13 protein-coding genes and 1 tRNA gene (1 of these 14 running past the window's edge) are annotated in these 57,671 nt (G+C 47.7%); 12 read left to right on the forward strand and 2 right to left on the reverse strand.

Going from position 1 to position 57,671, the window contains the following annotated elements; genetic code table 11:
• Positions 1-284 precede the first annotated feature (284 nt).
• Genes CUN59_RS00005 through asnB form a run of 4 tightly spaced genes read left to right on the forward strand, consistent with a single transcriptional unit; the run spans position 285 to position 47,231 of the window.
• Complete coding sequence (locus tag CUN59_RS00005; RefSeq protein ID WP_133163982.1) at positions 285-15,353, forward strand: SDR family NAD(P)-dependent oxidoreductase; 15,069 nt, start codon at positions 285-287, stop codon at positions 15,351-15,353.
• 5 nt (positions 15,354-15,358) lie between these two features.
• Entirely contained in the window at positions 15,359-16,486 is a 1,128-nt protein-coding gene (locus tag CUN59_RS00010) for a MupA/Atu3671 family FMN-dependent luciferase-like monooxygenase (protein ID WP_104385912.1), read from the forward strand.
• Entirely contained in the window at positions 16,486-45,267 is a 28,782-nt protein-coding gene (locus CUN59_RS00015) for a non-ribosomal peptide synthetase (protein WP_104385913.1), read from the forward strand. The genes CUN59_RS00010 and CUN59_RS00015 overlap by 1 nt, the downstream gene beginning before the upstream one ends.
• Positions 45,268-45,299: 32 nt before the next feature.
• Positions 45,300-47,231, forward strand: coding sequence for an asparagine synthase (glutamine-hydrolyzing) (gene asnB, locus CUN59_RS00020; protein WP_104385914.1), 1,932 nt, complete (start codon positions 45,300-45,302; stop codon positions 47,229-47,231).
• A gap of 48 nt (positions 47,232-47,279) precedes the next feature.
• On the opposite strand, the gene CUN59_RS00025 is transcribed toward asnB, so the two are convergent.
• Entirely contained in the window at positions 47,280-48,704 is a 1,425-nt protein-coding gene (locus CUN59_RS00025; RefSeq protein ID WP_104385915.1) for an MATE family efflux transporter, read from the reverse strand.
• 368 nt (positions 48,705-49,072) lie between these two features.
• Between CUN59_RS00025 and CUN59_RS00030 the strand changes: the two genes are divergently transcribed.
• Genes CUN59_RS00030 through fabD form a run of 6 tightly spaced genes read left to right on the forward strand, consistent with a single transcriptional unit; the run spans position 49,073 to position 54,682 of the window.
• Positions 49,073-49,918: a methyltransferase domain-containing protein gene (locus CUN59_RS00030; protein ID WP_104385924.1), complete on the forward strand. Its 846-nt coding sequence runs from the start codon at positions 49,073-49,075 to the stop codon at positions 49,916-49,918.
• Between the two features lie 39 nt (positions 49,919-49,957).
• On the forward strand, positions 49,958-50,218 hold the full coding sequence (locus tag CUN59_RS00035; RefSeq protein ID WP_207765339.1) for an acyl carrier protein: 261 nt from the start codon (positions 49,958-49,960) through the stop codon (positions 50,216-50,218).
• Positions 50,196-51,434 carry a beta-ketoacyl synthase N-terminal-like domain-containing protein gene (locus CUN59_RS00040; RefSeq protein ID WP_104385916.1) on the forward strand — a complete coding sequence of 413 codons (1,239 nt, stop codon included), beginning with the start codon at positions 50,196-50,198 and terminating at the stop codon, positions 51,432-51,434. The genes CUN59_RS00035 and CUN59_RS00040 overlap by 23 nt, the downstream gene beginning before the upstream one ends.
• Positions 51,435-51,447: 13 nt before the next feature.
• Positions 51,448-52,710, forward strand: coding sequence for a hydroxymethylglutaryl-CoA synthase family protein (locus CUN59_RS00045; protein ID WP_104385917.1), 1,263 nt, complete (start codon positions 51,448-51,450; stop codon positions 52,708-52,710).
• Positions 52,698-53,486: an enoyl-CoA hydratase/isomerase gene (locus CUN59_RS00050; RefSeq protein ID WP_104385918.1), complete on the forward strand. Its 789-nt coding sequence runs from the start codon at positions 52,698-52,700 to the stop codon at positions 53,484-53,486. Before CUN59_RS00045 ends, CUN59_RS00050 begins: the two co-directional genes overlap by 13 nt.
• Entirely contained in the window at positions 53,483-54,682 is a 1,200-nt protein-coding gene (gene fabD / locus CUN59_RS00055) for an ACP S-malonyltransferase (RefSeq protein ID WP_104385919.1), read from the forward strand. Before CUN59_RS00050 ends, fabD begins: the two co-directional genes overlap by 4 nt.
• A 644-nt stretch (positions 54,683-55,326) precedes the next feature.
• On the opposite strand, the gene CUN59_RS00065 is transcribed toward fabD, so the two are convergent.
• Positions 55,327-55,398, reverse strand: a tRNA-Gly gene (locus tag CUN59_RS00065).
• Between the two features lie 540 nt (positions 55,399-55,938).
• Between CUN59_RS00065 and CUN59_RS00070 the strand changes: the two genes are divergently transcribed.
• The gene (locus tag CUN59_RS00070) at positions 55,939-57,381 is read left to right on the forward strand and encodes a TM0106 family RecB-like putative nuclease (RefSeq protein ID WP_104385920.1); all 1,443 of its coding nucleotides are present in this window, start codon (positions 55,939-55,941) and stop codon (positions 57,379-57,381) included.
• A 99-nt stretch (positions 57,382-57,480) separates the two neighbouring features.
• Positions 57,481-57,671: the start of an esterase-like activity of phytase family protein gene (locus tag CUN59_RS00075; RefSeq protein WP_104385921.1), read on the forward strand. The gene runs 994 nt beyond the window's last position; 191 of the gene's 1,185 nt are visible here — the first part of the coding sequence; its start codon is at positions 57,481-57,483; its stop codon lies off the right edge, out of view.

Consider the following 57,671-nt stretch of genomic DNA (forward strand, 5'->3'; position numbering starts at 1 on the left):
ACAGTTTAGGGTGCGGAATGTGGGATATAATGGACGATATTTTTCATGTTTGGTAGAGCCACGGTATATCTTCAATTTACCGTTCTACCATTTTTTTGTATATATTGCGGACAGGTCTAATAAAAACTCATCTTCGCTTTTGCCTAATTACCTGGTTAATTTTTTTTTACCTTTTTCCACTTTTTTAGTAAGCCCTAATTACGCTCGCGCAGTTATACTGGATTAGGTCGAAACTCGAATAAAGTTCGCAATAAACATTACAATCTACAGTACAAATACAAAAAGTGTCAGAACAACCCCATTATGTTAATCAAGACATTAATTTAAGCCAAGATTCCATGAACTTGCCAAAGAAGGCGGTTTCCAATACTGGGGAGATCGTTGGAGCGGAATCTTTACTGATGCTGGCATCTGCTGTTGGGTTATTTCCAGCTAGCCAACTCATCTATCCGTTGGATTTGTCAGTTGTGCATTTCAAGAAAGCGGACTATCGCATTCGTCAAACTCAGTTATCAGATTTACCCACATTAATACAACTGGAGAAGGAATGTTGGGCGATCGAGTTGCAAGCCACATCCGCAAATTTGGTCGATCGTTTAAACAATTATCCCCAAGGACAGTTAGTAATGGAGTTGCCTGATGGCGATCACAATTATCAGGTCGTCGGGGCGATCTACTCACAGCGGATTGAAAGTGTCGAGATCCTTCATCAGATCGCTGTAAATCGAGTATCCGAGTTGCATTCCCACACTGGTTCGATTGTGCAGTTACTAGCGGTAAACATTCTCCCTGATTTTCAGGAGCGGCGACTGGGGGATCGATTACTGGAGTTTATGCTTCAGTGGTGCAGCGCGATCGACGGGATCGAGTCGGTGGTAGCAGTCACTTTATGCCAGGATTTCCATCGCTACGAGTTTTCCTTGGCAGAGTATATAGGACAGCGCAATGTCCAGGGTAGGCTAATCGATCCCATTTTGAGATTTCACGAATTGCATGGTGCCAAGATTGAGTGTATTGTGAAAAATTATCGACCCTTGGATCGAAACAATCAAGGGCATGGAGTACTCGTCCGCTACCCAATTCATCAACGCAGACGCGACGACGATCAAGGAATTAATGATGCAGAGGGGTTGAATCATCGTCCTGGAGTAGAAGCACAAGTATGGGATCCCGATTCTGCGGCGGCATTTCTGGCAGCAACGGTTCAGTCTAGGCTGGATGATGACCAACGGAGTGGATATAAGTTCGATCGTCCCTTGATGGAGATGGGTCTGAATTCGGTCGATTTGCTGATTCTGAGCGAACAAATCAGCGATCGGTTCGGGCTTAATTTAGACCCAGCCTTCTTCTTCCACTATCCCACACCTGCCAAGGTGTTGATGTTTCTGAGCAAGCACCATAGTCTCTCGGTGACACAGAATCAAAATGTCCCATCCTCAACTGTCGCCCCTACAGATACGTTGTTGAAGACTACGCCAAAATCAGCCCGATCTGCTGATGGGGTTGCCATTGTTGGGTTGGCTTGTCGCCTCCCTGGTGGTATTAACAATCCAGACTTGCTGTGGGATCTGCTCAAAAATGGTGGTTCAGCGATCGAGAAACTACCCCAGGGACGTTGGCAATGGCCAGAGGACATCGATCCAGAGGGTAAACATCAGGGGATCGATCAGGGTGGTTTCTTATCCCAGATCGATCTGTTTGACGCTGGTTTTTTCCGCATTTCCGCGATCGAAGCTCAGAGTATGGATCCACAACAGCGAATTCTGATGGAATTAGCTTGGCAAACCCTAGAAAACGCTGGTGTCACTCCGACCAAAGTTGCTGGCAGTAATACAGGGGTGTTTGTGGGTGCTAGTGGTTCTGATTACTGTCGGGTAATCGAGCGGCTGGGTATACCAATCGAAGCACACGCAGGAACGGGCACCTCGTTGGCTGCGCTGGCAAATCGTATCTCTTACTTTTTTGACTTGCAAGGACCGAGCATTGTCTTGGATACGGCGTGTTCTAGTTCGCTGATAGCGGTGCATCAGGCGGTGCGATCAATCCGATCGGGTGAGTGCGTCCAAGCGCTGGTGGGCGGCGTACATATCATGAGTCATCCGGCTAATAGTATTGCATATTACAAGGCGGGAATGTTAGCTCATGATGGTAAATGCAAGACATTTGACGATCGCGCCGACGGGTATGTTCGTAGTGAAGGGGCGGTGATGTTTCTGCTCAAGCAATTGAGTCAGGCGGAAGCAGATGGCGATCTAATTTATGCGACGATCAAGGGTTCAGCTGCGAATCATGGTGGACAGTCTGCTGGCTTAACGGTACCCAATCCCTCTCAACAGGCAGCACTCTTAACTGATGCCTGGAAAGATGCGGGTATAGACCCGCACACGATTAGTTTTATCGAAGCCCACGGAACGGGTACAGCGTTAGGCGATCCGATTGAGATTCAGGGAATTCAAAAAGCTGTTGCCCAGTGGAGTGAAACGCCCCAAATCCCGATCGCCTGCGGGTTGGGTTCGCTCAAAACTAATCTGGGACATTTGGAAGCGGCTGCGGGTATCGCTGGACTGCTGAAAGTTGTGATCTGCCTCCAACATCAAGAACTGCCAGCAACTGGGCATTTCGCGCACCTGAACCGTCATATCGATCTTTTGGGTAGCTCGTTATATATTGTGGCGCAACATCAGCAGTGGGAACGTCCCCATCGATCGATTCCCAGACGGGCTGGGGTCAGTAGTTTCGGATCTGGAGGTGCTAATGCTCACATTATTGTTGAAGAATATGATTTAGGGTGCAAGGTAGAAGATATGGATCGCCCAAGTCCCGAACCGTTTCTGTTTGTGCTGTCGGCACAGAATATCGAACAGTTAAGGAATTATGTCCAGCACTTCGAGCAGTGGCTCAGTTTGCTCTCAGACGATCACTGTTCGATGGCAGAACTGACTCGGTTTCTGCAATGCCATCGACAGGCATTCGAGGAACGGCTGGCTGTGGTAGCCACAAGTCGCGTCGATCTGGTGAATAAGTTGCGTCTATTTCCAGATATAGGCCCAGCGGGTTTTCAAGGCAATATCAAGCATTCTAGTCGGGAGATTAAGACTTTAATGCGGGGATATCTGGGCAACCAGATAATTCAAACAGCGATCGCGGGGCGGTATTGGGAGCAGTTGGCAGCTCTTTGGGTGGCTGGAGTTGCTCTAGATTGGTCTTTACTGGGGGGGAATCAATTGCCGACGGCATCCTCCAAATATTGGCGGTTATCTGTACCAACCTATCCATTTGCTCGCCATCGGTTTTGGCTTCCAGAACCCATTGCACTCCAAGACTCGACTCATCTGACACCAGTGCAGAGGAAACAGATCGATGTCAGTGGAGCCATCAAGCTGGAGCCAGCCGATCGACAGTCTGCTGACGAGGCAACACTATTTACGCTCAAGTTGGTTTGGCAACAATTAGAGATGGCCAAGAGCGAGAAATCTGGCTCGAAGATGCCCAACGGTAAGACAGCGATATTCGGTTGCATTCCTGAGCAAGAACAGGTATGGCAATCCTATTTTTCACCGTGTGAATTCATCTCGATCGCGAGTAATACAGATATCCAATATCTGATCGAGCAACTCCAGGCGTTGGATGCGATCGCTCATATTGTCTGGGTGGGAACGACTAATCTAGACAGATATGATTTTCCCGATCGTTGTCTGGTTGATCGAGATAGCGATCTACTACAGGTTTACCGTTTGCTCAAGGCTGCGGCAGTTATTTATGGGACTGAGCGGCTGCAGTGGACTCTGATAACGCTCCAAAGTCAAGCGGTCTTTGATCGTGAAGATCCCGATCCCATTCAGGCGAGTATTCATGGATTTATCGGTAGTGTCGCCAAAGAATTTCCCCACTGGAGGTTTCGGCTACTGGATCTACCATCCCCCGCAGACGGAGCGTCTAGAAGGCTCCTGGAGGAAATATGTGATCTCCCCTTCGATCCAGAGGTGCGATCGCTGGCGTGGCGGGATGGCAAATGGTACAGACCGATACTGGCACAGATTTTGGTAGAAGACCCAGCGCGATCGGCTTATCGGGCAGGTGGTGTTTATGTAGTCATCGGTGGTGCTGGCGGTTTGGGAGAGGTTTGGAGCCGATATCTGAGCGAAAAATATCGAGCGCAGATTGTTTGGATTGGTCGCAGTCCCTTGAATGACACAATTCAGCAAAAAATGGAGGCGATCGCCTCTACAGGACCAATGCCAAGATATATTTCGGCAGACGCAACCAGTCAGCAGGAACTTCAGCAGGCTTACGAACAGATTAAATCTGAGTTTGGTCAGGTGCAAGGGGTCGTTCATGGGGCGGTGGGTGTTTTCGATCGCAGTTTCAAGGATACGGACGAAACTGGATTTCGCGCTGTTTTGGCTGCCAAAGTAGACGTGAGTGTGCGGTTAGCGCAGGTTTTTCACGCGGAAGATTTGGATTTTGTGTTATTCTTCTCCTCGATCGAGGCACTGTCTCAAAGCGGCGGTTTGAGTGGTTATGCCGCAGGCTGCGCGTTTAAGGATGCCTTTGCCCAGTGCCTCACCAATCGGTGGCACTGTCCAGTTAAGGTAATTCATTGGGGACACTGGGCGATCGGTACGGGCGACAGAATCTCCGAGGCTGCCAAAACTCGTCTCAAACAACGCGGGATCGGACTATTAGAGTCCACGGAATCGATGCAGGCGTTAGAGTGCCTAGTGCGCAATGATCGCTTAAATCAGCTTGCTATAATTAAGAGTGTCAGTATCGAGGTGATCGATTGGTACGATGGTGACGAATTTGTGGTCAGCTACAAAGGGGTTGCGCCTTCAGTTAGCCACAAAATTCGTGGTATTGATGTCGCCTCGAACCAATCGATCGAGGCATTAGAGGCAGATAGCATCTTTCAATCTCCACAGATGCAGCCACTGTTACTCAATTTATTAAAAAATAGTCTGCATAATATCGATCTAGAGTTGTCTGGCAATAGCCCCGAATTCTACACAAAATGGCTGGCAGCTAGTAGGTCTATTCTGAATCAAAACCCTGCGGTGAGTGGATCAGAAGCATCTACCAATGGGGTTTGGCAAGACTGGAACGAAGCGAGGAAAAATTTAAGAGCAAATAACAGCAAACAGCGGGCGTTTTCTCTAGTTGAGAGTTGTATTCAAGCATTGCCAGAAATTCTCTCTGGGCAAAAGCGATCTACGGATACCCTGTTCCCCAATGGTTCCCTCCAGATTGTGGAAGGTATTTATCGTGACAATCCCGTCGCCGATTATTTTAACGAAGTGTTGGCAAAATCTCTGCGAGCGGCGATTGAGGCACGTTTGAAACACGATCCTCAGGGGAAATTTCGGATCTTAGAAATTGGTGCGGGAACAGGCGCAACCACTAAAGCCGTGCTGTCCCAATTAGCTGGACTTGAGGATCGGATTGGCGAATACTGCTACACCGATATCTCTAGGGCATTTTTGTTGCACGGACAAGAGCATCTGATCCCTAATTATCCATTCCTTCGAGTCAATATCTTTGATGTGGAACAGCCCTTAGCCAGACAGAATATTGAAGCAGATGCTTATGATTTTGCGATCGCGACCAATGTTCTCCACGCGACTCGGAATATTCGGCAAACCCTGCGGAATGTCAAGGCTTGTCTGCGATCTAATGGCTTGATTTTGCTCAATGAACTATGCGAGCAAACCCTATTCGGCCATCTTACCTTCGGGCTATTGGAGGGCTGGTGGCGACATGAAGATCCAGAGTTGCGCATCGATGGGACTCCACTGTTATCAGTTGACTCTTGGACGCGAGTATTGCAAACAGAAGGGTTTAAATCTCCCTGGTTTCCGGTGGAGATCGCGCGATCGCTCGGACAACAGGTAATTGTCACCGAGAGCGATGGATTAGTGCGGCAAAAACACACATCAGGCGATCAAAATGCTCCGCCCCTCGGACTCAACACCGCTGCGGAAGGTGGCGATCGCTGCGTCAATACCAGCAGGACTGAGGATTATAATAATGTCAGCTTACGCCCATCGGCCATCCCGTTGTTTCAGGGACTGATAGCTAAAATACTCCGCATGAACCCAGAGCAGATCGAAGTCGATGAGCCGTTCCAGAGTTATGGAATTGATTCCATCCTCATCGTGCAGATTACGGGTGCGCTCCAAGCAAAATTCGGCGCAATTCATAGTACTCTACTTTTTGAAGTTCAGACCCTCGGCGAACTGGTCGATTACTTTATCGAACACCGACCCTCGGACTTAATCGCCCAGATCGATCTCCCTCGATCTTCCACCACCATCACAGATCCACAGCCAGCAAGTAGATCGCCAGACAGCGAACCTACCGCCCCGATCACCGCTCCCGCTCCTTCCCAATTGGCTGCGGATTCGCGCAGCTATCCCCCAGAGGCGATCGCCATTATTGGTATGAGTGGTAGCTATCCGATGGCACAAGATCTACCCACTTTTTGGGAACATCTAAAAGCTGGAACTGATTGCATTTCGGAAATTCCCCGCGATCGCTGGTCGTGGGAAGATTATTTTCATCCTCACGTCGAAGAGGCGATCGATCTGGGCAAGAGCTATTGTAAGTGGGGGAGTTTTCTGGATCGTGCCAAGGAATTTGACGCGCAGTTTTTTGGGATTTCACCCCATGAAGTAGTAAACATCGATCCCCAGGAGCGAATTTTTCTGCAAGCCGCATGGGCAGCATTGGAAGATGCTGGTCATACCAAACAGATGCTGGAATCCCAATATCAACAGCAAGTCGGTGTCTTTGTGGGCGTTACGAGAACCGGATTCGATCTCTACGGGCCAGAACTCTGGAGACAGGGCAAGATCGCACACCCTCACACTTCTTTTAGTTCGATCGCCAATCGCTTATCCTATTTCCTGAATCTCCGAGGTCCCAGTCTGCCGATCGACACCATGTGTTCTTCGTCCCTGACGGCAGTACATGAAGCTTGTCAACACCTTCAGAATGGTTCGGTACAACTGGCGATCGCTGGCGGTGTTAATCTCTATCTGCATCCATCCAGCTACAATATTTTGTGTGCCAACAGAATGCTGTCTCAAGATGGTCGGTGTAAGAGTTTCGGCAAACACAGTAATGGTTTTGTTCCTGGCGAAGGGGTAGGGGTAGTATTGCTGAAGCCGTTATCCCAAGCGATCGCGGATCGGGACAATATCTACGCCGTAATTCGCGGTACCCATGTCAATCATGGCGGTAAAACTAATGGCTATACAGTGCCCAATCCTAAAGCACAGGCAGAACTGGTATTTGATGCCCTGCTAAAGTCTGGAGTCGATGCGCGCGAGCTAAGCTATATTGAAGCCCACGGCACGGGAACTGAACTCGGCGATCCCATTGAAGTTGCGGGTCTGACTAATGCCTTTGCTCGGCATACTCAAGACACCAACTTTTGCGCTTTAGGTTCGGTCAAATCCAACTTAGGTCATCTGGAGGCAGCATCTGGAATCGCCGGGTTAACTAAGGCGATCTTACAACTCAGACACAAGCAACTCGTTCCGAGTCTGCACGCTGAGGAACTTAATCCGAAGATCGACTTCGATCGCACACCATTCTACGTGCAGCGTCGGCTTGAGTATTGGCAGCAACCGATCGTCGAATTAGCTGGCAAGATAAAAACTGTCCCCCGCATTGCTGGGGTGTCCTCCTTTGGGGCTGGCGGTGTCAATGCCCATGTTGTAATCGAGGAGTACGACATGGAGGAGTCGGAAGTCGTTGACGCGCCAGTACTAGTGGTACTATCGGCGCGAAATAACCAGCGGTTGGTTGCCTATGCCCGTAAACTGCATCAGTTTTTAGCAGCAGGTGCCGTTAATCTCCAGAATCTCGCTTATACCTTGCAAGTGGGGCGTGAGGCACTACCATATCGGATGGCAACGATCGTGTCCTCCCCAGCCGCAGTGATCGCCAAACTCGATGCTTTTATTCAAGGGAAATCCCCTCTGGATGACTGCTATGTAGGGATGGTAGGTCAGGATAAAGCTACAGCGAACCAGTGGAATTCCGATCCCAATTTGATTAAACAATTAACCGCTTGGACTGAAGAGGGCTGTTACGATCAGCTCGCAGAACTCTGGGTTAAAGGCGTAAATATCGATTGGTCGAAACTGCGTCGCCCATCGAACATTTACCCCCGCAGAATTTCGCTACCAACCTATCCTTTCGACCCAAAACGGTACTGGTTTGAACTGGAAGAGAACAAGTCCACCCAGACTACACCGACAGTTAATACCCAGGCGGTAAGCGGTGAAAGAATTACTAAACCCATTCCTGGAGAGAATCGACAGCCGATAACAGCTTCACCTCAACCGAGAAAGTTAATTACTTTGATAGACCCTGACAAGGTTCAGCGAGATCGGGTTAATCCTAGGGATCGCCAACGGATTCGCTTGAGCGATCCATCTGCTCTGACATTGCCCACCAAAGTAACGTCCTCCTGGCTCAAATTGACCCCACAAGCTCAGGGAATAGTCGAGATCGAGATTAATGCTGCCGATCTGCCTCTAGAAGCTTCCAAACTGATCCCAGAGCTAAAGGATCGCCTGCGATCCCTAGCCCTCAGTGATGAAGTGCGGGTCTGGTTGCTAGTAGATGACAACGGCTTGTTTTCCAACAGCATAATTCACGACCATATCCCAGTTATGGCGGCATTGATGGGTTTTCTACTGGAGTTAGAATTACCGCTGATTGGGGTACTTAAAAGCGATCTGCGTGGAGCGGGTTGGAATTTAGCCAGCCTCTGTGATTTCCTTATCTTTCGTGCCAGCGGTCAATTTTGTCCCCGAGGTTTAACCGATCGAGATCGATCAATTGTTGAGGAGCGATTTGGCAAATCATTCGCACAGCGATTTTTGACGGGGAAAGATCTATGTAGCGGACAGATACTGGCAGCAATGGGTTTAGACTGCCCGATCACCTCCGACGAGCAAATCGACGCTCTGGCTCGCGATCTGGCAGAGCGAATTTCTCAGTCACCGCAACGCTCTTTGATGGAATTAAAAAAACAGCTATCACGTAGCGTCCACAGCCTGGTGCGTCATGCCTATTTCCCCTCTCCCACCAATCTCCATAACGAGTTGACGAGATTGTCAGCAATTCCAGAGTTTTTTAGCTACCAACAGCTAAACCGAGCGGTGGCGGAAAATGACCGATCGCTTTCCCCACCAACCTTTGTGGCTACCTACAGCGACGTAATCCACGTCCATGCCTTTGCCAATGGCGTTGTCCAGCTTACCCTGGCGGATACAAACCATAAAAATATGTTCTCTACCGCCTTTAGTGCTGGATTAACTCAAGCATTCGAGCATATTAAAAGTGGTGCCGATTATCGAGTTGTCGTACTAGTTGGTTACGATAAATATTTCGCCTGTGGGGGGACAAAAAGCGGCTTGCAAGATATATATGCAGGCAGGGCACGATTTACCGACAATGATATTCACACTCTACCCCTGCGCTGTCACCTACCAGTAATCGCCGCCATGCAGGGTCACGCGATCGGCGGCGGTTGGTCATTGGGGATGTTTTGCGATCTGACGATCTTCAGCGCGGAAAGCATCTATCAAGCTCCTTATATGCAATACGGCTTCACCCCTGGGGCTGGATCGACACTGATTTTTCCCACTAGGTTAGGTGCAAATTTAAGTCGTGAAATCCTATTTGGCGGCAGAGAATACCAGGGATCGGAGTTAAAGGGGCGCGGGATCGAGATGCCTGTGTTGCCGCGTAACCAAGTTCTGAATTATGCCTTAAAGTTGGCGCATCATCTCGCCCAGTTTGCTAAAGACGATTCGATCCAACGCAAAGCTCAGGCAACTGAAAGGCTCAGAGATTTGTTAGACACGTTTCATACCCAAGAGGTAGCAATGCACGAGCAGACATTTGTCGGTCAATCTCAGGTGATCAAAAACATTCACGAACGGTTCGATCACGAATTCAATGCACCCCTCGATCTTCAGCCCCATCCACAGGTTGTCCTCGATCGCAATGTGCATCTGCTCCAGACACTCAAAGAAACGATCGCGGCGGAATTGTTGATGGAACCCGCAGAAATTAATGAAGATACCAAGTTTGTGGACATGGGACTAGATTCTATCTCTGCGGTAATGTGGATTAAACGGATTAATGCTAAGTTCGGTCTTTCCCTAGCCGCTACGAAGGTATACAGCTATCCCACTGTACGAGAATTCGCCGACTACCTAGAGAGTTTGAACCCACAGACAGTTACTCCCAAAACGATCTCGTCGAGCGATCGCGTTGAAAATTCCACCCCCACTCCGATAGTTGCAAATGGAGAGTTACCCTCATCGCCATCGGTGCTGAAGATCCTCAGCGAATCTCTAGCAGCAGAATTATTCATGGAAGCGAACGAGATCGACTCAGAGGCAAAGTTTGTGGACATGGGAATGGATTCAATTACTGCGGTTACATGGATTAGAAAGATAAATAATTTATTCGGATCTTCTTTACCAGCAACGGATGTTTACAAATATCCAACCCTCAGCGATTTTGCCCGCAACCTCAATCGCACTATACCCAGCATCCAGCCCAACACCCCGGCGATAACAGTTTCACCAACAGTAAAACCACCGCTAGTGATGCCAAGTACGCCACAGCCTATTGGTTTAACCAAACCGGATCAGGAGCCGTCTGTGCCGACTCCTGTCAATCTATTTGCTGGAGACAGAAATACCAAGCAAAACCAAGACGCGATCGCGGTAATCGGCATGGCAGGTCGATTTCCCCAGGCGAAAAATTTAACAGAGTTTTGGGAGAACATCGCCAAGGGCAAAAATTGTATTTCTGAAATAGCCAGTGATCGCTGGAATCTGGCCGATTTCTACGATCCAGATCGAAATGCGCCCAATAAAACCTACTGCAAGTGGATGGGTGCCCTGGAGGACATCGATCAATTCGATCCCCTCTTTTTCCATATTTCCCCACGGGAAGCGGAATTCATGGACCCCCAGCAAAGGCTGTTTCTTCAAGCTAGTTGGCAATGTATTGAAGATGCGGGATATAATCCCATGTCCTTGGCTGGTAGTAAGTGTGGCGTATTTGTCGGCTGCGAACCAGGAGAATATGGCAAGATTGTCCAGCGATATGAATTGAATGCCCTCGGATTACTAGGCGGCTCGGCGGCTTTGCTCCCGGCGAGGATCGCCTACTTCCTGAATCTCCAAGGCCCTTGTATGGCGATCGACACAGCCTGCTCGGCATCCCTCGTTGCCATTGCCAATGCCTGCGATAGTTTAATCTTAGGCAACTCTAATATCGCCTTGGCGGGGGGAGTTTATGTCCTCTCTGGTCCAGAAATGCACGTAATGATGAGTAAGGCTGGGATTCTATCACCCCAGGGCAGATGTTTCACCTTTGATCGCCGTGCTGATGGCTTTGTACCTGGGGAAGGTGTGGGTGTCCTTTTACTTAAACGTCTAGCTGATGCCGAGCGGGATGGTGATGATATCTACGGTGTGATTCGCGGCTGGGGGGTCAATCAGGACGGTAAGACCAATGGGATTACAGCACCGAATGGACAGTCACAGCAACGATTGCAGCAAGAGGTTTACGAACGGTTTCAGATTCAGCCAGCAGACATTCAACTGATTGAGGCGCACGGTACAGGAACGGCACTGGGCGATCCGATCGAGGTAGAAGCGTTATGCGAAACCTTTGGTAAGTTCACCAATCGACAGAAATTCTGCGCGCTCGGATCGGTGAAAAGTAATATCGGTCATCTCGCCACCGCCGCTGGCGTGGCTGGGGCAATCAAAGTAATGCTGGCGATCGGCAATAAAAAACTCCCACCGACGATCGGGTATGAATCCCTCAATGAACACATCAATCTTGATCGCTCCCCATTTTATATCAATACGGAATGTATAGACTGGAACGTTGGTGATGGCAAGCCTCGACGGGCGGCGATCAATTGTTTTGGCTTTAGCGGTACAAACGCACATATGGTCATTGAGGAATACATCGATTATCCGTATCAGCGTCAAGCTATTGGCACCGATGTGGCACCTGATCGAGCCTATCCAATTTTACTTTCTGCTCGCAACGAAGAGCGGCTAACAGCCGCTGCCCAACAACTGCTCGAACACCTGGAATCACAAACCCTTAATCAACAGCCAGCCACGTTGAGATATCGTCTCTGTGACCTAGCATACACATTACAGGTGGGACGGGAAGCGATGGATGCTCGGTTAGCATTTGTGGCTGATACTTGGACTGAAGTAATCCAAAAACTGCGCCGCTTTATCGATCGCAGTACCGCTACTTTATCGAAGAGTGGGAATGGGATCTATTATGGTTTGGTTGGCGACGACAGATCGCACCTGATCGAATTCGTTAACGATCGTGATGTGCTGGCAATGGCTAATTCTTGGTTGTCCCAAGGAAAATACCCTCAAGTCCTGGAACTATGGGTTCAGGGTGGATCGATTGACTGGCGGCAGATTTATCGGCTCGATCTCCCACAGCCGCAGCGGATTCACCTCCCATCCTATCCCTTTGCCCGTGAAAGTTACTGGATTGGCTCACAGATGGGAGCAAGTGAGGATTTATCAGACCAAAAATCTGAATGTGTCGAAGCCGATGGACTGGAGTGGACTTTTGAAACACTACTAGATGATATCTCGTGGAGCGATCGGTTTACTGATTATCAAGGAAAAAAAATCCTTATTATCGCCGCCAACGATCGGGATCGAGAAGGGATCTGTAGCCTATTGAGACAAATAGAGGTTTCCGTTGGGTTGAAGAAACCGCTGCACCTGCAATGTGTGAACTTCAACGTACTGGACATGATCGCCATCGAGCAACCAGTCGCTGTCGTCCTGGCAATAGCTGCCCAAGACGCTCCCCTAGGGAACTCTTTCGATCTTCTGGGCAAATGGTTAAAATCCCATTCAGGAGGGTTCAATACTTATTATCTCACTACCGATACCCCAGGCGGTGGGAAGATCGACGATGTATCGATATCTAACCCCGATCGAAATTGTCGCATCATCCGTTTACAGCCAGGTACATCTTCTGCCCAGCAGTATCAGATTCTCCTGCGAGAATGGCTGAGTCACAACCCATTGAATGAGCAGCCGCGAGAGTGGGGACAGGTACGCTACGATGGGGACGAACGATTCGTTCTGCATCCCGTTAAATCCCAACTGATCGAGTCTGGGGAACAATCACAGCAGTTCTATTCGATCCAAAAAAAGTGGAAACAACAGCCGATTCGACAGACAGAAACCGGATCTACCGAGGGCGAGATCCTGATTTTGGTCAATGCAGACACCGCCGATCTGGGGCAACATTTATTCAGTAACCGACAGGCTACGATTGTCGGCTGTATAAATCATGACCGCGATCAATATCCAAGGATATCAGGAAAGATCCTGAATTTTGACAATGTATCCTCTGGCTTGGTCGGAGCGGAAACTATCTTATCACAACTCAAACATCTTCGCCTCCTTCTTGATTTGAGCGATCTCTACCAGAGTCCCAAGGAGCGCGATCACGATCCACTGGGGAAAATTGCCTTTTATCAACGCCTAGTATCTGTCAGTACCGATCTAGACATCCTGTACGTCACCCAGGGGTTGCAGCATTTCCGCTCGGAGACAATTAGTCTGGCGGGATCGAAACTAGCTGGACTGATCGAGGTACTCAGTGCTGAACACGCCTATGTCAGATCTCGACATATCGATATCGATCCAGGGATGTTCCACAGTCCGGAATTGCTCGAACAGGCACTAACTCAAGAGCTTACCGCTCAACTGGAAGAAACGGAAATTTGTTATCGTCACCAACAACGGTTCGTCCCCTACCTGGAAGCTGGACTGGCACAACCAAGGGCGGATGTCTCGATTCGTAGCAACGGAGTTTACGTTATCAGTGGCGGAACGGGAGGGATTGGGCTGGAAATCGCCGATCTTCTTGTCGCCCAGGGCGCAAAGAAACTCGTCTTGATGGGACTAAACGCCCTACCGCCCAAAAGCACATGGGGAGACGATCGCCAACAATTTGCTGGCGATCTGAAGCTCAAACTGGACAAATTAGCCAGACTAGATCGCCAAGTTGAGCATTTGAGTATATATACAGGAGCGTTAACCGAAGATCGGCAGTTGGCAGACTTCTTTGCAGAAATTCGCGATCGCGTTGGTCCGATCGTTGGTGTGATTCATAGTGCGGGGATCGGTTCTGATTTCCAACAGCCCGCCTTCATCACCAAAGATTTGGATCGCATCGCTGCCGTTCTAGAACCTAAAGTAGCTGGACTCGAAACGCTTGCTACTGTTTTTCAGCACGACGAGATCGACTTCTTTGTGGCTTTCTCTTCCTTGACGGGATTAATCCCTCGATTTGCCAAGGGAAGTTGCGACTACGCCCTGGCAAATACCTATGTTGACTGGTTCATGGCTTATCAAAACGCTACACACCATAAACAGGGCTATAAGTCAATTACCTGGGTAGACTGGCACGAAACAGGAATGGCAGCGCGATCGCCAGCCTGTATCTTTAAAGCCATGCAGTATAATCTTGATCGCGTTGGTTTGGTGACACATACTAACCAAGTTGGTAAATTCTTATTTAAACTGGCACTTGGGCAGCGGGAAACAGCCTGGGTTCTGAATACGGAACTAGATCTAACCAAGTTTGGAGAAGCTGCACCCACACTACTTCATGCCCGCGATCGCGCGGACAGAGTTAGCCAGGAGTTGAACCCCCTCCCTACCCCCCCCCAGGGGGAACCGCTGCTAGTGTTGCCAAGTGGGGATGGTGCGCAGACTAAAAATAGCACAAATATTGGTTGCACTGGTGCCGCCTTGCCTCTGGCAATACCGTCTGATGAGGTTTCTAGTATCCAGCACCAGATCGAGCAGTGGGAATCTCAGGTTCAGCACCAAGGATTCATTGCCCCAGAATGTATCACAAAGGCGATCGACTGGGCAGAAATTAATAGCCTCGATCCCCAATTGATCGAGCGCATTTACCGTCTGTTATTTCCAGATCCTATTCTTACAATTGGCGACAAAGATAACCAGGAGGCGATCGCACTCAACCCTACCCAGGACTCCCCAGCAAAACCGCAGGATGTACCAGCGATCGAGGTGATTCGGGAGGTGGTCATTCAGGTGCTCAAACTCAAGAGTATTGATGACAACCGGAAATTTCAAGATTATGGGCTAGATTCTATTTCCGCCACCCAATTGGCAATTAAGCTAGAACATCAATTGAAGCGAGAGATTCTGCCAAAGTGGCTAATTGACTATCCCACAATTACATTGCTTGCTCAACACTTAATCGGAGACAAAGTTTAGTAATTATGACCACTTCCATCGAAGAACTACTCGGTCTACCGCCGCCAACAGCTAACCGCAGACCAGAAAATAATCACCAAATTTCCTTCAGTTTGCTGTTTTTTTCTGATGTGAGGAAAGATGTAACGGACAAGCAGAAATATGAATTCGTGCGAGAGATCACGGTATTTGCCGATCGAGCAGGGTTTGCGGCTATCTACATCCCAGAACGTCACTTCTACGAGTTTGGTTCGATCTTTGCGAATTCGGCAGTGATGGCAGCCTATTTGATTCCCCAGACGCGCCGGATTCGGTTTAGAACGGCAGGGATTTCTCTCCCGCTCCATCATCCCGCTGAAATCGTCGAGTGGTGGGCGATGAATGATATATTATCTGATGGACGAGTGGATCTTGGCTTTGGGTCAGGATGGAGCAAGCCAGATTTCATTTACGCGCCCGAAAAGTATACTGATCGCCGTAAGATTTGTAGTGAGTGGATTCCCCTGGTGCAAAAGCTGTGGCGAGGCGAAACTGTCACCTTTCCCGGACCCGATGGTGAACCTGTCCCGATCGTGGTTTATCCACGTCCGCTGCAACCGGAACTGAAAGTCTGGCTACTTGTAACCAAGAGTGATGATGGGTTTAGATATGCAGGTCGTCAAGGATACAATATTTTTACTATGCTCTACGGTAACAACTTTGAAGATATGGGCAAAAAAATCGCTTTATATCGTCAGGGACGAGCAGAAGGGGGACACGATCCCCAATCGGGCATCGTAACTCTCATGCTACATACACTGGTTCACCACAGCCGTAATTTGGTGCATCAGGCGATTGAATCACCCTTTAGGGAGTATATTAAAAGTTCTTTAGATGCACATATACAGGTATTGACCGAAAGAAGTGTAACCAATGAGGGTGTCTCGGATCGAGAGAAGGCTAAAATACTCGATTATGCCTATCAACGATATGTGAAAACAGCGGCTATGTTCGGCACTGTGGACGACGCTAGGAAAGTTGTGGATGAAGCGATCGCGATTGGTGTGAACGAGATCGCCTGCTTGGTCGATTTCGGCGTGGATTACACGGTAGTCAAGGAGTCGCTCTCCTACTTGGAAGAATTGATTTCCCATTATTTGCCAGCAGTGGATTGATGATGAATACTGAATACCAACTTAATTGTATTAAAGAAGCATTCGATCGCGCCTCCAGAGAGTCGCGTCCATCCAAACAAGCAGAATCGATTGTGCCACCTGCGCCCCAACTAGAGCCGATCGCCATTGTGGGACTGTCTGGTTACTTGCCTGGTTGTATGTCAGTCCGTGAATTTTGGCAGGCCTTAGATGAAGACCGTTCGGCGATCGCCGAAATTCCGATCGACCGCTTTGATTGGCGGAAGTATTACGATCCGTCCGGTAAGGATCCGCGCAAAACTGATTGTAAATGGGGCGGCTTTATTCCCGATATCGCCGGATTCGATCCGCATTTCTTTAATATCTTGCCGTTCGATGCTAAACGAATCGATCCCCGACAACGCCTGCTGCTGATGTCGGTGTATCAAACTTTATGTGATGCCGGATATGCACCGACAACTCTCAAGAAATCGCGCACTGGAGTTTATGTTGCTCATCAGGACGATGATTATCTTCAGATATTGAATGAACGCGGACTCGATTTGGGTGCAGGCTACGGACAGGCATCAATGCTAGCTAATCGGATCGCCTATTTTTTTGATTTTCGAGGACCCAGCGAGATAGTGGATGCCCAGTGTGCTGGTGGAGCAGTCGCTCTGCATCGGGCTGTAATGGCACTGCGATCGGGTGAGATCGACAATGCGATTGTTTGTGGTGCCAACTTGTTGTTACGACCACAGCCTTTCTGTGCGCTGTCCAGTACCAAACAACTGAGCCGAACTAATTCCGTCAAGTCATTTCAGGCAAATTCGGACGGACATTTGCGGGCTGAAGGTGTTGTTAGTGTGATGTTAAAGCGGCTCTCCCCAGCGGAAGCCGACGGCGATTTTATTTATGGGCTGCTCGCGAATACGGCGATTAACTTCAATGGTCAAGGGGGTACTTCGAGTGCTGCTCCGAATATCGAGAGCCATGTAGACCTAATCGGGCGATGCTATGGAGACGCGGGGATCGACCCACGGGATCTGAGTTATATCGAAGCTCAGGGAATGGGGAATCGGCTGTCCGACTTAGCCGAATGGGAAGCCTTTAATCGGGCACTGCGATCGCTAGCTAAAGCCAAAGGCGTGACTTTGGATCGCCACTTCTGTCGAGTTAGTACCCTCAAGCCTTTAATTGGGCATATGGAATCGACATCTGCCCTGGGGGCACTATTAAAGATCCTCCGAAGTTTGCAAACCGATCGCCTTCATCAGATTATCGGCTATGCCGATGGGAATCTGGGGCTGGAGACTGAGGATCTGCCCTGTGTTCTGGCTAGTGAGACATTGCCTTGGCCTAAAACAGACAAGCCGCGCCTAGCTGGGCTGCATTCTTTTGGGATGAGCGGCAATAATGCGCATATTTTAGTTCAGGAGTACCGTCCGTCGGCTCGAACCTCTGCTCCCAGTCAATCTTTGCCTGTCGTCGATGATACTTCTGAGTTTCTGATCGTCCTGTCTGCCCAAACTGAGAAATCGTTAATAGTCCTAGCTAGAGAACTCAATCAATTTCTTGCCAGTCCATCAGTCCCCGATCTAAAAGATATTGCCCATACTTTGTCTCATGGGCGCGAACACATGGATTATCGTCTGGCAATGGTTGTGGGCGATCGCGAACAACTCAGGACGGCACTACAATCCCATCTCGTAGCAGGCGATCGCCTTGGAGGATATCTCCATCCTGTCTTTACTGGCACAGTGCGTTCCGCTCCCCGGCAAGATAGCTCCAGTTTCCAAGGAATGCAGGCGATCGCCGCGATGTGGGTACAAGGCGGTGCGATTTCATTGCCGGAATATCCCCATGCACGCCGAGTGCCACTACCTGTTTATCCCTTTGAAAAACAACGCTATTGGCTGGATCAAGAGCCGCAGCCCTCTCCAGATCTGGCGGTGATGACGAAGAAGGAGTTAGGGGATTTTGCCATCGATCCAGAGCAATCCAGCGGAGACAACCTGCGTCGATATCTCAGGGGTGTTTTCGTTCAGTTACTCGACCTCACCCCAGAACGCATCGATGAGGATCGGCATCTGCAAGATTACGGGATCGACTCTCTGACTGGAATGCGGGTGATGCGCGGTCTGTCAGCAACCTTCAACATTGAAGTTCTCGGTCGAGATCTGCTCCAGCATCCGACCATTCGATCGCTCTCACAACACTTGAGTCAGAGGATCGACTTAGAGGTAAATAGAGCGAACCCCGATCCACAGGTAAATACATCACCCCATCGAGAGTTGGGAAATTTTCCGCTCTCGGAAGGTCAAACAGGATTATGGGCATTGCAGAAGTCTTTTCCATATCTAACTGCCTATAACATCCCCTTGTGTCTCCAGATTCGGGGGCATTCCATCGATCCTGCGCTGTTATCAAAGGCTTTGCAGGCAGTGCTAAGACAGCATCCTGTGCTCGGCTATCGCCTATTTGAACGAGACGGTATTCTCAGACAAGATCTGGTGGCGGGGGGAGAGATCCGCATCAATACCGAAGATATTTCAGTCCTAGATGAGCAGAGCATCAAATCCAGACTCAGGGATAAGTCGAAACAGCCCTTCAATGTGGAACAAGGTCCGTTAATCCGGGTAGACCTACTGCAAAAATCCCCCAGTGAAATCTATCTGCTGATTTGCGTACATCATATTGTATTTGATGGTGGATCATTCCTGCCCTTGATTGATTCACTATTGACGGCGTATCGTCAGTTACTGCGCGGAGAATCCCCAGCGATCGCGCCGATCTCTACGACTTATCAGGATTTTGTGCTGTGGGAGCGGCAGATGTTGGATTCTAGTGTGGGGAAAAAACATCGAGAATATTGGCGGCAGACACTTTCAGGCGATCTGCCGATCCTCGAACTTCCCACCGATCGATCGCGTTCAAATGTAGACCTGTTTTCCGGTGAGACGATCTCCATGGCGATCAAGCCGTCCCTGGCGGCTCAAATCCAGCGTTTTAGCAAGGCACAACGAGTCAATCCTTCTACCATATTTTTGGCTTTATTTAAAATTTTGTTGCATAAATATACCAACTGCGAGGATATCATCGTTGGCATGCCGAGTATGGGACGACCCGAAGAAAGATTCCGATCAGTCATCGGTTATTTTATCAATATGGTGGCGATCCGCAGCACCGGATTCAGTCAGCAAACATTTGCGACTTTTCTGGAACATCTTCAGTACACCATATCCGATAGTCTCGACCATGGAATGGTGCCATTTACAACCGTTGTCCGAGATCTTGGTATTCTGCCTAATGAAAACGCCGCCCCCGTGTTTCAAGTAGCCTTTGAATACCAGAATGGGCTGACACCTGGGGATCTGCAACACCTATGCCATTGTTACGGCGACCTGTTCGAGCTAGAAATTAGCTTCGATATCCACCAAGAAGGTGAATACGAATTGGTACTGGAGGTATTTGAAACAGCGAATGGGTATCACATCAATTTTAAATATAATCCAAGCTTGTATGACACAACTACGATGCAACGGATGCTCGGTCATTACTTGAATCTGATCCAAGTGGCAATTTCCCATCCCCAGGGGTCGATCTCGACATTCGATCCGATGGATGACGCAGAAAGACAGTGGCTACAGTCAGAAGTAAATGCCACTTCAGTCCCATATCCCAACTATTGCGTTCATCAACTGTTTCAAGCTCAAGCCGCGAGAACGCCTGATGCGGTAGCGGTGGTTTGCGGAGATCGAACTCTATCCTATACAGAACTAAATCGCCAAAGTACAGCTTTAGCCAAATACCTACGGTACCAAGGTGTCCAGGCGGAAACCTTGGTAGGGGTCTGTGTCGAGCGATCGCTGGAGATGATCGTTGCTTTACTAGGGATTATGAAAGCTGGTGGAGCTTATGTGCCGTTAGATCCAGAATTTCCCCAGGAACGGTTGACATATATGCTGCGCGACTGTGGTGCTTCCTTCCTGATTACCCAGTCGTGGTTGAATGATCGGATCGGTGCCATCGATGCAAGGTATATTAACCTGGATCTGCAAGGGGCGGAAATCGAACGGGTAGCAGCATCGATGGAGGATCTCTCATCTGGGGCGGATCTGGGCAATCTCGCCTATGTTATTTATACATCCGGGAGCACTGGCCAGCCCAAGGGCGTAGCGATCGAGCATCGGGCGTTAACCAACTTTTTATATGGGATGGCGGACAAGATCGGCAAACAGTTTGTGGCAGACTTTCTGGCGGTGACAACCTACAGTTTTGATATCGCCGCGTTGGAACTGTTTTTCCCCCTCGTTCAGGGGGCGCGATGTATTATTTGCGAGCGCGATCTACTCAAAAATATTGAGGCGGTTAAGGCGGAAATTCGGCGATCGCAACCGACGATTGTGCAAGCTACGCCATCGTTTTGGACGATGTTGCTTCAGTCAGGCTGGAAAAATGAGGAGAACTTGACTATCCTCTGTGGCGGCGAGTCCTTGAACGATCGGCTCCAATCGATGTTTGCAGCGATCGGCTGCGAAGTTTGGAATCTTTACGGGCCGACCGAAACTACAATCTGGTCGATGCTGGCACAGATCCGACCCGGCGATGCAGTTAGCATTGGTAAGCCGCTCCCCAATACCCGTGTCTATATCCTGGATAGCTCCGATCGTCTCGCCCCGATCGGCGTTCCAGGCGAACTGTGCATCGCTGGCGCGGGGTTGGCGCGGGGATATTGGCATCAGCCAGAACTTACCGCCCAAAAATTTATTGACCATCCCCTAGAGGCGAATACTGGTAGTAAGTTGTATCGCACGGGAGATCTCTGCCGCTGGCTCCCCGACGGCAAACTTCAGCATTTGGGGCGATTGGATCTTCAGGTCAAGATTCGGGGCTTTCGGGTCGAACTGGAAGAAATCGAACGGGAATTGAGTCGTCATTCCGCAGTGGCTGAATGTGTAGTCGTAGCCAAGGAACGTCAGGGAGTCCAAACGCCGATCGCCTATTATGTACCCCGATCGAGCTATGCAGGTAAATTACCCCCAGACTCCGATGTGATCGCACATCTGAAGCAGCATCTACCCGACTACATGATTCCCACCGCCTTCGTCGCCCTAGAGCGGATCCCGCTAACGGCTAATGGTAAGGTAGATCGCCAATCTCTCGCTCATCGAGAAGTGACAATTCAACGGCAGACTGAGAAAGTAACTGCTCGAACTGAAACTGAGGCGATCCTGACAGACATTTGGAAAAATGTACTCAATGTCACCGATATTAGCATTAATGATGGGTTCTTTGCGGCTGGTGGTGATTCAGTTCTGGCCGTAATTTTGGCTGATCGGATTGCGCGGAGATTCGATCGCGAGTTTTCGGTTACGTCCTTATTTAAGTATGCAACGATCCGCGATCTTGCCACCTATTTAGGAGACAAACAGACCGATCTGCCGATCTCCACACCCTTCGGGGCTTCACTATCTGTGTCTGAGTTGGTAGCCGATCAAGACCGATCGGATTTGCAGGACAGCCTGGCGATCGTGGGGATCTCTTGTCACTTTCCAGGCGCACCCGATCACGGTCAATTCTGGGAGAATATTTGTGCGGGTAAGGAAAGCGGACAATTTTTCTCAGCGGCAGAACTACGCCAAGCTGGTGTGGACGAAGCCTCGATCCGCAATCCCTACTTTGTTGGGGTTCAGCGCACGATTGAGGGTAAGGGAAATTTCGATCCCGAATTTTTTAATATCTCCCCGCGTAATGCCCTGTTCATGGACCCCCAATTCCGATTGCTGCTGATGCACGCTTGGCAAGCGGTGGAAGATGCGGGATATGTATCCAGCGAAATCCCTCGGACTAGCGTGTTTATCTCCGCCAGCAACAGCGGTTACAACACCTTGGTTGATCGGGCTGGAATTATTGAGCCAACAGACGAATATACCGCTTGGATGTTGAATCAGAGTGGCACGATTCCCACGACGATCTCTTATCAGCTAGGCTTCACTGGTCCGAGCGTATTTGTGCATACAAACTGTTCTTCCTCCTTGGCGGGACTTAGTGCCGCGTATCAAAGTCTCAGTCTGGGGCAGTCTGACTACGCCTTAGTCGGCGCGTCAACCCTATTGCCTAAGTCCGAGATCGGCTATGTGCATCGTCCAGGACTGAATTTATCTAGTGACGGTCACTGTCGTACCTTCGATGCGGCTGCGGATGGACTAGTTCCCAGTGAAGGCGTGGCGGTGCTATTGGTGAAAAAAGCTCCCCTAGCCATTGCCGATGGTGATCGCATTTACGCGCTGATTCGAGGGATTGAGATCAATAACGATGGCACAAATAAGGCTGGATTCTTCGCACCCAGCGTGGGAGGTCAGTCCCAAGTGATCGATCTAGCCTTGACGGCTACGGGAATTAACCCAGAGACGATTGGCTATGTTGAAGCTCACGGCACTGGTACTAAACTTGGCGACCCGATCGAGATTCAGGCTCTGTGCGACAGCTATCAAAAATATACCAATCGCCAACAGTATTGTGCCATTGGTTCGGTGAAGCCAAATATCGGACACTTGGATACGGCGGCGGGGTTGGCAGGATGTATTAAAGTAGCCCTAAGTCTATACCATAAAAAGATACCACCGTCAATCAACTTTAGCCAAGCAAATCCAGCCATTGATTTTGCGCGATCACCCTTTTTTGTCGTAGACAGTCTCCGTAAATGGGAGGCTGGCTCCTCGCCCCGTCGTGCGGCTGTAAGTGCTTTTGGCATTGGGGGCACGAATGCCCACGGGATTTTGGAAGAATATCTGCCCAGTCCAAAGTTATTGCCAACCCATCTCCATCTGCCCGTTCTAATTGTGCTTTCAGCCAAAACAGAGGAGCGGCTCAAAGAATACGTCGAATTAGTGATTAGTTACTTAGCCAAGGGAATCACCCAACCCGAAGATGCCACCGATACCGAATGGTTAATTAACCTTGCCTACACATTACAATGCGGTCGCCAGCCGATGGAGAATCGGGTTGCCTTCATTGTCAATAGCGTTGGGGACGCGATCACCAAACTCCGTGAATTTGCCACCCACGGACAGTCTGGTGAGGGTTGTTATTTTAGTTCGTCGTCCAAAGAGAGTCAGATTCTCAAACTGTTTGCCGATGATGAGGATCTGCAAAGATTGTTGGCCCAGTGGCTAGGGAAACGGAATTTAGCCAAGTTAGCGCAGTTATGGATTCAGGGGGTCAAGGTAGATTGGAGTCAATTGTACGGCGATACTTTCCGCCCCACCCGCATTAGTGCCCCCACTTACCCCTTTGCACGAGAATACTATTGGCCGACTGCTAATTTTGCCCCACTCAGCCATTTGACCATTACGCCCAGTCAGGGGAGCGATCCATTACTACCCAGGCAGGTTGAGGGTTCCGCACAACATTACAGTTACGAGCTTACTGGAGATGAATTTTTTCTAACAGATCACCAGATCCGACTCAGGGATGGTGTGGGGAGGAAAGTCTTGCCTGCTGTGGTGTACCTAGAAATGGTTCGCCGCGTTTTCTGGAATCGCATCAGCCCTGTACATTTAAACTCAGAACATCCCGTCATTGTCTTGAGGGATATTACCTGGGTACAAGCTCTGTTTATTGATGAATCACCGATAGCTGTTGAGTTGAAATTTGTTGATCGCGGGTCTAGCAACAATGGTGAAGCTCTCAACCAAATGGGATTTGAAATCGGTAGTACCTTACCAGACAAAACTGTGCTGCATTGTCACGGTTATGTAGCGGTGAGCTTAAATACTGCTCCTACTCTCAACTTAAGCGAACTACAGCAACAAATTCGCAACCAGCAACGTTCGTCAGCAGAATGTTATGAGATTTTTCGCACATTAGGCTTAGATTACGGTTCGACCCACCAGGCTATCGATACACTATTCCTGTCCGCAGGCAAAGCCACAGAGCGACAGGTGTTAGCGAAATTGGTGATGCCCGATCCTGTTGATCGAGAGCAGTCTTCATATTTTTTACACCCCAGTATGTTGGACGCTGGGCTGCAATCGTGCCTGGGTTTAGTGCTAGAGAACGACTCCCAGGAGTCACTGGGAATGGCGTTGCCATCATCCCTAGAACAGATGGAAATATACGCTTCCTCTGCCTCCGTGATGTGGGCTTGGGTAAGATTTGCGCCCGAAACGAAACCAGATAGCCCGATTCAGCGCATTGATATAGATTTATGTAATGAGGATGGTAAAGTTGGAGTGCGGCTGAAGGGCTTTGTAGCTCGCGCAATCCGCCAGCAAGAATCCACTGAAGCGATCGCGCAGATTCAACCCCAAACTCGATTGGGAGTAGTGACGCTGAAACCAGTTTGGGATTCGGTGGCGATCACGTCTCCAGCTAATTCCTCGCCGGAACGGCGTACGGTAGTTTTCGGGGACACCCAAATCTGGAAACACCAAATTACCGCAGGCGATCGCCCCACCATCCTAGTTGACTCTACGCAGCCGCAATCCGTGGCAGAATTTTTCCACCAGATCCCATTAATGGGAGAGATCAATCACTTACTTTGGTTAGCGATCACACCGATTAAATATGCTTTAGATGACGATCTCCTCATTGATGAGCAGGAGTTAGGCGTTCTTCAGTTGTTTCAGTTGATCAAATCTCTGTTGGCGAGCGGTTACGGAAAAAAATCCCTAGCACTAACTGTAGTGACGAGTCAGAGTATCTCGGTTCAACCCTGGGAAACTGTCAATCCGAGCATGGCCAGCATTCACGGTTTAGTGGCAACCCTCAAGAGTGAATATCCCCACTGGCGGGTCCGATTACTGGATATTGATGGTAGTAAGTTACCATCTTGGGACGAGTTATTTCCCGACCATGATAAAGATAGTTTCCCCTTGCTGGCGCGGCGAAACCAGCAATGGTTTACCCGTAAGCTAATCCCGATCACCTTTGAAACCACAGGTTTTCCTGCCTACAAGCACCAAGGGGTATATGTAGCAATTGGTGGGGCTGGCGGTGTGGGTGAAGTCTGGAGCCGACATATTATTGAGAACTATCAAGCACAAGTTATCTGGATCGGTCGGCGAGAACTAGACGATCGGATCCGCGCCAAACAGGCAAAACTAGCTGCCTTCGGGCCGCAACCGATCTACATTCAGGCAGACGCAAGAGACAAAGCCTCTTTGGCACAAGCTCTTCGGGAGATTCACCAAAGTTATAGTTCGATCAATGGCGTGGTACATAGTGCGATCGAGCTTCAAGATCGGAGTCTGGCGCAGATGTCTATGGCTCAGTTTCGGACTGGATTAATGGCTAAGGTGGAAACCAGTGTTCGTTTGGTTCAGGTTTTCCAGCAGGAGCCATTGGACTTTGTGATCTTTTTCTCTTCTCTGATCTCTTGCGGTGAGTCGCCAGGACAAGCCAACTATGCCGCCGGATCTACCTTCCTAGATGCCTACGCCGAGCAGCTTGGCAAAGAGTGGGCTGTGATGGTCAAAGTTATGAATTGGGGATATTGGGGAGACGTTGGGGTGGTGGCTGATGCTGCCTATCGAGAACGAATGCGGCAAAACGGGATTGGCTCAATTGAAACACCACAGGCGATGGTGGCCCTAGATCGGCTCCTCGCAGGACAGATCGATCGACTGGCATTTATCAACCTGCTCAAACCTCAAGTACTGGAGTTTATAGTTGAAGATGAATTGTTATCCGTAGTTGGTAATCCAATCTGTCCAGTAGGCGATTCGATGGTTGAGAGTAATGATGCTGAAGCACGCTATTCCCAGCAATTGCAATTAATTCGTACCCAGCGAACGGATGCCCGCGATCGCTTGTTGCAAAACTTGTTGCTTGCCAACTTGCGCGATCTGGGAGTTTTCAATGTCCCCAAGGGGCGATCGCTCATTCTCCCAGGCTATCATCAGTGGTTGGATGAGAGTATCCGTCTACTGATAGAGAATGGTTTGTTAATTCGGCAGGAAGATATGTTAGCGGTTGCTGCCAATGTCAGCAGCGTCGCCGAACTATGGCAGATCTGGCAAACCAACCGACTGGAGTGGGCAGGAAGTCCCAGCGCAACTGCAGAAATAAATCTGGTGGAGACCTGTCTGCGCTCTTTAGCAGATATCCTCAGCGGCAGCAAACTTCCCCAGGATGTGATGTTTCCTAAGTCTTCCCTGCGGCTAGTCGAGCCACTATACCGAGGCAATCCTGTGGCAGATTTTTTCAACGAAGTGATTGCTGATGCCGTTGTCAATGCCATCCTGAGTTTGGATAAGGACAACCGCTCGATCCGGATCCTGGAAGTTGGTGCGGGCACAGGCGGAACTACCGTCGGCCTACTCAAAAAGCTGGAGCCTTATGCCGATCGGATTATTGAATATTGTTACACCGATATTTCCCAGGCATTCCTCATTCACGCCGAAGAGCATTACGCGATCAATTACCCATTTTTGACGGTCGATCGCTTTGATGTCGAGCAGCCGCTGTGTGTTCAGTCGATTCAACTGGGAAGTTACGATCTTGTCATCGCCACAAATGTCCTCCACGCGACTAAAAATATCCGTCAGACTGTCCGTAATGTCAAGGCGGCAATGCGGGCGGGTGGACAAATATTTATCAACGAGATCGGTCAGAGTTCCCTGTTCTCCCATTTGACCTTTGGTTTACTGTCAGGCTGGTGGCGGTTTGAAGATCCCGAAGTGCGTATTCCAGGTTGCCCTGGGCTAAATGCTCATGCTTGGCAACAGGTATTGCAAACCGAAGGTTTTGATGCTGTCAAGTTCCCGGTAGAGTTTGCCCATGACTTAGGACATCAGATCATTGTTGCCACGAGTAATGGAGTCATTCGTCAACCTTTGTTGCCATCTACCGATCGAGCATCTGTCCCCCAGATCCAGCCCGATAACTCATCAAATCTGCCCACTACTAGTAGTATGGCATCCCTGGCAGAATGGACTACAGAATTTGTGCGTCAGACCTTATCAGCAGCAACCAGGACTCCTGCCCACAAGATTCGACTGGAGGCACCCTTCGAGCAGTATGGGGTGGATTCGATCGTGCAGGTGGGACTGATCCAGAAATTGGAACAGGTGACAGGCTCCCTGCCCAATACGATCTTGTTTGAATACAGTACTACCCGCGAACTCGTTGAGTATCTATTAACCCATCACCAGGACTCCTTAGAACAAGTCAGAAAGCAATCCCTCACTTCCCACACCCCCACACCCACTACACTTCGACTCCCTTCGCCTTCGCCCAGGGCAAGCCGCCCAGTGCAAGCACCCTCCACATCCCCCAACCCCCACACCCCTAATCTCAGAACGGAGGACATCGCCATCGTCGGTATCGCCGGTCGTTATCCAGGTGCTAACAATTTAGATGAACTGTGGGAAGTTCTCAGCACAGGTCGTAGTTGCATTGTCGAGGCAGATCGGGTGCGGCGATCGAATTTTGGAGTTTCCCAACAAATCGGAGTTTCAACGCGATCGTATTTCGGCGGTTTTCTTGACGATGTTTATTATTTTGATCGTCAACTCTTCGGTGTTTCCGAAGAACGGGCGATCGCTATGTCGCCAGAAGTGCGTCTGTTTCTCGAAATAGCTTGGGAAACCTTTGAAGCTGCAGGCTATTCGCGAGCAGCCCTCAAACAGTTTCAACTCCGCTCGAAGAAAGGCATCGGTGTCTTTGTTGGCTCAATGTATAGTCAGTATGCCTGGACTAATCCTTCCAGACAGGAAGCGATCCTCAGTTCCAACGGGACAGAATGGCAAATTGCCAATCAGGTGTCACACTTTTTTGACCTCACCGGACCTAGCCTGGTGCTAAATACCGCTTGCTCCAGTTCGTTGACTGCCATCCATCTAGCCTGTGAAAGCTTACTACAGGGTAGTTGCTCGATGGCGTTGGCTGGCGGTGTCAATTTGACTTTAGAACCTTCAAAATTCCGATCGCTAGAGCGATCGAATTTCCTCGGTTCTGGGCAACTCAGCCGAAGTTTGGGCGATGGTGATGGGATGATTCCCAGCGAGGGTGTAGGCGCGTTGCTGCTAAAACCGCTCAGTCTGGCAATTGCAGATCGCGATCGAATTATCGGCATCATTAAAAGCAGCTTTGTAAACCACAGCGGTGGCAGACAAGCATTCACCGCTCCCGATCCAGCCCAACAAACTCAACTAGTGCTAGACTCGATCGCTCGTAGTGGGTGTGCCGTTGAGACGATTACTTATGTTGAATCGGCGGCGAATGGCTCCAGTCTTGGCGATCCAATCGAAATTATTGCCCTGAAAAATGCCTTTGCCAAGCTGACTACCAAGAGGGGTTTCTGTGCCCTGGGTGCGGTTAAATCCAACTTAGGACATTTGGAAGCAGCATCAGGTATTTCCCAAATTGCCAAGGTGCTATTGCAGTTTCAGCACCAAACCCTCCTACCCACCATTAATGCAACCCCTAGAAATCCAGCCATAAAACTGGACAATTCACCGTTTTATATCCAGGAACAATTATCGCCCTGGGTTCCCCAGTCGAATTCTCGTCGTAGTCTGATCGATTCTTTTGGTGCAGGTGGTACTTACGCTAATGTAATCTTAGAGGAATATGTACAGGAATCAATAACTACAAAATCTGGAACTGAGCCAACGGAAAGCTTGCTAGTATTTGCTGCCGCTAGCGAGAAAGGAATACATGATTACTTAAATCGGCTTCAGACATATTTGCGATGGCACCCCACTATTTCCGTGGCAGAGATTGCTGCCGCTCTCCAATTACGCGATCTCAATCTGCAATACCGTTTAGCCGCGATCGCTCCCTCAACCAACCAAGCAGTTGATGTCATCGATCAGTTGATAAATCACAATCTCGATCTCAGCCATCTGGGTATTTATACATCTTTTGGCACTGCAGACTTACCGCTCCCGACAGCACCCCAATTACAATCCGCGATTGATGATCGGGACTGGCTCAGATTGGCGCGTTATTGGGCTGCTGGTGCAGATATCGACTTTGGTTCGATGGGATCGATTGAGCGCAAATCCTGTGTGGTGTTACCAGGATACGCATTCGATCGCGAACGCGAGTTTTCCCACATCAGCGGGGATACCCAGAATGATACCCCTATTACAACAGAACCGTCCCCATCGCCAAGATCGGGAGGGATAACCGTAACCTATGGTTATGATGAACCGTTTCTGCGAGATCACACATTGTCCGGCGATCAGGTGTTGTTAGGTGTCACTCATGCTAGTCTAGCGATAACCGACTTTTACCAACGCTTTCCTCATCAGCGTGCCCTTTGTTTGCAACGCCTCACCTTTGTTCAGCCTGTGGTTGTTAATCCAGGAGAAGTTGTCACCCTAGAAATTCAGACATCAGAAATACCAACAGGATTGAATTTCGAGGCTAAGTTTCAGCGGAACACCGCGACACAAACGATCCAAACGGCGGCGAAAGGACAGTTGCAACCCGATCGGTACCAAGAAAACTACTTGGATGTGGAACATCTGTTGCAGTCTGCCACTCCCATTAACAATTTGGAATCGATCTACCACACTGTACCCGCTATTCGTCTGGGTTCTAGTTTCAGGACGATTGAAAGACTGTTTCGTACCAGTGATGGTGTACTTGCTAGAGTTTGTTTGACCGAACAGAGTCGTCAAGAGTCTCACACTTATGCTTTACATCCTTTGGTAATTAATAGTACTTTCCTCGCCGCAGCCCCTCTATTGGTACAGGAAATTGCTCAGGATGCTAACTATATACCGTTTGGGATTGGGGAAATCTATTGTCTCAAACTTGACAACTGGCAATCCCTCGATCTCTGTTGGGTACATACCCGATTAGTAAAGAATTCTGGCGAACTGATTCTATTTGATGCCGATATTATTACTGATAACTCACTAGTTGTTGCCCGCTTGCGAGGTTGTTCCTTAAAGCTGCTTCATCATCCTCAGTCAGTTCGGCTCCGCTCACTGACCGCCCCCCGTCCCCCCATCCCCCCGTCCCCTCCTCTGACTAACGATGTACTACGTTATCTGATCGATAAAATTGAGATCGCAGCAGAGATTGCAATTAGCGAAACGGATATAAATACGAACTTGATGCAGCTAGGCTTGGAATCAGCCCAATTGGTGGCGATCGCTGCTAGCATTGAACAGGATACCAATTTGGAACTAAATGCCACCTTGTTCTTTGAGTATCCCAGTCTGATGGAGGTGACGAGGTTTTTCGTGGACTCTCATCCTGGTGCTTTTCTTCAACTACTTGATGCGGGAAAGACACAACACATTACCACTTCAGAACAGTCAACAGGATCGAGATTGATACGCGCCCAACAGTTACCTGCCAACTCACACATCGATATTGCCATCATCGGGATGCACAGCACTTACGCCGAATGCGAGACTCTTGATCGGTTTTGGCAACTGATCCGTGACGGCAAAGACGTAATCAGAGAAGTGCCCCGCGATCGCTGGGATTATCGTCCCTGGTTCGATCCCCATCCCGGTGCTCAAGACAAAACCTATAGTAAATGGGGCAGTTTCATCAAAGATGTAGACAAATTCGATGCCGCTTTTTTCAATATTTCCCCGCGAGAAGCGATCTGGATGGATCCGCAGAATCGCTTGCTAATGCAAAGTATGTATGCCGCTGCGGAAGATGCTGGGGTTGTCAATCAGTTGCGCGGTAGCAATACGGGTGTCTTCGCTGGCATCTGTTTTGATGATTACGCCGAGAAAATAGCCGAGTTGGGCTTGCCGTTGGATATCTATACAGGGACGGGTAGAAGTGGCATCAGTGCCAACCGGATGTCATTCTGGTTCGATCTTCAAGGACCGAGCATGGTAATTAATACAGCCTGCTCCTCCTCGTTGGTGGCACTCCATTACGCCTGTCAGTCTCTGCGTAGCCAGGAATGCGAAATGGCATTTGTGGGTGGTGCGAACCTGCTCCTCTCCTCGTTGCACTACCGCTATTTTTCCAAACTGGGAGCCCTATCTCCCACTGGGCACTGTCATACCTTTGATGCTACCGCTGACGGTTATGTCCCCGCCGAAGGGATTGCGAGTGTATTGCTTAAACCCCTGGAGCAGGCAGAGCAAGATGGTGATCGTATTTATGCAGTCATTAAGGGATCTGCCTTTGCCCACGGCGGCTATACACCGTCTCTGTCTGCACCCAGCGTTGCGGGTGAAGAAAATGTGATCGTCAAAGCCTGGGAAGATGCCGGGATCGATCCCGAAACTATTACCTACATAGAAGCTCACGGTACTGGCACTAAGCTGGGAGATCCGATCGAAACCACTAGTCTCAAAAATGCCTTTGCTCGTTATACTAACAAGACTGGATTTTGCGCGATTGGTTCAATCAAAGCCAGTATCGGTCACGCGGAGGGTGCTGCTGGTATTACTGGGTTAGTGAAAGTCATTCTCCAACTTCAACATCGTCAGATCCCCCCCCTGGCTAATTTCCAGCAGCCTAACCCTTACCTAAAGTTGGTAGGATCGCCCCTATATATCAATCGCGAACTAACCGATTGGAAAAGTGATGGCGTGAGACGGGCGGGGATTAGTTCCTTTGGCTTTTCTGGTGCTTTTGCCCACGCTGTGATTGAAGAGTACCAGAGTTCAGGCGATCGAATATCCAAGTTTTTTGGTCCTTTTCTCATCGTTATTTCTGCCAAAAACCAGGAGCGTCTCCAGGCTCAAGTCGCGAACTTGGCAACGTTCTTAGTAGATAATGGGGCAGATATCCAGCATGCAGAAAATTTCCTGGCGAACCTAGCCTATACCCTCCAAGTTGGGCGAGAAGCAATGCCCACACGTCTTGGTTTTGTGGTTGAATCGATCGCCGAACTGAGAAATAAGCTGGAACTCGCCTTGAAGGATGGGGACGCCACACCGGGACTGTACTACGGAGACATTAAGCGCGATCGGGAAGATTTGGCTAGTCTATTGGCAGACAGAGATGGGTCTGAAGTTATTCAAGGTTGGCTCAATCGCGGTGAATACACTGCTGTAGTTGATGCCTGGACTAAGGGTATGAACGTTGATTGGCAGAAACTATACCCCCAAGGCAAACCCCAGCGGATCAGCCTGCCTACTTATGCTTTTGCACGGGACAGTTATTGGATTTGTCCCCTCAATGGCGATGAGGAAAATTTGACAGCACCCCAGTCAGATTTAAAACCAGAGGTGAAAGCTGAAAGTGGCGATCCAGTGGCTAAACCATCCGCATTGGTGCCATACTGGGATGCTATACCGATACAGACAGGGAATCGGCCCTGGAGCGATCATCTAGGGCAAACACTGATTATCGGTGGCGATGGAGAACTTCGAGAGGATTTGAGAGCTTGCTTTCCCCATGCTACCTATTGTGGAGACATGGCTTTAGATCGGCTAGAGTCCGATTTGCCCTGGCAGCACATTATCATCATTATTCCCCAAGATAACTGTTCGTTGCTAGACGATCGTCAGGTGTTGTTAGCCCAAGAGCGGGGGATATTGGCAGTCTTTCGGCTGATTAAGTCCTTGCTCTCGGCTGGCTATGTTACCGAAAATCTGGCTCTGACCTTCATTACTACCCAGATTGTAGCGATTGATCGCCATGAGTCTTCAAACCCGATACATTCTGCCGTGCATGGGTTAGCAGGGGTTCTAGCCAAAGAACTACCCCAGTGGCACATCCGCGCTCTAGATCTACAACTAGGGCAATCGCTTTTATCTGTCGATCTAGCACAATTACCTGACGATCGCCAATTTGGGGTTTGCGCTTGGCGAGACGGGAAGTGGTATCGACAGACTCTAATCCCCCAGCAGCACTTGTCCAACCCCCAACTGGATTCAAAGTTTCATACTGCCTACAAAAATGCCGGGGTCTACGTCGTCATCGGCGGGGCTGGTGGGATCGGTAGTGCTTGGTCGCGGTTCGTGATTGAAAATTACGCTGCCAAAGTGATTTGGATTGGTCGTCGGCCAATTGATCGAGAAATTCGTCACCAAATTGACACCCTAACACAAATCGGCCACACCCCAGAGTACATCCAAGCAGACGCAGCCGATCGCATATCACTAACTCAAGCATACCAGACCATCAAGGCACGGTATTCCCAAATTCAGGGTGTCATTCATTCGGCGGTAGGAGAATTCGATCTCAGCCTGAGTGAAATGGACGAGCACCGTTTTCGCTCAATTTTGGCATCGAAAATCGATGTTAGTGTCAATATGGCAGCAGTGTTTAAACACGAGCCATTAGATTTTATGCTGTTTTTTTCCTCGATTGTCTCCTTCACTTGTGGTGGAGGGATGAGTGGTTATGCCGCAGGCTGTAAGTTTAAGGACTCTTGGGCGATCGAGTTAAACCATTGTCTCCCATTCCCGGTGAAGACAATTAATTGGGGGTATTGGAACGTCGGTACGGGTAACACTATCCCTGATGCCACGAAAATCCGCATGAAACAGTCTGGAATTGAGCCGATCAAGTCACAATCAGGTTTCGATGCCCTGGCAGCCTTTCTGGTGTCCCCTCTGCCACAAATCGCGCTGTTGCAAACCAATAATTTAGACAGGCTCGATTTGGTCAAGCAAGATGAGTGGATTGATGTTTATCCCCCAATTCTGACCTCTGGAATTGAGTCTGTGCTCGAACGAGTTCCCACTTATGCTGATCACGTTATCACCCTACAACAGCAATATCTCGAACCGATTGCCGCCATCGAAAACTTGCTATTAAAACTGCTCCATGGTACCTTGGCTACCCTCGACTGGTTGCCACCAAAATCTGTGACGCTATCGTCGGATCTGCCAGCATTCTATCGAGCTTGGCTGGAAGAGAGTCGTCGTCTGGCGATCGCGGTTATGCCAGAGGGATTACTGGGGAACCTCGATCAGATATGGGATGAATGGAATCGCCAGAAAATTAACTGGGAGGCTCTTCCCCATCTTCAGCCGATCTTCACCCTAGCTGATGTCTGTATGCGCGAACTGCCAGCAATTCTCCAGTCCCAAAAGCGAGCTACTGATGTTATATTTCCGAATGGCTCCATGTCACTGGTAGAAGGCATCTACGAAGGGAACGCCATCGCCACCCATTTTAATGAAGTGGTTGCTCAAACAGTAGTCAACTATATCCAGGCAAGATCGCGTGTCGATGGTTTAATACCGATTCGCATTCTAGAAATTGGCGCGGGTACAGGAGCGACAACAGCAAGTGTCCTCCGCCATCTGGAACCCTTGGGCAATCTCGTGGGTGAGTATCTTTATACCGATATTTCCCCAGCATTTCTAGTTCGCGCTGACAGAAATTTTGCACCCAAATATCCCTACGTGCGGACACAATTGTTTGATGTTAACCAACCCCTATCAGCCCAAGGTATTCCCATCGGCTCTTTCGATCTAGTTATTGCCACTAACTGTATCCATGCCACAGCCAATATTCGGCGATCTCTGGGCAACGCCAAAGCAGCCTTGCGTGGAGGCGGCGTACTCATCCTCAATGAAATTACCCAGCCTTCCTTAATCTCCCATCTTACCTTCGGTTTGTTGGCAGGATGGTGGTTAGCTGAAGATGCCGAGTTACGAGTGCCGGGATCGCCGTTCCTATTGGCAGATCACTGGCACAGAGTCCTCCAGCAAGCGGGTTTTACCGCAATCGGTTTCCCAGGGAAATCGGCTCAGGTGTTAGGACAACAGGTAATTGTCGCCCAGACTGACGGTGTTGTGCGTCAGCCAAAGTCGATCTCTGAGTCGATCGGCTCTGGAACTTCCCCAACACAGTCAGCACCTAGTTTCACCGCACCAAATCACCAAGGCGTGGGATCGTCAGTATTGACAGAATTGAAGGGCAAGGGGACGATTTATTTTCAACAACTGATCGGTCAGGTTTTGATGATGGATGGAAACCAGATCGATCCATGCGAACCTCTGGCCATTTATGGTGTTGATTCTATCATCATCGCCCAATTGACTAATGCCCTTAATCAACACTTTGAAGGTGTGAAGGCAGGATTGCTGTTTGAAGCCTCAACCATTGATGCCTTAGTAAACCATTTCGCCACAACTCAATTTACTAACTTCGCGCAGTTGTTAGGAGTGGAAATGGGGGACTGGGAGATGGAGGGACTGGAGGACGGAGGGATTAAAGGCAAGACACAAAAGGCAAGATGCAAGAGTGAAGGTTTTGGACGAGGATTTAAACCCCGCCCAAAACACCCGCCCCAAGGAGGCGGGGCTTGTAACCCCTCGATCGCGGATGAGATTGCGGTAATTGGTATGAGCGGTCGATTTCCCCAGGCTAAAAACCTAACGGAGTTTTGGCAAAACCTCCAATCGGGACGAGATTGTATTACAGATTTGCCAGATAAACGCTGGAATATGGATAACTTCTTTGAAGCCGATCCCGAGAAGGCACGGGAACAAGGAAAGAGTTACTGTAACTGGGGCGCATTTTTAGAAGACTGCGATCGGTTTGACCCCCTATTTTTTAATATATCGCCACGAGAAGCTGCTCAAATAGACCCCCAGGCGAAGATATTTTTACAGGAATGCTGGCGGGCATTTGAAGATGCTGGATATGCACCTTCAGGACTCGACGATGAGCTACGTGATCGCGTTGGTGTCTACGGTGCTATAACCAAGATGGGATTTAACACTTCTTTTGCCGCGATGGTCAATCGTGTCTCCCATGGGATGGATCTGCGGGGGGTAAGTATCCCTGTCGATACGATGTGTTCCTCAGCCTTGGTAGCCTTGCACCTAGCTAGTGAAGCACTACGTCGCGGCGATCTGAAAATGGCGATTGTCGGTGCAGTCAATCTATATCTCGATCCGAGAAATTATCAGTATCTATGCTTGATCGGCTTGCTAGCTGACTCCAAGCTGCCAAAAGTGTTCGGACAGGGCGGAAATGGCTTTGTACCTGGAGAAGGTGTCGGTGCTGTCGTCCTGAAACGGCTAGAAGATGCCCAACGGGACAAGGATTCGATTATTGCAGTTATTCGGGGCAGTGCCGTTAATCATAGCGGTCGAGGGAATGCTTACGGTATACCCAACCCCCTGAGCCAAGCTGCGGTAATTAGTCAGGCGATCACGGGATCTGGTATCGATCCCCAATCGATCGCTTACATTGAAACCGCCGCCATGGGATTGGAGATTGCCGACTCCCTGGAGTTGAATGCACTGCAAAAAGTGTTTGGCGATCGTCAACGTGATCGATCCCAATGTTACCGACTCGGATCGATCAAATCGACGATCGGCCATGGTGAATCTGTGGCGGGAATGGCGCAATTTATGAAGGTCATCTTGCAATTAAAAAACAAACAACTTTGTCCGACTAAAGTTGTAGAACCGCTCAATGCAGAGATCGATTTTGCCTCACTGCCATTTCAGTTACAGACAGAACTTGAGCCGTGGGTACCGTTGACGATTGATGGGATCGTTTGTCCCAGACGTGCGGGTATCACCGCCCTGGGTTCTGGTGGTGTCAATGCCCATGTAATCGTTGAAGAATATCCACAAGAGCTAAGTGAAGAACCACCCAAACTTGCCCAAGGGTCACCCCAAATCATCATTTTATCTGCCAAAAACGACGATCGGCGGCAAGCTCAAATTGTTCAATTGATGGAATTTCTTGATCGCGATCAGGATATTTCCTTGGCAGATCTAGCCTTTACCCTCCAGGTAGGGCGCGAAGCGATGGCATCGAGAGTGGCACTAGTCGTCAACAGTATTGACGAGTTGAGAACTGGGTTAAACCATCTGCTAGGACACATTCAGGTCAATTTGTCCAGTAATCCGCCTACGTATCTCGGAAATATTAACGAAACGGACAACTCATTACAAACTTTACTGGCGGGTGGTGCCGACGCGATCGTGTTGCAGCTATTCCTCGAACAACGCAACTATCAAAAACTGGCACAATTCTGGGTTCAGGGCGGCAAGATTCCTTGGATATCTCTGTGGGAACAGCAACAGGTACAGCGGATTTCTCTGCCAACTTATCCATTCGAGCAACAGTGTTACTGGCAAGCGGTTAGCAGTTCTAATTCGGCGCGATCACCGTTGAACGAGGCGATCGCCGCCGACACCAAAACCAATCCCCCAGCCGCAAATCCAAGCGTACAGGAGATTGTAGCCGCAATTGTGGCTACATCCATTGGACTCACCGTCAGTGAAATTAAACCCCACGTCTCCCTCTGGCAACTAGGTGTTGATTCGCTCCGCAGTAAGGAAATAGTCCGACAGATAGAAAAACGTCTCTACGTCGAGATCGGGCATCGCGAACTAGCCGACTATGGAACTGTGGAAGCTCTGTGCCGACTAATTGAGCAAAAGCGGGCAGCGGCTGTTGAGGAAACCAGTGAAACAGAGTCAGTTTCCGCACCCCGAACCACCACCCAGCTCAGTAAATCCCCCCAGTCCCCACTTCGACACTTCGACAAGCTCAGTCCATCGCCTCGCTCAGTGCAAGCCCATCCCCCCGTCAGTTCGGCTCCGCTCACTGACCGCCCCCCGTCAGCTCGGCTCCGCTCACTGACCGCCCCCCTGCCACCATTCCCCCTATCCGAAGGACAACGCGGATTGTGGCTGTTGCACCAGTTAGTGCCGCAGATGTCTGCTTACAATGTGCCCGTCACACTGCAATTCGATCGCCCCGTTGATATCAATGCCATCAAACAAGCGACATCCTTCTTATTGGATCGTCATCCGATCCTGCGATCGCAATTTAAGACCGACGACAACGCCAATCCCTTCCAAACCATTCGTCCCCAGCCAGAGTTTGGCTTCGAGGAGGGCGATCGCGATTTCACCACGGATGAGGTGTTACAGCAGCAGTTAAAATCCGCCGCCGATCGAGTTTTCGATCTAGAAAACGATCCACTGGTTCGCCTTCATCTTTTCCATGAGTCGCCGATCCGCTATAAGTTGTTAATTGTGATTCATCATCTGGTAGTGGATGGCTCGTCCTTGCCGATTTTACTCCGCGACTTCCTCCACGCCTACGCCGCCTACTCCCAAGGAAGGGAACCCACAATTGCTGCTTCAGAGACAGCCGACTATGCCGATTTCGTTACCTGGGAACAGGAACTAATTGATAGCGATCGCGGTAAAACCTGTCTGGCTTATTGGCAACAACAACTCAGCGGTACTCTACCCCTGCTAGCATTGCCATTCGATCGACAACCCCCCCTCATCCCAACCTTTGCAGGCGCGATCGTCTCCACTAAGTTAGATTCAAATACCACCCAGCAGCTTCGATCGCTGGCAAGGGATCGGGATGTCAGCCTGTTCGTGTTACTTCTAGGCAGCTATCAGGCTTTCCTGGCTCGATATACATTGCAAAGTGACATCATTGTTGGTGTTCCGAGTGCTGGTAGACCTCAAAGCCGATTTGCCAATACTGTCGGCTACTTTATCAATATGGTACCGATCAGAACGCAAATTAACGTCGAGGAGCCATTTACTGAGTTGTTGCAGCGGGTCAAAATCACGGTAGCCGATGGACTGGATTATGGTCAGTTTCCGTTCCCCAAACAAGTCTTTGCACTTGACATCGATCGCCATCTCGCCCATTCCCCAGTGTTCCAAACCTCCTTTGCGATGCAAAGTTTCTGGACACCAGATGTAGAAAAAACACTAGAATACCAGCTAGATGGCGTTTCGGTAGTACCAGGGCCTAGTTCCGCAGGGGAAATCGAACTTCGCCTGGAGATTATCGAGCACCACAACGAACTCTCGGTCAATCTGGCTTATAGTACCGACCTTTTTGATGAGGGGACAATTAGCCGGATGGCGGGTCATTTTGTGACCTTGCTCTCTGGAATTGTGGCGAATCCAAGTCAGCAGATTTCCCAATTGCCAATACTCACCGCAGTTGAGCAACAGCAGTTATTAGTGGAATGGAATAATACAAGGGTTGATTATCCCCTACATAAGTGCATCCATCAGTTATTTGAGGAGCAAGTAGAACTGACACCTGATGCAATAGCGGTAGAATTTGGAGATCAACAACTGACATATGCCCAATTAAACTGCTGTGCTAACCAACTAGCACATCACTTGCGCTCATTGGGCGTTAAATCAGATACCTTGGTGGGTTTGTGTTTCGAGCGTTCTTTAGAAATGGTCATCGGACTTTTGGGGATTCTCAAAGCTGGGGGAGCTTATGTACCACTTGACAGTGAGTATCCAATTGAGCGTTTGAGCTTTATTTTAGAGGATACTCAAGTTAAAGTCTTACTGACTCAACAGCGACTTCTTGATAGACTAACCCGAAATCAAGCACAGCTTGTTTGTCTAGATACTGATGCGGCAAAAATTTCTCAATGCAGCCAAGAGAATCTGATTTCTGACGTACAACCCAATAACTTGGGTTACGTAATTTACACCTCTGGTTCCACAGGTCAACCAAAAGGTGTCGCCATGACTCAATTGGCACTTTGCAATCTTATACTGTGGCAACTGCAAAATTCGCCAATGTCATCTAAAGCAATTAAAACTCTGCAATTTGCGCCTGTCAGCTTTGATGTCTCCTTCCAAGAAATGTTCTCGACTTGGTTTAATGGTGGCACATTGGTGTTGATTGACGAGCAATTACGCCGAGAACCATTAGCCTTATTAGGCTTACTTCAAGAACAAGCAGTAGAAAGATTGTTTGTTCCTTTTGTAGCCTTACAGCAACTAGCAGAGGTAGCAGTTAGTCATAACTTCATTACCAGTCATCTCAAGGAAATAATTACAGCAGGAGAACAGTTACAAATAACACCTGCAATATCCAAGTGGCTTTCTGGGCTAAGTGATTGTACTCTGCACAATCATTACGGACCATCGGAGAGTCATGTGGTCATCACTTATACTCTAACTGATTCAGTGGACACTTGGCCAGCACTGCCACCAATTGGTCGCCCCATTGCCAACACTCAAATCTACATCCTAGATAAGTATTTACACCCTGTAGCAATTGGTGTGCCAGGAGAACTGCACATTGGTGGTGTTTCCTTGGCGCGAGGCTACCTCAATCGCAGCGAATTAACCAAAGAAAAATTTATTCCCAATCCTTTTGAGGAGGTAGGAGGGAGAATGCGGGAGGTAGAAGGACATTCTTCCACTCAACACGGGTTGAAAGCCCCGCTACCGCTAACAGCACTGTTATATAAAACAGGAGACTTAGCGCGGTATTTACCAAATGGCAACATCGAATACCTGGGACGCATAGACAATCAAGTAAAAATCCGGGGATTCCGTATCGAATTGGGAGAAATTGAAGCTGTACTCAGCCAACATCCCAATGTGCAGTCATCTTGTGCAGTTGTCCGTGAAGACATGCCAGGAGATAAGCGTATAGTTGGCTACATTGTGCTACAAGCACAGCAAACACTTACAGTTAGTGCTGTGCGTAGCTTCCTCAAGGAAAAGTTACCAGAGTATATGTTGCCAAGTGTAATAGTTATCTTGGAGGCTCTACCACTTACCGCAAACGGGAAAGTAGACCGTCTTGCTTTGCCTGCACCTGATTTAAACAGCCAAGTGTTAGACGAGTATGTTGCTCCCCGTACACCACTTGAAGAAATTCTGTCAGGAATTTGGGCACAAGTGCTAAAAATTGAGCAAGTAGGTATTCATGATAACTTCTTTGAACTTGGCGGACATTCTCTACTAGCAACGCAACTAATTTCCCGTGTACGTAGCAACTTGAAGATAGAATTATCATTGCGGAGCTTATTTGCTGCACCAACAGTTGCCCAATTAGTACCATTAATTGTGCAACTTCAGCAACAAGATATCAAATTCTCTGAGCCACCTATTTTACCAAGGGCAGAGCAGGCAACAATACCACTGTCATTCGCCCAACAGAGGTTGTGGTTTTTAGATCAGTTCGAGCCGAACAGTGCTTCATACATCATCCCGGTTGGTTTGCGCTTAGTTGGAAGTGTGAATATTGCTACTTTAGAACAAAGTTTCCGGGAAATTATTCATCGTCACGAAGCCTTACGCACTAACTTTGTTGTTGTGGATGGGCTACAAACTCAAGTAATTCGTAATTGGAGGGAACAGGGCTGTATACCTTGGAAACTGACAGTTATTGAGTTGCAACATGTAGCGAGAGAAGAGCGAGAATGTACGGCACAAAAATTACTGCAACAAAAAGCTAATGAGCCTTTTGACTTAGCGAATGATGACTTAATCAGGGGAACATTATTTATCTTATCTGATACAGAGCAGTGGTTGTTAGTGTGTATGCACCACATTGTCAGTGATGGCTGGTCGATGAGTGTGTTTGTTGATGAATTAACAAAGCTTTATAATGCTTACGCTCAGGTTAAATCGTCGCCTTTGTTGCCATTGCCAATTCAGTATGCAGATTTCGGGATTTGGCAAAGACAATGGTTGCAAGGAGAGGTACTCAATCGCCAATTAAGTTATTGGCACAAACAGTTGGCAGATGCTCCCGCTTTCTTGCCATTGCCCACAGACAGACCCAGACCTGCTGTGAAGACTTTCAATGGCGCGCACCTGGAGTTTAGACTGTCTGCGGAGTTGACCCAACAGTTAGAAAAACTGAGTCAACAACAAGGTGTAACTTTGTTTATGACATTGTTGGCAGCGTATAGTACTCTGCTTTACCGCTACACTGGGCAAGAAGATATTTTAGTGGGGACACCAATTGCTAACCGCGAGCGCTCGGAGATAGAAGGGTTAATTGGCTTTTTTGTTAATACATTAGTCATGCGGACTAACTTGGCTCAAAACCCCAGCTTTAACGAATTACTCCCACGGGTACGCGAAACGTCACTATCGGCTTATGCTCATCAAGATTTGCCCTTTGAAATGTTGGTGGAAGCGTTGCAGCCAGAACGAGACATGAGCCATACACCACTATTCCAAGTGATGTTTATTCTCCAAAATATGCCTGTATCAGAGTTTGAGTTGAGTGGATTAACCATCAGCGACTTGCCAATTGAAATTTCTACCGTCAAGTTCGATTTGACTTTAGTGATGGGGAACTCTGGTACTGGATTAGTAGGCTGGTGGCAATACAATACTGATTTGTTTGATAGCAGCACCATCGAGCGGATGCTGGGTCATTTTGTGACATTGCTCTCTGGAATTGTCGCTAATCCGAGTCAGCGAATTTCCCAATTGCCAATACTCACCGCAGTTGAGCAACAGCAGTTATTAGTGGAGTGGAATGATACACGGGTAGATTATCCCCAGGATCGGTGTATCCATCGGCTATTTGCAGAGCAGGTGGAACGGACTCCAGATGCGGTAGCGGTGGTATTTGAAGAGAAACAACTAACTTATCGGGAGTTAAATCATCGAGCCAACCAGTTGGCGCGTTATTTGCAGTCTCTGGGTGTTGAACCAGAAGTGCTAGTGGGGATTTGTGTAGACCGCTCTTGGGAAATGGTGGTAGGACTATTGGGCATTCTCAAGGCGGGTGGGGCTTATGTACCCCTCGACCCAGAGTATCCGCAAGAGCGTTTAGCTTTAATGCTGTCAGACTCTGGAATATCAGTGCTACTCACCCAAGAACATTTATTAAGGCAAGTAGCTGGATATCAAGGACTGATTGTTTGTTTCGATCGAGACAGGGAGAATATTACTACTCAAACCCCAGAGCAATTGGATCTAAGCATCGATCCTGACAACTTAGCATATGTCATCTATACTTCCGGCTCCACTGGCAAACCAAAAGGTGTCCAAATTACCCATCGCTCAGTAGTGAATTTTCTCCAGTTTATGAGTCAGCAGCTAGAACTGACAGAGCAAGATCTATTCCTGTCCGTCACGACTCTATCTTTCGACATTGCTGTACTAGAAATCTTCCTACCCATGATGGTCGGTGCAAGGGTCGAAATTGTTAGTCGGGCAGTAAGTAGTGACGGCGCAGCATTAATTGCTAAGTTGGCGAGTTCTCAAACTACTCTGATGCAAGCCACCCCAGCGACTTGGCAACTGCTGTTAACCGCAGATTGGCAGGGCAGCAAGCATTTGAACATCCTCTGCGGTGGGGAAGCTTTGCCCAGAAATTTGGCGCACCAATTGCGATCGCGATGTGCGGCCTTATGGAATCTTTATGGACCTACGGAGACGACAATTTGGTCGGCAATATATCCAGTCGGCACAGATGACCGTACTGTTCTCATTGGTCGTCCCATTGCTAATACCCAAGTTTATATCCTTGACACCCACTTGCAACCAGTGCCGATCGGCGTACCAGGAGAATTGCACATTGGTGGTACGGGATTAGCTCGTGGTTATCTCAACCGCCCCGAATTAACTACAGAAAAATTTATTCCTCATCCCTTTAGTACTGAACCCAATTCCCGTCTCTACAAAACCGGAGACTTAGCCTGCTACCTCAGTGATGGCAATATTGAATATCTCGGACGAATAGATCGTCAAGTCAAAATTCGCGGTTTTCGCATCGAGTTGGGCGAAATTGAAGCATTACTCAGTCAACACAACCAGATCCAATCGACCGTTGTCATTGCCCGCGAAGATACTCCAGACAATAAACTGCTAGTTGCGTATGTTGTTCCGCAGCCAGAACAGACGGTGACAACCAGCGAATTGCGACAATTCCTGAGAACCCAGCTACCAGAATATATGGTACCCGGAGCCTTTGTCATTCTGGAGAGCCTCCCCCTCACCCCCAACGGCAAAGTAGATCGCCGTGCCCTGCCCGAACCTACTCACCGCAGCAATTCGGACAGATTTATACCCCCCCGAAATACATTAGAACTGGAACTCACTCACCTCTGGTCAAAAATACTCAAGGTTGACCCTGTGGGCGTAACAGATAATTTCTTCGACCTCGGCGGTCATTCTCTCTTGGCTCCCCAATTAATGGCTCAAATTAAGCAGCATTTTGGGAAAGATCTCCCTTTAAGCATCTTATTCCAATCTCCCACGATCGAACAGTTGACAACGAGAATTCAAACGGATGCTGGTGTTTCTGGTTGGTCTCCCCTAGTGGCAATTCAGCCCAACGGCTCTAGTCCACCCTTTTTCTGTCTACCAGGTGCTGGGGGCAATCCATTCTATTTATATAACTTAGCCCGTTGTCTCTCTCCAGAACAACCCTTCTACAGTTTTCAATCTCCAGTGCAAGATGGAGTATCAGCCCCCTGCACCCAAGTTGAGGTGATCGCCGCTGAATACATTAAGGCACTCCAATCAGTCCAACCTCAAGGACCATATTTTTTGGGCGGGTATTCTTTGGGTGGTAAAGTGGTGTTTGAAATGGCACAGCAGTTGCTACGACAAGGACAGTCATTAGCACTAGTTGCCATATTTGATACCACCGCACCGATTGCTCGACCACAGCCAACTGATGATGAATGGGATGATGCGAGATGGCTAACAACCATTGCTAAAATCCTGACCACCGTGTTTGCCAAGGATGTCGATCTGGATGCCGATCGACTGCCCTCGTTAGCCCCAGCAGAACAGTTAAAATATGTGCTCGATTACTTGAAAATGATTGACATTCTACCGCCTGATGCTGGGACTACGCAGTTGAATCAGTTGTTACAAGCTTTCAAAGCGGACGCTCAAGTTAATTATGTACCACAAGAATTCGTACCGATACCCATCACCCTCTTTCGAGCTAGTGAAGTCGATCCGGCAGAGTCTGCTAAATTACCATCTGAGATTTTGCAGGATTCGGCTTGGGGTTGGAGCAAGTTTTCGAGTACACCAGTGGTTGTCAATTTTGTCCCTGGCAACCATCTTACGATGATGACTCAGCCCCACGTTCGGAAATTAGCTGCATACTTGACGGATTACCTCAGTCAAGCACAGGCGATCTGCAAATCCCCGACCGATCGACAGTTTTCATAAAGATAGTTTGTAAAAAAGTTGAAGCAAGATTGATGTGTGGAATTGTTGCATTTTTCTCGAACCAAGAACCAATTTCCCCAGAGGCATTGAAACGGGCAACGCAAAGTTTACACCATCGAGGACCAGATGGACAAAACCAGTGGATTTCTCCCCATCGACGAGTTGGATTGGGTCATACCCGACTCAGCATTATCGATCTGACAACTGGCGAACAGCCAATTACTAACGCACAGCAAAACCTGCATATTGTTGTTAATGGGGAATTTTATGACTTTGAACGAATCCAGGGTGACTTGAAACGATGGGGATATAAGCTTCAGACCAGATCTGACAGTGAAATTGCCCTTCATCTCTACGATCGATTTGGCACACAATGCTTACACCATTTACGCGGCGAATTTGCATTTGTGCTATGGGATGAATCCAATCAGGTGCTATTTGCGGCTCGCGATCGCTTTGGCATTAAACCACTCTACTATACTGTACATGCTGGTACTCTTTATTTAGCATCTGAAGTCAAAGCTTTATTGGCAGCAGGCGTGCCTGCTCGTTGGAACCTAGAGTCTTTTTTCCAATCCAACAATGCTGTACTAGAAGCAGATCGAACTTTATTTCAAGACATTTATGAGGTTCCCCCCGGTCATTTTCTACTGGCTTCCCACTCCGGTTGGCAATTAATCCGCTACTGGGATTTTAATTATCCCTATATCAAGGAACCTCTAGATCGATCCAGTGATAACGAGTACATTGAAAAACTGCGTTACACATTGGACGAAGCAATTCGACTCCGCTTGCAAGCAGATGTCCCTGTTGGCTGTTATCTCAGCGGTGGACTTGATTCATCTACTGTGTTGGGAATGGCTGCTAGACACACATCTCAACCGATTCAGGCATTTACGATCGCCTTCGATCGCCCCCCTTATGACGAACAAGCTTTCGCTCGCGAGACAGCCCAACAGTTCGGGGCAAATCTTCAGATCGTTTCCGTCAGCCAATCAGATCTTGTCAGCCACTTTGCCGATGCTGTTTATTACAGTGAGAGGCTTTCCAATACTATCTCCACGGCTGGAAAATATCTATTGAGCAAGGCGACGCGAGATCGGGGTTATAAGGTTGTACTCACAGGTGAAGGTGCTGACGAAATTTTCGGCGGATATTCCGCTATGAGTGAGGATATGTTGCGCTACAACACAGCAGGACAAGACGATTTGACTGTACAGCAGCTACTCGCAACATTGCAGTTGAACAATCCAGTTTTATTAGAGACTGCTACATCAGGAATGTCTCTAAACAGTTTACAGCGGAGTTTAGGTTTTGTACCAACTTGGCTGAAAAATATTTCATTAGGCATGATGTCCGCTGGTATTAGGGAACTTCACCCTTTTTATACCACTGAATTTGCTGAATTTGTGGCAGAACGTGATGCTTTTAAGATTTTGTTAAATCGCTTAGATGTACAAGGTCAACTAATTGGGCGGGAACCTGTCAATCAATCCCTCTATTTGTGGTCTAAAACGGTTTTACCAAACTACATTTTGCGAGTGTTGGGTGATGGTGTAGAAATGGCACATTCGATTGAAGGGCGGTTGCCATTTCTTGACCATCATGTGGTTGAGTTAGTGCGAGACTTTCCTGTTTCAATCAAAATTCGTGGTAATAGTGAAAAATACGTGCTGCGAGAAGCAGCACGCCCCTTTTTAACAGACACAATCTATCATCGCAAAAAGCACTCATATTCTGCTCCACCTTCTGCTCTCAAAAACAATGAATCATTGGAAGAACTGATCCAAGATACCCTGCGCGGCGAGGTAATGAAATCACTGCCCTTTTACGACCAGAAAGCAGTTATTGGACTCCTCGATCGACTACCCCAAATGGATGAAAGTAACCGCATTCAAGCAAGTTTTACTCTGACGGGAATGGTGAGTGCTTGTGTTTTACAAGAACGGTTGAAACTTACCTAACTAGGGCTTGTCGATCAAAGCTAAAACTCAGACACAGAGATAAAGGCCCTAACTAGGCAAAGTTAGATCTGGGTTCTGACCCAAAATTCCATCTAGATCTCCTCCCATTTCTTTCGCAATCAGATAAAATCGAACTCCTAAAATTAGGCTAGCAACAGCCGGAGCCATAATTAAACCGTACCATAAACCATTTCCTCCCCATCCTAAAGTTATTCCTAGTAGATAACCTCCACCCAAACCAACACCCCAGAAAGACAATATATTAATAATCATCGGCACAAGGGTATCCTGCAATCCTAACAAAGCACCAATTCCAATTCGTTGAATACTGTAAAAAATTTGGTAGACTCCAGCTAATTTTAGAAAATTTGTTGCCTTACTGATTGCCACGTCATTATCGGGATTATTAATGTCCAAATAAAAGATAGCAATGGATTGGGAAAACATCTCAAAACCGATGGCGACAACAAATGCAAACACTGCGCTTAGTACAACATTGACCAAGGTTGCCCTCATAACCCCAGCATAATTCTTCTCTCCCACAATCTGCCCTACTCTCGTCATAGCTGTATAAGAAATTGCAATTGGAATTGTCAAAAAGAAACTTGATGTCTGGAGAGCGATTTCATGGGCTGCTAAACTGGAGGTTCCCAACTTTACCATCAGCATTGCCGTGATATTGAACATCGCCAGTTCCATTCCTAACTGAACTGATGTTGGCCATCCAATCTGAAAAATTTTGCCAAATAGCTCTCGATCGAACTCATTCAAATAGCGAAAAAGATGATAATTTTTACTCTGAGGGTGAAAATAAATCAGAATAACTGAAGCGAAAAAACTTACCCAGTAAACGATGGTAGTTCCCCAACCGATTCCAGCTAAACCAAGGGCAGGAAAACCTAAATATCCAAACATTAAGATGTAATTTACAGGCACATTTAACAGTAAAGAAACAACTATAATTACCATGCCAAATTGGGGAAAATTAATAGCAGCGGCAATTTGCTTTAAATATAAAAAGCTCACGACAGCAGGCAATCCCCACAGGACAGTATGTAAATAGTTTTTTGTTAATAAAATATTGGTTTCTTCTTGGCCTAATAAGGGCAAAATAGCGTCATAGTTCCATAGCAACAGCATTGCGGGTAAGGATAGGGCAACGGCTAGCCACAGTCCCTGACTAGTAATCCGGCTGACTCTATCCATGTTGTTTGAGCCAAAAGCCTCGGCAACTAGCACACCTCCACCAGTGAGAACACCAAGGCAAAGACATAGCATTGTAATGAAAATTACTACACCTAAAGCACCCGCCGCTAAATTTTGAACGCCAAGTAAGCCCATCATTACCGAATTCATTACAGGGATGGCAGTTTCAGCTAATTGAGCACCTGCTAGGGGTACAGCCAATCCCAGACTAACTCGTGCTTCGGTTAAAAGCTCTGACTTGAATTCTGTTGAGTTTATTTGCCCCATAAACTTTAAATTAGTGAATATTTTGACTAAGGAATGAGAACTATTAGACTTGCAATTTCTGCATCATAACCCAAGTTGCATAACATTTATAGCAGTCAAGAACATTTTTTTGGCTGTTCCAAATCAGCAAACGGACTGTGATATAATCGAACCCAACGTTATTACGGTTTGCTGGGTCTGATATTTGCTGGCAGTGATACCACACATGGCAGTCCGCATGGTGTGTTCTGCTCGTCCTCCAACACCCACGCGCATCAGTTATCAACGAAAAAATTAACTTTTTTGTCCAAATCCAACTCGGCTATAATGCTGTTGGCATGGAAGTTCAATCGAACTAAATCCTGTTTATTTAAGTTATGGAGAAGTCGATGAGTCAGTTTGGTATTGAAGAAAACGAAACAACCATCAGCAGTTCAGTACCAGAAAAGGTCGCAGCACTGTACGATGACCCCGCAGGTCAAGGAGGGCATCTCATTTTTGACGGGCAGTTTCATTGGGGTTACTGGGACGAAAATAATCCTGATGCCAGTCTGGGCGAGGCAGCCGATCGCTTGACTCAAATTATGATCGACAAGTCCGATATCTCTGAGGGTCAACGCTTCTGCGATCTTGGCTGCGGCGTAGGTGTCCCAGCGATGCGGATTGCCAAAGCTAAAGGATGTTTCGTTGATGCAATTACGATTAGTGAGTATCAATACAATCGAGCGAAACAGCTAATTGAGGAAGCTGGGATGTCTGATCGCGTCCATTTCATTCATGGCAATGCCTTGTCCATGCCCTGCGAGGATGCAACTTATGATGGCGGCTGGTTTTTTGAAACTATTTTTCATATGGGACACCGAGAAGCCCTTCGCGAAGCCGCGCGCATCTTAAAGCCAGGGGCAACATTAATGATTGCTGACTTGCCAACCAGACCGCATATTACCGAAGAATTCAAGCAGTTTGTCAAAGAAACAATTCATTCGGTCTTTATTCCCAAAGCAGATTATCCAGGACTGTTAGACGAGGCTGGATTTGACCTCATCGAAATTGATGACATCACCGAATTTGTGATTCCGCCTTTGGTACCTAAGGTTAAAGTCGGGTTTAAACAGTATGAGACTCAAATTCTTGAATATGTAGAACGGGACGCGATCGATCGCTGGGTGCGGATGTTTGAGGATATGTGTGCAAATCTTGGCTATATGCTAGTCAAAGCGAAAAAAAGAGCATAAATACTGCCTTAAGTAAGTGCAATAACTGGCTGAGAATAAATGAAAACCGAGATTACAAGGGACAGAATCTTTAATATCATTGTCCAAAACACTTGTGTAGTTATTCCCGAACTAGAAGGGCATTCCTTTGTTGAGACCGATCGACTTGCAGACTTAGGTGCCAACTCGATGGATCGAGCCGAAATTGTGATGATGACCCTGGAATCTCTATCACTGAAAATCCCTTTAATTGAGCTTGTAAGTGCCAAAAATATAGGCAAACTTGCGGATCTGCTGCATGAAAAACATCAGTCCACCTAAAATCCTAATTACAGGAGTTGGCATCACCACGGCGATCGGGCAAGGAAAAATTAATTTCTTAGCGGCGATACTTGCTGGCAAAGACGCTTTTGCTCGACTCAATCGACCTGGGCGACAAATCGCCGATGCTAATAATCTGCCTCTGGTGGGTTGCGAAATTGACAATCTTGTCATTCCCGATCGGATTGCCACCAGAGATATACGGACAGCCTCATGGTCTGCTCAAGTCGGAGTTACGAGCCTGGATGAAGCATGGCGGGATGCCCATCTCGATGATGTCGATCCTAGCCGGATCGGTCTGATTGTTGGCGGCTCGAATTTCCAGCAGCGTGAATTGGTACTGATTCAGGAAAAGTATGCAGATCGCGCGTATTTTCTCCCACCGAGCTATGGAATGGCATTTCTTGACAGCGATTTTTGTGGACTCTGTACCCAATATTTTCCAGTGACAGGATTCGCTCATACCGTAGGCGGTGCCTCGGCTAGCGGTCAGTTGGCAGTGATTGAGGCGACTGAAGCTGTTGCCAGTGGTAGAGTTGATGTCTGCATTGCGATGGGGGCTTTGATGGATCTATCTCATTGGGAGTGCCGGGGACTACAGGCGATGGGCGCAATGGGTTCAAATCGTTATGCCGATCGGCCATCATTAGCCAGTCGTCCCTTCGATCGAGATCGGGACGGATTTATTTTTGGCGAGTCCTGTGGTGTGGTAGTGATTGAAAAGGAGGATACAGCTGATCGTGCTGGGGTTGTGCCCTATGCCGAAGTGCTAGGGTGGGCAACCCGGATGGACGGAAACCGCAAACCCAATCCATCCCAGGCAGGTGAACTGTCTGTCATCTTGGCATCTTTGGCGAGAGCAGGATTATCGCCACAAGCGATCGACTATATCAATCCCCATGGAAGCGGTTCGATCGCTGGCGACAACACCGAACTTTCCGCCATTCGTGAGGCGGGTCTGTCATCGGCATACATTAATACAACCAAGTCCCTGATCGGCCACGGACTGACCGCCGCCGGAGCGGTTGAGGTGGTGACAACAGTTCTCCAAATGCGGGCTGGAGTGATCCATCCATCGCGAAACCTAGACAATCCCATCGATTCGACTTTGAACTGGGTTCGGGGGGAATCTGTCACACATCAAATTGAATATGCGATCGCCCTGAGTATGGGATTTGGTGGCATCAATACGGCATTATGTCTCGGACGAAACTAAACAAGGAACCATTATGATATCAGTTGGAATTGAAAGCATGAATGTGTTTGGCGGTAGTGTCGTCCTGGATGTCATGGATCTAGCTCATCATCGACAGCTAGATCTGCGACGGTTTGAAAACTTATTAATGAAGGAAAAAGCCGTTGCTCTCCCATTTGAAGATCCAATTACTTTTGGTGTCAATGCTGCCAAACCGTTAATCGATTCCCTCTCAGAAGCGGAAAAAGGACAAATAGAATTGCTCATTACCTGCTCGGAATCAGGGATTGATTTCGGAAAATCCATGAGCACCTATATTCATCAATACCTGGGGTTAAATCGATGCTGTCGCTTATTCGAGTTAAAGCAAGCGTGCTATGCGGCTACTGCCGGACTGCAAATGGCTCTTAATTTCATCCTCTCGCAAACATCCCCCGGTGCTAAGGCATTAATTGTAGCCACTGATATCTCCCGATTTATTGCCACGGAGGGAGGGGAGCTACTCACCAACGACTGGTCTTATTTTGAGCCAAGTGCTGGGGCAGGGGCAGTAGCCATACTCGTTAGTGACAACCCAAAAGTGCTTCAAGTCGATGTGGGAGCTAACGGTTATTACGGCTACGAGGTTATGGATACCTGTCGTCCCGTACCAGACAGTGAATCGGGAGATGTCGATCTGTCGATGATGTCCTATCTCGACTGCTGTGAGAAGGCGTTTATTGAGTATCACAGGCGAGTTACAGATGTAGATTATCAAAATACCTTTGATTATCTGGCTTTCCACACGCCTTTTGGGGGAATGGTTAAAGGGGCACACCGGATGATGATGCGTAAGTTCACCCAGGCAAAGTTAAATGATATTGAACTGGACTTTAATCGGCGAGTTGCCCTGGGACTTCGCTATTGCCAACGGGTGGGCAATATTATGGGCGGAACGATTATGTTATCCTTGTCCAGTACGATCGACAGTGGTGATTTCACGACCCCCAAGCGCGTAGGTTGCTTTTCCTACGGTTCGGGCTGTTGCTCTGAGTTTTACAGTGGTGTGGTTACAGCCAGCGGACAGCAGTGGCAGCGTCAGTTTGAGATCGGGGCGATGCTGAACCGACGCTATCGGCTGTCGATCGCGGAATACGAAGACTTATTCCAGAGCAATCGCAGTGTCCAGTTCGGCACGAGAAATGTCACTTTAGACCCCACCACGATCGCTGGTGTGCGCTCGGCTTGGCAAGATAGACCATTATTGACCTTACGCGAGATTCGAGAATTCCATCGTGAGTATGAATGGGTGAGCTAACATATCAAACTATCAACGTCCGGTTCCAGGGATCGATCTGTCGCATTCAGATCTGTCAGTCAGATGCTGAGAATGCGATTACCAACAATCTGGTGACTGAACTAACAGATGTCTTGGCTATTTGTGAGCAGACAACTGGAGCGCGGTCACCAGCAGTTTGTGTCGTAGTCATTGAGGGACTGCCAGATGTTTTCTGTACTGGCGCAGATTTTCGCCAGATTGCCAACCAGAATGATGTTGCCCAGATGGTCGATGCTGATGGGTTGTACAACCTCTGGAAGCATCTAGCGATCGGTTCATTTGTCACAATTGCCCATGTGCGCGGTAGGGTGCTTGCTGGTGGCCTAGGATTGGTTGCAGCCTGCGATCTTGTCCTAGCAGATGAAACAGCTACTTTTGCACTCTCAGAACTCATGTTCGGTCTATTTCCAGCCTGTGTATTACCATTTCTAATTCGCCGAGTCGGTATACAAAAATCTCATTACATGACCTTGACAACCATGCCAATTTCTGTGCAGGAAGCATCCGCCAGTGGTTTAGTAGATGCTTATGCCGAAGACAGTGAATCTCTATTGCGTAAACATCTAATCCGTCTCAGCCGACTTTCCAAGTCAGCCGTATCCGAGTACAAACAATATCTACACCAGCTAAACGACATCCTGATGCGATCGCAATCCTTGGCAGTTTCAACCAATGAGCAGTTGTTCAGTTCTCAAGAGAATCTTGATAAGATTCAAAGATACGTTAATGAAGGAAAATTTCCTTGGGAGCCATGATTACATATCTTTTCCCTGGACAGGGTTCACAAATCAGCGGCATGGGACAAGAACTATTTACCATATTTCCAGAGGAAACGGAAATAGCCAGTGACATGCTTGGGTATTCAATAATTGAGTTGTGTACAGAAGATCCACACAACCAACTCAATCAAACACAATTCACACAACCTGCGGTGTTTATCGTTAATGCGCTGTCATACAAACTACGTCTAGCCGAATCGGGAAAGTTACCTAATTTCTTAGTTGGTCACAGCCTGGGTGAATACAACGCACTTCACGCTTCAGGAGCCTTTTCCTTTGAAGACGGTATTCGCCTAGTGACAAAACGCGGAGAACTGATGAGTCGTGCATCCAAGGGTGGGATGGGGGCGGTAATTGGTATGTCCCCATCTGACATTCGGACTATACTAGACTCTCATGGGCTATCAGGAGTTTATATTGCTAACTATAATTCGCCACATCAAACCGTTGTGTCAGGGCTGCAAGCAGATATCGAGAAATCCAACCAAGTCCTAGTAGATAAAGGCGCGGTTTTCGTTTTGCTCAACACCAGCGGCGCGTTTCACTCTCCCTATATGGTTGCTGCTAAAGAAGAGTTTGCTCAGTACTTAAAAAACTTTTCTTTTTCAAATTTAACAATTCCTGTCATCTGCAATGTTAATGCACGACCCTATCGACAAGCAGAAATTGCGTCCCAGTTAGCAGATCAGATCGCCAGTCCTGTCCTCTGGTCCAACAGTATCAGTTATCTCCTGTCCCAAGACGACCAAATGCAATTCGAGGAACTAGGTGTTGGTAACATCCTTACCAAGTTAATTCCCAGTATCAGAAGAGAATATCAAGTCCAACAGGAGGATATTCCCCAGAATAAAAATATTCAAACCTATCGTCAAGTCGATCCGTCCTTGTCCAGTCAGTTCTGGAAGAAGGACACTCCCGCCAATCCTGAAGGTTCTAGCCAATTTCAGACCCAGTTTACAGTCGATCGAGAGCACCTAGCATCTGAAGCGAGAACAAAAGTCGATCGTTGGAATCGTGTATACCCAGTTGGTACAAAAGTAAAAATTCCTGGATCCGATCTGGAATTGACGACATCCACTCCGGCTGTCATTCTCTTTAGACATCGAGCAGCCGTTTATATGCAAGATTACAACGGCTATTTTGCTTTGGACGAAATATTACCCATTCGCTAAATTCGAGGCAAAAGTTCAACAATACCCGCTGTCACTTTACCCATAAAGTGGCGTAAAAGGACAGGTTATGCTTCACAAATCTAAGTAGCTCAAGTATTGAGGGGGCGACAAACAAGGTGAAACAAAGATGGGTAAAGGGTTAAAGGTAATAGACCCTCTCAAAAAATATGGTGCTTATTGACAATAGTACACAGTGATTAAGCAGCTATCTATGATGTGCAGTTTGATGGTAGAAAAGAGTGGTCTCGTGAAAATAACAAGACCAAACCAAAAAAATTCTACCATCATTTTATCAAAAAATCCTCGAAAAATACCTGAGTAATAGACAGTTAATCACCCTGAAAATGCTATTATTTAAACCGCTGGTATTTATCAACTAATCTCACAGATATATCCAGCACTATCAAAATATATAGTCAACGTTTTGGGATTGAGGCTATGTTCAAAGATTGTAAAACTGGAGGTTATAATTTAGAAGGTTCTCAAGCTTCTCCTGATAGAATTGTACGTTTAATACAGAAGGAAGTTTCAATGTTTCCAGCCTCTAATTCATCCCGCATTTATGCAACGCCTTTTTGCGGGCTTAATTTCTGGAGATAAAACTTGAGAAACCACTGAATTCAATCATAAACATAAACACCAAAAGCGGGCGATGGGACTCGAACCCACGACGTTCACCATGGGAAGATGACATTCTACCACTGAATTACGCCCGCATATTGCACCATTATACCATAACTGAGCAAATAATAAACAAGGGTAATCAAAAATTACGAATTACATCTGACTATTGGGGTTAGTTCGTTTAAGTTAGACAAAATTTAAGAAAATCATGTAAGCTAGGAAAGCAAGTGTTTATGATGGTCGAGTACATATCACCATTAATAAATATTCAAGTTTTTACAGTGCTAACAAAAAACCAGGAAAGTAGGTGAACCGAAAAATTTAAAGGTATGTGAAGAAAAGTAAAATCGCCCAAAACTGATCTGGTGTCGATAGCAAAGCGTGGCTTTTAGCCATAGTGTTCCCTTGCCCTAACGACAATTTTTAACGCCAACCTACTAATATATTAAACATATAGTTTGAGTAGTTTGAGAATACCGTATGTTCAACACCGCTGAAATTATAATTGATACTTTTGTCAGTCAAGTTTGAGAGGGATACAGCGGTATGAACGATTGCTATAACTAAAATACTTACGTTTTTACTTTAGTCAGAACTGTAACCTATCACCTGTCACCTATTCCCTGAAAAGGATGTTAATTAATGCTCACGTTTTACTACAATTTCAACGCTGTCAGCGACGATCTTTTTTAGATGTTCATGGAGATTACCGTCAGAGAGAAAGTTCTAACGAGTTAGTGCTGAAGGTACAACAGGATAAAAGTATTCACCATCAGCGCATAGTGAGCAAATTAGGTTACTATGAACCCGATTATTCTGCGGGTAATTGGCCAGCAGGTGCAGCAGCAACTTTAGAATTGATGCAGCGAGGTGTAAGTTATATTCATCATGGCGTACTCTTAACTACATATCGTGATCAATATACCTTACTAAGTCGTCCCGATTTACTGGTTAAACAACCGGGAATATCCTGTTTTGGTAACTGGAATTATGTACCAGTAAATATTGAATTGGGTAAACGTCCTAAACAAGAATATCAGGTAATTATTGCTTTTCATGCCCATGTTTTAGCCGCAGTTCAAAATGTGATTCTCAATAAAGCGGGTTTGATATTAAGGAATAAAGATAAAACTTATGTGGTTGATTTAGATAAATTGACACCACAAATGTTAGATATTTTAGAGGAATATATTCAAGTTATTGAGTCAGATACAGCACCAGAACTTTTTATTTCCCGCCAAAAATGTAATCTTTGTCCCTGGTATAATTCTTGTTATGCGATCGCTCAATCTCAACAACACCTTTCTCTATTACCAGGTGTCACACCTATCCGCTATACCCAACTGCAAAACCTCGCTATCAACTCTCTAGAAACTCTGGTACAAACCCATCCCAGCAACCTAGCACGTCTCACCGGATTTGATAGTAATATTGCTACTAAATTAGTTGTCCAAGCTCAAGCTGTATTTACCCAACAACCATTAATTTTATCCAACTCCCTCTCTGCTGAATATCTCACATTTACAGCCCCTATTGAACTTTATTTTGATATCGAAGCCCAGCCAGATTTAAACTTAAATTATCTTTTAGGGGTATTAGTTGTAGATAGAGTTGCCAACACTGAAGAATTTTATTCTTTTTTAGCCGAAACACCAGAACAAGAACGATTTATTTGGCAACAATTTCTCGATTTAGTTAATCAATATCCCCAGGCGCCAATTTATCATTTTTGTGCTTATGAAGTAGATACAGTTCAAAGATTGGCTAAACTATATCGCACACCATATTCCCATATTCATCCAGTTTTGAATCGGTTTATAGATATATATGAGCAACTAATTCAAAATGTAGCCTTACCCATAGATAGTTATGCCTTAAAAACCATTGCCAGATGGATCGGTTTTGAATGGCGTGATCAAGAAGCTAATGGAGCTAAATGTATTTACTGGTATGATAAATGGTTAGAAACAGGCGATCGCACCTTATTAGCTGTCATCCAGCGATACAACGAAGATGACTGTCGCGCCACCCGTACCGTCAAAGATTGGTTAGTTAACTTTTTTGCCCGGCTATAAAAATATGGCATTTTCCTTATAAAACTTCCATAGAGACCTTTGCCCTGTACAGACGTTTCGCCGAAACGTCTCTACTAACCCCCGATTTGGTAATTCTATATGCTACGTCTTCCCAAACTCCGCAAATTCTTACTAATTCTACTCTTTACCCTGCCACTGATTATCATTGGCCTATTCTTCAGTAATTTTGCTTCCGCCTCTGTCATCATCACCAATGTAGAATTTATTGGACAAGCAACCCTACCCACGGGCTTATCTTTCCAAAATACAGAACTGGGCGGTTTATCGGG

It is taken from the genome of Cuspidothrix issatschenkoi CHARLIE-1, assembly GCF_002934005.1.
GTDB classification, from domain to species: domain Bacteria; phylum Cyanobacteriota; class Cyanobacteriia; order Cyanobacteriales; family Nostocaceae; genus Cuspidothrix; species Cuspidothrix issatschenkoi.

Excerpts from the sequence above, each read along its gene's own strand:
- CUN59_RS00010 (WP_104385912.1), top strand. The coding sequence starts at position 15,359 with ATGACCACTTCCATCGAAGAACTACTCGGTCTACCGCCGCCAACAGCT.
- CUN59_RS00015 (WP_104385913.1), top strand. The coding sequence starts at position 16,486 with ATGATGAATACTGAATACCAACTTAATTGTATTAAAGAAGCATTCGAT.
- asnB (WP_104385914.1), top strand. The coding sequence starts at position 45,300 with ATGTGTGGAATTGTTGCATTTTTCTCGAACCAAGAACCAATTTCCCCA.
- CUN59_RS00025 (WP_104385915.1), bottom strand. The coding sequence starts at position 48,704 with ATGGGGCAAATAAACTCAACAGAATTCAAGTCAGAGCTTTTAACCGAA.
- CUN59_RS00030 (WP_104385924.1), top strand. The coding sequence starts at position 49,073 with ATGAGTCAGTTTGGTATTGAAGAAAACGAAACAACCATCAGCAGTTCA.
- CUN59_RS00035 (WP_207765339.1), top strand. The coding sequence starts at position 49,958 with ATGAAAACCGAGATTACAAGGGACAGAATCTTTAATATCATTGTCCAA.
- CUN59_RS00040 (WP_104385916.1), top strand. The coding sequence starts at position 50,196 with ATGAAAAACATCAGTCCACCTAAAATCCTAATTACAGGAGTTGGCATC.
- CUN59_RS00045 (WP_104385917.1), top strand. The coding sequence starts at position 51,448 with ATGATATCAGTTGGAATTGAAAGCATGAATGTGTTTGGCGGTAGTGTC.
- CUN59_RS00050 (WP_104385918.1), top strand. The coding sequence starts at position 52,698 with ATGGGTGAGCTAACATATCAAACTATCAACGTCCGGTTCCAGGGATCG.
- fabD (WP_104385919.1), top strand. The coding sequence starts at position 53,483 with ATGATTACATATCTTTTCCCTGGACAGGGTTCACAAATCAGCGGCATG.
- CUN59_RS00070 (WP_104385920.1), top strand. The coding sequence starts at position 55,939 with ATGTTAATTAATGCTCACGTTTTACTACAATTTCAACGCTGTCAGCGA.